This is a genomic window from Paenibacillus sp. NPDC057967, assembly GCF_042887015.1.
Lineage (GTDB): Bacteria > Bacillota > Bacilli > Paenibacillales > Paenibacillaceae > Pristimantibacillus.
Genome location: NZ_JBHVQB010000009.1, coordinates 284,686 through 342,356 on the forward strand (window position 1 = coordinate 284,686; position 57,671 = coordinate 342,356).

Annotated in this window: 45 protein-coding genes and 1 tRNA gene (1 of these 46 running past the window's edge); 30 read left to right on the plus strand and 16 right to left on the minus strand. The window is 52.1% G+C overall.

The window, feature by feature from the left end:
- Positions 1–233 precede the first annotated feature (233 nt).
- The 4 genes from ACFVSO_RS23405 to ACFVSO_RS23420 form a co-directional block, all read right to left on the minus strand.
- Positions 234–704, minus strand: a complete 471-nt coding sequence (locus ACFVSO_RS23405; RefSeq protein WP_387478227.1) for a MarR family winged helix-turn-helix transcriptional regulator — start codon at positions 702–704, stop codon at positions 234–236.
- A 267-nt stretch (positions 705–971) separates the two neighbouring features.
- Entirely contained in the window at positions 972–1,967 is a 996-nt protein-coding gene (locus ACFVSO_RS23410; RefSeq protein WP_387478230.1) for a 2,3-diaminopropionate biosynthesis protein SbnB, read from the minus strand.
- Positions 1,968–1,969: 2 nt separating this feature from the next.
- Positions 1,970–2,944 (minus strand): 2,3-diaminopropionate biosynthesis protein SbnA, encoded by a 975-nt coding sequence (gene sbnA, locus ACFVSO_RS23415; RefSeq protein WP_387478233.1) that lies wholly within the window; start codon positions 2,942–2,944, stop codon positions 1,970–1,972.
- 15 nt (positions 2,945–2,959) lie between these two features.
- Positions 2,960–4,183, minus strand: a complete 1,224-nt coding sequence (locus ACFVSO_RS23420) for a phenylacetate--CoA ligase family protein (RefSeq protein WP_387478236.1) — start codon at positions 4,181–4,183, stop codon at positions 2,960–2,962.
- 240 nt (positions 4,184–4,423) lie between these two features.
- Between ACFVSO_RS23420 and ACFVSO_RS23425 the strand changes: the two genes are divergently transcribed.
- A complete protein-coding gene (locus ACFVSO_RS23425) occupies positions 4,424–5,233 on the plus strand; it encodes a YheC/YheD family protein (protein WP_387478239.1) in 810 nt (269 codons plus the stop codon).
- Positions 5,234–5,321: 88 nt separating this feature from the next.
- On the opposite strand, the gene ACFVSO_RS23430 is transcribed toward ACFVSO_RS23425, so the two are convergent.
- Both ACFVSO_RS23430 and ytxJ read right to left on the minus strand, forming a co-directional pair.
- Positions 5,322–6,569, minus strand: a complete 1,248-nt coding sequence (locus ACFVSO_RS23430) for an S-layer homology domain-containing protein (RefSeq protein WP_387478425.1) — start codon at positions 6,567–6,569, stop codon at positions 5,322–5,324.
- A gap of 319 nt (positions 6,570–6,888) precedes the next feature.
- Positions 6,889–7,227 (minus strand): bacillithiol system redox-active protein YtxJ, encoded by a 339-nt coding sequence (gene ytxJ, locus ACFVSO_RS23435; RefSeq protein ID WP_387478242.1) that lies wholly within the window; start codon positions 7,225–7,227, stop codon positions 6,889–6,891.
- Positions 7,228–7,347: 120 nt separating this feature from the next.
- On the opposite strand from ytxJ, the gene ACFVSO_RS23440 reads away from it, so the two are divergent.
- The 17 genes from ACFVSO_RS23440 to ACFVSO_RS23520 all read left to right on the plus strand — a co-directional run bounded on the left by ACFVSO_RS23440 (position 7,348) and on the right by ACFVSO_RS23520 (position 27,360).
- Positions 7,348–7,503, plus strand: coding sequence for a GNAT family N-acetyltransferase (locus ACFVSO_RS23440; protein WP_387478427.1), 156 nt, complete (start codon positions 7,348–7,350; stop codon positions 7,501–7,503).
- 139 nt (positions 7,504–7,642) lie between these two features.
- Positions 7,643–8,218 carry a TetR/AcrR family transcriptional regulator gene (locus tag ACFVSO_RS23445; RefSeq protein ID WP_387478245.1) on the plus strand — a complete coding sequence of 192 codons (576 nt, stop codon included), beginning with the start codon at positions 7,643–7,645 and terminating at the stop codon, positions 8,216–8,218.
- A gap of 104 nt (positions 8,219–8,322) precedes the next feature.
- A complete protein-coding gene (locus ACFVSO_RS23450; protein ID WP_387478247.1) occupies positions 8,323–10,347 on the plus strand; it encodes a YhgE/Pip family protein in 2,025 nt (674 codons plus the stop codon).
- A gap of 338 nt (positions 10,348–10,685) precedes the next feature.
- Positions 10,686–12,503, plus strand: coding sequence for a putative bifunctional diguanylate cyclase/phosphodiesterase (locus tag ACFVSO_RS23455; protein ID WP_387478250.1), 1,818 nt, complete (start codon positions 10,686–10,688; stop codon positions 12,501–12,503).
- 94 nt (positions 12,504–12,597) lie between these two features.
- Positions 12,598–13,716 carry an ABC transporter ATP-binding protein gene (locus ACFVSO_RS23460; RefSeq protein WP_387478253.1) on the plus strand — a complete coding sequence of 373 codons (1,119 nt, stop codon included), beginning with the start codon at positions 12,598–12,600 and terminating at the stop codon, positions 13,714–13,716.
- Positions 13,706–14,524 carry an ABC transporter permease gene (locus ACFVSO_RS23465; protein WP_387478255.1) on the plus strand — a complete coding sequence of 273 codons (819 nt, stop codon included), beginning with the start codon at positions 13,706–13,708 and terminating at the stop codon, positions 14,522–14,524. The genes ACFVSO_RS23460 and ACFVSO_RS23465 overlap by 11 nt, the downstream gene beginning before the upstream one ends.
- On the plus strand, positions 14,511–15,317 hold the full coding sequence (locus ACFVSO_RS23470) for an ABC transporter permease (protein ID WP_387478258.1): 807 nt from the start codon (positions 14,511–14,513) through the stop codon (positions 15,315–15,317). Before ACFVSO_RS23465 ends, ACFVSO_RS23470 begins: the two co-directional genes overlap by 14 nt.
- Positions 15,314–16,387 (plus strand): ABC transporter substrate-binding protein, encoded by a 1,074-nt coding sequence (locus tag ACFVSO_RS23475; protein WP_387478261.1) that lies wholly within the window; start codon positions 15,314–15,316, stop codon positions 16,385–16,387. The genes ACFVSO_RS23470 and ACFVSO_RS23475 overlap by 4 nt, the downstream gene beginning before the upstream one ends.
- 227 nt (positions 16,388–16,614) lie before the next feature.
- Positions 16,615–17,238, plus strand: coding sequence for a YhbD family protein (locus tag ACFVSO_RS23480; RefSeq protein ID WP_387478264.1), 624 nt, complete (start codon positions 16,615–16,617; stop codon positions 17,236–17,238).
- Positions 17,239–17,252: 14 nt separating this feature from the next.
- A complete protein-coding gene (locus ACFVSO_RS23485; protein WP_387478267.1) occupies positions 17,253–17,969 on the plus strand; it encodes a hypothetical protein in 717 nt (238 codons plus the stop codon).
- Entirely contained in the window at positions 17,962–18,627 is a 666-nt protein-coding gene (locus tag ACFVSO_RS23490; protein WP_387478270.1) for a hypothetical protein, read from the plus strand. The genes ACFVSO_RS23485 and ACFVSO_RS23490 overlap by 8 nt, the downstream gene beginning before the upstream one ends.
- A 54-nt stretch (positions 18,628–18,681) precedes the next feature.
- Positions 18,682–20,226, plus strand: a complete 1,545-nt coding sequence (locus tag ACFVSO_RS23495) for an MDR family MFS transporter (protein WP_387478272.1) — start codon at positions 18,682–18,684, stop codon at positions 20,224–20,226.
- 499 nt (positions 20,227–20,725) lie between these two features.
- On the plus strand, positions 20,726–21,391 hold the full coding sequence (locus ACFVSO_RS23500) for an HAD family hydrolase (RefSeq protein WP_387478275.1): 666 nt from the start codon (positions 20,726–20,728) through the stop codon (positions 21,389–21,391).
- A gap of 143 nt (positions 21,392–21,534) precedes the next feature.
- Complete coding sequence (infC, locus tag ACFVSO_RS23505; RefSeq protein WP_387478278.1) at positions 21,535–22,032, plus strand: translation initiation factor IF-3; 498 nt, start codon at positions 21,535–21,537, stop codon at positions 22,030–22,032.
- 332 nt (positions 22,033–22,364) lie between these two features.
- Positions 22,365–24,722 carry an FdhF/YdeP family oxidoreductase gene (locus ACFVSO_RS23510; protein WP_387478281.1) on the plus strand — a complete coding sequence of 786 codons (2,358 nt, stop codon included), beginning with the start codon at positions 22,365–22,367 and terminating at the stop codon, positions 24,720–24,722.
- A gap of 19 nt (positions 24,723–24,741) precedes the next feature.
- Entirely contained in the window at positions 24,742–25,551 is an 810-nt protein-coding gene (fdhD, locus tag ACFVSO_RS23515) for a formate dehydrogenase accessory sulfurtransferase FdhD (protein ID WP_387478284.1), read from the plus strand.
- Between the two features lie 90 nt (positions 25,552–25,641).
- Positions 25,642–27,360, plus strand: a complete 1,719-nt coding sequence (locus ACFVSO_RS23520; RefSeq protein WP_387478287.1) for an ABC transporter ATP-binding protein — start codon at positions 25,642–25,644, stop codon at positions 27,358–27,360.
- 153 nt (positions 27,361–27,513) lie between these two features.
- Here the strand turns inward: ACFVSO_RS23520 and ACFVSO_RS23525 are convergent, their stop codons facing one another.
- Both ACFVSO_RS23525 and ACFVSO_RS23530 read right to left on the minus strand, forming a co-directional pair.
- The gene (locus ACFVSO_RS23525; protein ID WP_387478290.1) at positions 27,514–29,283 is read right to left on the minus strand and encodes a 5'-nucleotidase C-terminal domain-containing protein; all 1,770 of its coding nucleotides are present in this window, start codon (positions 29,281–29,283) and stop codon (positions 27,514–27,516) included.
- Positions 29,284–29,609: 326 nt separating this feature from the next.
- Complete coding sequence (locus tag ACFVSO_RS23530; protein ID WP_387478292.1) at positions 29,610–30,437, minus strand: purine-nucleoside phosphorylase; 828 nt, start codon at positions 30,435–30,437, stop codon at positions 29,610–29,612.
- 279 nt (positions 30,438–30,716) lie between these two features.
- On the opposite strand from ACFVSO_RS23530, the gene deoC reads away from it, so the two are divergent.
- The gene (gene deoC, locus ACFVSO_RS23535) at positions 30,717–31,364 is read left to right on the plus strand and encodes a deoxyribose-phosphate aldolase (protein WP_387478429.1); all 648 of its coding nucleotides are present in this window, start codon (positions 30,717–30,719) and stop codon (positions 31,362–31,364) included.
- A 437-nt stretch (positions 31,365–31,801) separates the two neighbouring features.
- On the opposite strand, the gene ACFVSO_RS23540 is transcribed toward deoC, so the two are convergent.
- Positions 31,802–32,677: an aldose epimerase family protein gene (locus tag ACFVSO_RS23540; RefSeq protein WP_387478294.1), complete on the minus strand. Its 876-nt coding sequence runs from the start codon at positions 32,675–32,677 to the stop codon at positions 31,802–31,804.
- Between the two features lie 198 nt (positions 32,678–32,875).
- A complete protein-coding gene (locus ACFVSO_RS23545; RefSeq protein ID WP_387478296.1) occupies positions 32,876–34,063 on the minus strand; it encodes a foldase protein PrsA in 1,188 nt (395 codons plus the stop codon).
- A 165-nt stretch (positions 34,064–34,228) separates the two neighbouring features.
- On the opposite strand from ACFVSO_RS23545, the gene ACFVSO_RS23550 reads away from it, so the two are divergent.
- From ACFVSO_RS23550 to ACFVSO_RS23575, 6 genes are all read left to right on the plus strand, one after another.
- Positions 34,229–36,244, plus strand: a complete 2,016-nt coding sequence (locus tag ACFVSO_RS23550) for a putative bifunctional diguanylate cyclase/phosphodiesterase (RefSeq protein WP_387478298.1) — start codon at positions 34,229–34,231, stop codon at positions 36,242–36,244.
- A 31-nt stretch (positions 36,245–36,275) separates the two neighbouring features.
- Positions 36,276–37,721, plus strand: coding sequence for an HD-GYP domain-containing protein (locus ACFVSO_RS23555; RefSeq protein ID WP_387478300.1), 1,446 nt, complete (start codon positions 36,276–36,278; stop codon positions 37,719–37,721).
- A 66-nt stretch (positions 37,722–37,787) separates the two neighbouring features.
- Positions 37,788–38,786 carry an L-glyceraldehyde 3-phosphate reductase gene (gene mgrA, locus ACFVSO_RS23560; RefSeq protein WP_387478302.1) on the plus strand — a complete coding sequence of 333 codons (999 nt, stop codon included), beginning with the start codon at positions 37,788–37,790 and terminating at the stop codon, positions 38,784–38,786.
- Positions 38,787–38,833: 47 nt separating this feature from the next.
- A complete protein-coding gene (locus tag ACFVSO_RS23565; RefSeq protein WP_387478304.1) occupies positions 38,834–42,697 on the plus strand; it encodes a response regulator in 3,864 nt (1,287 codons plus the stop codon).
- Between the two features lie 109 nt (positions 42,698–42,806).
- Positions 42,807–43,523, plus strand: a complete 717-nt coding sequence (locus ACFVSO_RS23570) for a response regulator transcription factor (protein ID WP_387478307.1) — start codon at positions 42,807–42,809, stop codon at positions 43,521–43,523.
- A gap of 204 nt (positions 43,524–43,727) precedes the next feature.
- A complete protein-coding gene (locus ACFVSO_RS23575) occupies positions 43,728–45,095 on the plus strand; it encodes a putative bifunctional diguanylate cyclase/phosphodiesterase (protein ID WP_387478310.1) in 1,368 nt (455 codons plus the stop codon).
- 80 nt (positions 45,096–45,175) lie between these two features.
- On the opposite strand, the gene ACFVSO_RS23580 is transcribed toward ACFVSO_RS23575, so the two are convergent.
- Both ACFVSO_RS23580 and ACFVSO_RS23585 read right to left on the minus strand, forming a co-directional pair.
- Positions 45,176–45,394, minus strand: coding sequence for a hypothetical protein (locus ACFVSO_RS23580; protein WP_119802805.1), 219 nt, complete (start codon positions 45,392–45,394; stop codon positions 45,176–45,178).
- A gap of 111 nt (positions 45,395–45,505) precedes the next feature.
- Positions 45,506–45,928: a hypothetical protein gene (locus tag ACFVSO_RS23585; protein WP_387478313.1), complete on the minus strand. Its 423-nt coding sequence runs from the start codon at positions 45,926–45,928 to the stop codon at positions 45,506–45,508.
- Positions 45,929–46,081: 153 nt separating this feature from the next.
- Between ACFVSO_RS23585 and ACFVSO_RS23590 the strand changes: the two genes are divergently transcribed.
- The gene (locus tag ACFVSO_RS23590; RefSeq protein ID WP_387478316.1) at positions 46,082–46,960 is read left to right on the plus strand and encodes a serine/threonine protein kinase; all 879 of its coding nucleotides are present in this window, start codon (positions 46,082–46,084) and stop codon (positions 46,958–46,960) included.
- A 12-nt stretch (positions 46,961–46,972) separates the two neighbouring features.
- Here the strand turns inward: ACFVSO_RS23590 and ACFVSO_RS23595 are convergent, their stop codons facing one another.
- Positions 46,973–47,620 (minus strand): TraX family protein, encoded by a 648-nt coding sequence (locus ACFVSO_RS23595; RefSeq protein ID WP_387478319.1) that lies wholly within the window; start codon positions 47,618–47,620, stop codon positions 46,973–46,975.
- 528 nt (positions 47,621–48,148) lie between these two features.
- Here ACFVSO_RS23595 and ACFVSO_RS23600 point away from each other — a divergent pair.
- Positions 48,149–48,222 (plus strand) — tRNA-OTHER (locus tag ACFVSO_RS23600).
- A gap of 445 nt (positions 48,223–48,667) precedes the next feature.
- On the opposite strand, the gene ACFVSO_RS23605 is transcribed toward ACFVSO_RS23600, so the two are convergent.
- Entirely contained in the window at positions 48,668–50,032 is a 1,365-nt protein-coding gene (locus ACFVSO_RS23605; protein ID WP_387478322.1) for a collagen-like protein, read from the minus strand.
- A gap of 334 nt (positions 50,033–50,366) precedes the next feature.
- On the opposite strand from ACFVSO_RS23605, the gene ACFVSO_RS23610 reads away from it, so the two are divergent.
- Positions 50,367–51,461, plus strand: coding sequence for a CotH kinase family protein (locus tag ACFVSO_RS23610; RefSeq protein WP_387478325.1), 1,095 nt, complete (start codon positions 50,367–50,369; stop codon positions 51,459–51,461).
- A gap of 160 nt (positions 51,462–51,621) precedes the next feature.
- Entirely contained in the window at positions 51,622–55,989 is a 4,368-nt protein-coding gene (locus ACFVSO_RS23615) for an AAA family ATPase (RefSeq protein WP_387478328.1), read from the plus strand.
- A 124-nt stretch (positions 55,990–56,113) separates the two neighbouring features.
- Here ACFVSO_RS23615 and ACFVSO_RS23620 read toward each other — a convergent pair whose 3' ends face one another.
- On the minus strand, positions 56,114–56,488 hold the full coding sequence (locus tag ACFVSO_RS23620; protein ID WP_387478331.1) for a hypothetical protein: 375 nt from the start codon (positions 56,486–56,488) through the stop codon (positions 56,114–56,116).
- A gap of 297 nt (positions 56,489–56,785) precedes the next feature.
- Here ACFVSO_RS23620 and ACFVSO_RS23625 point away from each other — a divergent pair, with 297 nt between their 5' ends.
- A complete protein-coding gene (locus tag ACFVSO_RS23625; protein WP_387478334.1) occupies positions 56,786–57,133 on the plus strand; it encodes a hypothetical protein in 348 nt (115 codons plus the stop codon).
- Between the two features lie 133 nt (positions 57,134–57,266).
- On the opposite strand, the gene ACFVSO_RS23630 is transcribed toward ACFVSO_RS23625, so the two are convergent.
- A protein-coding gene (locus tag ACFVSO_RS23630) for an FAD-dependent oxidoreductase (protein WP_387478432.1) crosses the window boundary here: on the minus strand, positions 57,267–57,671 show its 3' end. 1,143 nt of this gene lie beyond the right edge of the window; 405 of the gene's 1,548 nt are visible here — the last part of the coding sequence; the start codon falls outside the window, past its right edge; its stop codon occupies positions 57,267–57,269.

A 57,671-nucleotide genomic window follows, 5' to 3' on the forward strand; every position in this document is an offset into this window, starting at 1 on the left:
CGGCGGTCGAGTGGGTAGCAAGTCGGTAGAATCGACTTAAATGTGTCTGAGCGGCGGTCGAGTGGGTAGCAAGTCGGTAGAATCGACTTAAATGTGCCAGAGTGGCGGTTGAGTGGGTAGCAAGTCGGTAGAATCGACTTAAATGTGCCAGAGTGACCATCGAGTGGGGAGTAAGTCGGTAGTTGAGCGGGGAATTGGTCGGTAAATCAGCGCAAATGTCAAAGGAGACGAGCTTACTCGTCTCCTTTGACATTTGCTGTGTTGTTTGCGCGCTGTTGCACGCGAGCCATAAGCTCTTGCATCTGCGAAAGCAGGAGGGTACCTTCCTCTGGTGAGGCGTCCAACTGGCACAGCAGCTTCTCCGGGATGTCGACGGCCTTCTCGCGAAGCAGTTTTCCATGCTCCGTGAGAGCGATGACGACGTTGCGTTCGTCGTTTTTGTCACGGGTGCGGGTGATTAGGCCTGCGGCCTCCAATTTTTTCAGCAAAGGAGTCAGCGTGCCCGAATCTAGATATAGTCTGGCTCCCAGCGCGCTGACCGTGACCTGATCTTGCTCCCACAGCGCAAGCATGGTGACGTATTGAGTATACGTCAGTCCGAGTTCTTGCAAGAGCGGGCGGTAGAGCTTTGTTAATTCTCGCGAGCAAGCGTAAATCGCAAAGCATATTTGATTATCCAGCTTCAACGTTTGGTCCGATTGCATAAGAGTGCCTCCAACATGGGCTCAGCGAAAAGAGCAGCCAATATCCTCTATTTTAATGGATTCAATTAAATTGTATTAAATTAAATAGTAGCGAACGGCCCTCCATTTGTCAACGAATAATCAGCCCGTTGGACGAGGAGGTAGAGTCCAAGTATAATTCAGTCCCGTTGGAACGAGGAGGTGAGTCCAAGTATAAATCAGTCCCGTAAAAAAAGAGGGAGGTGGAGTCCAAGTATAGTGACGACGAGAACGTCTCGTATCCGAACCTTAATCCAGCCAAGTCCCGATGCCAAACTTCTCCCCTTGTTTAAAGAACCAATGCGCAATAGCAACGTCGAAGGCGGCCATCCCCATGGGGCAAAAGAGTACCGTTTCCTCATCGGTCAGCCCGGCCAGCGCGTCCCGGCAACTGACATCGCCGAGCGTCATAACGTCCTCCGCTTGCAAGCCCGCTTCCCGGTGAAGCAGCTCGATATCAGTATTCTCTCTGCACACCTCCGTCCAATCATCTACAACAATGGAACGGATCGCTCGGATTGCCTCCAGCTGGTAGTCGCGAAGGGAGACGTCCAGAAGCAATGTACCGGGAGCAGGAGGTGTGTCAATATAGCGGGCGGAGCCTGCTGTACAAGTGATGACAACATTGCAATGCGGGTACCAGGATTGCCAGTGCTCCGTCACGGTTACGCGGTCATAATCCTCTTTTCGTCTTTCCTGACCGAGTCCATCCTCAATATTCACACCTCGAATATCGGTCAGATAAATATGATCGATTTGCTTTCCGAACAGCGATCGGCACATCTCGAAGTGAATGCGTCCGATCGGCCCCCATCCGATAATACCAATTCGCAAATTTCGTTGATCCGGCTGTTCCGGCGAACGGCTGGCCAGCCATCGATCCAGCATTAGACTGCTCACAGCCGCTGTACGTATGGCGCTGGCCATCGCCGTGTTCAGAATGGCGGAAGGCTTGCCGGTGTTGGCGTCGTTCAGTACGGTGACGCTATGTGCGCGGGGGAGGCCGGCGGTGAGGTTGCCGGGAAAGCTGGCGATCCACTTAATGCCGGCGGCATGGATTCCGCCGCCAATATATGCGGGCATCGCGATGATGCGATTGTCGGGATTGCCGTAGCGCAGATAGGGTTTAAGCGGCTGGGCATACTCGCCCTGATCGATCATCCCGGCGGCTTCTCCAATAACGCCGAGCAGCTCGCGCCAGTGGAAGCCGATCGCCCGCAGTTCCTTTTCGCCTAAGTAGAGCAAGCTTAGTCGCCTCCCTCCGAAAGTATCGACGAGCCGAATTGCTCGCGCATCCATTCATCGTTAAAGACGGTATCCATATAGCGTTCTCCGCGGTCGTGCAGGATCACGACGCAGGTCGAGCCATCTGGAATATCGTCAAGCATCCCTGTGAGCGCAGCGATAACGGCTCCGGAGGACGGTCCTGCCAGAATGGCCTCCGTCTCCGCCAGCCTTCGGCAGCCCGCTGCCATCTCCCGGTCCGTGACATTCACCGCGTAATCCATGAAGCGAGTCTCGCCGAATGGAGGAACAATGCCCGCTCCAAGTCCGGGGAAGCGGCGCGGCCCTTTCTCCCCGCCGAAGATGACGCTGCCCGCCGCATCCACGGCAATTACTTTGGTCGTCAAGCCGTGGTCGGTGATGTACCTGGCGCAGCCCAGCATGGTGCCGCAAGTACTGACTCCTCCAGCGACATAATCGATCTTGCCAAGCGAAGCTGTGATCTCGGGCATAGTGCCGTCGTAATGTGCCAGATAATTGTTCGGATTGGCGTATTGGTTTGGCCAGAAGCTGCCGGGCAACGCCTCACGCAGCTGCCGGACGCGCTCCAGCCGCGCGGGCAGGAATTCGCCGGTCTCCGGATCAGGTGTATCCACGTAGGAAACCTCGGCGCCGTATGCTCTCATGATGGCAATATTGGCGGAGGCGGTACGCGGGTCAATGACACTTATGAACCGGATGCTCAGCATGGAGCAGATAGCGGCAAGGCTGATCGCCATATTGCCGGAGCTTGATTCGATTATGACGGAGCCGGGACCGATCCGCCCCTCATTCCATGCGCTGCGCACGATGCGCAGCGCCGGACGGTCCTTGGCGCTGCCGCTTGGATTCATCAGCTCCAGCTTGCCGAAGACATGTATGCCGCGCGTATTGGCGAACAATCTGCTCAGCGGAACGAGCGGCGTATTCCCGATTTTATCCAACCAGCTATTCCTCATGGTCAGCAGCACCTTTCATTGATATAGCTTCTTGGCTTTCACTGCTCCGGCGGGAAGCTGATCCCGCTCGCTTACGTGTATGACTTCAATGCCCTGCAGCAGCCGGTTGCGGATCATCATGCCGATATCTCCGATCCTATGCTCGATATCATGCTGGATGGCGCTCGCGACAGACTCGTCTAATCGGTTGCTTTTGATATACAGCTTCAGCTTGTTGGATTCCACCTGTACTCTTAACGTGGCATCCTCCAAATGCCTGTTCACGACCTCCTCAATGTCGTACAGGCTGATTTTCTCTCCATGCTTCAACTCCGGCCCGATGCGCTTCGTGATGCAAGCGAAGGTATGAATCATGCGACCCTGATGGACTTCCGCGCGGAAACCCCGCACCACATCGTATGTGATGTAGCGCACGGCGGGGAAGAGGGAGCGGGAGAAGGAGGTCAGCACCAGGACGCCTTCGCCAGGTCCTAGGGGCTCATAACCCAGCGCTTCTGCGGACAAAGTCTCTCCGTACACATCATCCGATAAGACATAGCGTCCAAGTTCATGGGAATAGGCTGCTATGGCACCAATCTCAATCGAGCCGTACGTATCCAGTACATCGCCAGCGTCCAATCCGAAGCGCCCAGCCATATTCGTTTGCCATTCCGCGGAGGCCAGCTCGCCGACCAGAATGATTTTGCGCAAGCCAAGGGAGCGGGGAAAAGGAAGCGCATCTGCAATGGCCTCCAGAATCGATGGCATCGTGTAAAGCAATTGAGGACGATACAGTGTAAGCCTGGCGACATGCTCCTCCACAGGGGCAGTGAAAGGTATAGCCTCCGCCGCTATGCCCAGTTCGTGAAAGATCGCAATAGCGGTGCTGGCGGCATGGCCCGTGCCCAAATCGGCCATCGCTCTCGCAATGCCGTGGCGAGTCCCTAGCCAATTCAGATAGGAAGCTTTCTTGGCCTTAATATATTGAAGATCATCTTCGCGGGAATAGTAGATGGACTTGCGAATGCCGGTCGAGGTGCCGGAAGTCCGATAGGCGGACAAGCCGGATTCTGTGCGTTCAGCCTGCGCATAGTAATGGCGGTCTAGCACTTCTGCGGTTATGAGAGGCAGCTCTGGCAGAGCGGGAGGGCTGCTATCTATTTTTGAAAGAGAGATGCCAGACTGGCGCAATAGCGGCTCATACCAAGGATGCAGCCGCGCGATAAGGCGCAGCTGATCGGTTAGCTTCCGTTCCATCATGGTATAGTCATCCTCCTAGCAAATTGATGCGTTCGTCTATGATGCCGTTACTAAAGCATATGTGCGACCGTACCGATGGTTCGGCTATGACGACAGAGGCCTAAAGCGATTTTTATATATTTTCGTATGATAGTAATAGAACGAGATTGGGAGAGATACAAGTCTATAGGCAGGAGACGGAGACGACAAAATAATATCGCCGTTCACGCGGGCGGCGTGAAGGGAGCAAGGCTGAGGACAATGGCTAAGCTTAAAGTGAAAGCCAGCGGAAAGCCGTACCGGGTATCCGACAAATGGGCCAAAACGAATATCATGTTGCGGGATGAAGGACTGCGCGGGTATATACCATCAACCAGAAAGTTCAGCCGGCTGACGCTGCATAATCTACTTCAAGCACACCAGATGGTCTATGTGAAGCCGACATATGGATCGCTGGGCAAGGGAGTCATGCGGGTCGAAAGGCTTGGCTCGGGAGAGTATTGGTATCAGCTCGGAGGCAGTCACAAGACGTTCCATAGCTTCGACGGGCTCTACCATTCTCTGAAAAGGGACACGCTGGGCAAAAGCTATCTTGTGCAAAGAGGCGTTCATCTGTTGAAATACGAGGGAAGACGGTTTGACCTGCGCGTCGTCGTACAGCGCGCTCCGCAAGGCGGGTGGGAGATGACAGGGATTGTTGCGAGAATTGCCCATCCGGAGAAAATCGTCACCAACGGCAGCCAAGGAGGCTCTATCCTGACCGCGGAGCAGGTGCTGAGCGCCCATATGAGCCCGTCGCAATTAGACAGCTTGAAGAAGAGGCTGGAGGACATCGGCATCAGCACGGTCAAGCGGCTGCATCGCCGCTATCCCCGCCTGAACGAAATCGGCCTGGATATCGCCATCGACAATGGGTTCAGGCCATGGATTCTGGAAGTGAATACAACGCCGGATCATTGCCCGTTCGCCATCTTGCCGGACCAGTCGATGATTCGCCGGATTATCCATTATGGAAGCCAATATGGCAGACACTACAGATTGAATTGCTTCAAGGCGAAAAACACACTGTAACCACGAAATAAAAACAGGGCAGCATGCGTATTGGCATGCTGCCCTGTTATGGTCCGTATGAAGCGGAGATATGCGTAAGCTTCGAACGCTACTTTTTAGCTGCAATCGAGAAGATGACCTGCTTCTGCTTGCTATCGACCAGAATATTGATCGTATCGTTGCCGATGGACGCGTGAGTCTGCGTAACGGCTTCGCCTTTCTCCACCTTCTCGCAAACTTCACTGAACAATTGCTTGAAGGCAATGGCGTTGTAGCCGAATAGGCCGTTGGCGAACATCTCGACGGCTTCTTTGTTGCGTGCCAGCGATCCGTCGCGCAGTCTCATTGTGATGCCGTACGTATTGTATTGCGGGTCCAGCCAGATCGCTGCTTCTTCATTAATGGCCGTGGTGCCTGCCGGTCGGTTCAGGACGTTCTCCTTCTCCGTCTGGTCCTTGAATAGGCGCAGCGTCGTATCATACAGGTCATGATTGGCGCCTCTGAGCTGTCCTACGAGCAGCAGAGATTCGTAAGCGTCCCACATCCGTTTGTCCGGGAAGACGATAACCTTGCTGCCGCCGCCGAACGTAGGCACGATCCGCTCCAGCTTGTCAGGCGATACGTTGATCTTGAGTCGCTTCGACTTAACGGTCAGACGCTCCAGAATGACAAGCGCCTGGGCGCGCGTCACCTTCTGACCGACACCGAAGAAGCCGTTCGGGTAGCCTTCCATGATGCCCTTCACAAGCGTCTCCGCGATGAAGCGCTGCTCCCGCTCCGTGGCTCCTTTAATATCGCCGAAGGCTTGCGCCATTTTTTGCCCATAGATGCTGTCTTCCAGAAATTCCGTTTCTTGCAGCGTATAATAGACGACCTCCGCCACGTTCTCGCGCGTCATGTCCATCTGAAAATCAGAATAGCGGCTTTTGTTCAGGAAATGGAGGTCGCTTGCAATATCGATAAAATCCTTGGCCCAGTAGCCGACCGTGTTCGGCGCGAAGGTGAAGTAGCGGTAATCCTGCTTCAGAATGGCCTGGTTCTCTAGACTCAGAGAGTTCATGAAACCGGTGTTCCAGCTGCGCGAGCCGTTCTGGTGCAGATCGGCGTATGAAAGAATGAGCATTTTGACGAATTGATCAACTTTCACGGTCTCTTCTGGTCGAAAAGTCCCGTCCGGGTAGCCTTCCAGAATGCCGCGATTGACCATGTCGATGATGGTTTTCTCCGCCCAATGGCCTTGCGTGTCTTTAAATGGAGAGCCCTGAGTTGCCGCAACCGCTTTCTCGTATGCTGAAGTGGGCATAATGGCCGCCCAAACCATCGTGATGCTTATCATGAGTAGTGCCAACCGTTTCATCAATCCATGTCCTCCCAAATCGATTTATTCCGACATCCTCTAGATAACCATATCCGGGCGTTATTGAGAATGGGCAGAATGATGCAACCTTGGCAACCGGGAAGGCCCTACTGGCGCTAGCGCTTTGTGCATAGGGAGAAGTGATAGCTATAGTCTCATTTACATATATTTAGCAAAATGGTTCAGGGGACATTGGACGCAATAACGAACAGCGCGCATAGGTACTAAGGGATAACGTCCAGGCAGGCGCATGAACAACAAAAACGGCTCCAAGAGCCGAACGAGCTCTCGAAGCCGTTTTAATAGTAGGTAATCGTGATTAGTCCAATACTGCGCCAATGTGGGCTTTGGTAACGGACCAGTGGGACGCCGTCCATACTTTCTTCTTCTTATCGATATAGATGATTTGCGGAGATTCATGCTTCACGCCTGTGTCTTCTGCAATCTTATTGGAGACAGGGCGGGACTCGATCACCTTCACGAGCACATAGTCGATATTATCCTTCGGGCTGCCGCCGAGATAGTTGCTGAACTCTTCATGCGCATTGGCGCTGACCGGGCAAGTGGTGCTGTGCTTGAACACAACGAGGGGCTTGGCGTCGGATGCTTGGAGGACGTTATCCCATTCTTCAATGGTTGTAATTTCTCTGTATGTCATATGCGTGACACTCCTTCATCTATAGGTGGATTGAATCGGCTCATACCGTATCCTGTCGTTATTATATCTCTAGTGAGCGATTAAAGTCATCTCTTGACCAATCTTCTCATGATAATGAGTATGCTATATTGTGGCGTTCATCCGGATTATCGAAATAAGGGGATTGCGAAGCAACTATATGAAACGTTTTTTGGCAAAGTGCATGAGCTTGGGTGCTCCACGGTTCGCGATTATGAGGGAGAAGACAGCATTATATCGGCTTCTCGAAAAGGATAACCACCAAAGTGTTAAAAAAATCACACTTGGGGTTGATTTTTGAAAATGAATCGTGATAATATGTGTACAGCAACGAAATGACCGTTTTAGTATTTTGGTCATTCGGTCACGAAGTCAGAGGAAAAAGGAGGCGTTGCGAGTGGCCATTGATCGACGACAGCTCATTGTAGATGCGGCAGCGAAGTCATTCTCGTTATTCGGATACAAAGCGACGACCATGGACGGGGTAGCCAAGATCGCCAATGTCGGCAAGGGCACCATTTATACGTTCTTTACGAACAAGGAAGAGCTGTTCCAGGAGATCATGAACCGGATGATCGGGGATATGAAGCGGCTCGCCGAGCAGGCGATCAATCCCGGAAGAAAGTTCTTCGACAATCTGAATGCGGCGCTGGAGCTGCTGCTCGACTTCCGCGAGGAACATGAGCTGGCGCTGAAGCTGTCGCAGGAGATGCGGGAGATCGGCACGCCGATGGCGCTGGAGGGCTTGCAGCAATTGGAGCGAGCGGTAGTCGGCTACATTGCGAGCCAAGTGAAGTCTGCGGTGGAGAAAGGCGAGATCAAGCCTTGCGAGCCGGAGATGACGGCATTCGTCATGCTGAAGCTGTACATGGCGCTGACGGTGGATTGGAAGAAGACGCATGAGCCGCTGAAGAAAGAAGAAGTGGCGGAGCGGTTACGATTTTATCTGGAGCAAGGCCTGGCGCCGGCGTAAGCGGGATGCCTTTTTTTACCCCATAAAATGACCGATTGTCCGAATTAGTCAATTCGTACTGGCAATACCGGCCAACATACACAGACAAACAGGGAGTGGGAAATATGAAGTTGAAAGGATTGCGGCAATTCGGCAAAGAGCTGGCGGCGATCGCACGCAACAAGAAGGTGCTGATTCCGGTCATTGCAGTTCTGACGGTTCCCGTCATGTATACAGCCATGTTTCTAGGCGCGTTCTGGGACCCATACGCGAAGATGGAGGAGCTGCCGGTGGCAGTGGTCAATTCTGACCAAGGCACGGAGTTTCAAGGCAAGCAAATGCATATTGGTGATGACTTTGAGGAAAAGTTAAGAGAAAATCCGAAGTTCGATTGGGCCTTTGTGACGAAGGAAGAAGCCGTCCAAGGTATGAAGGACAACAAATATTATATGGCGATTGAGATTCCGGCCAACTTCTCGGAGAAAACAACATCGCTGACTTCAGATAAGCCGGAACCGGCGAAGCTGGTATTCTTGCCGAATGAAAGCTACAACTTCCTCGCCGCGCAAATCGGCAATACGGCGGTTGAGCAAATGAAAGGCTTGCTGAATAAAGAAGTAACGGAAGTATACACCAGAACGGTGTTCGAAAAGCTGGAAACGGCTGCTGACGGTATTGTGAAAGCAAGCGACGGCGCAGGCAAGATAGCCGATGGCACGACCAAAGCAAAGGACGGCGCGCAACTGCTGGAGCAGAATTTGAGCAAGCTGACTAGCGGTACAGTTACGCTGCAGGATGGCGTATCCAAGCTGAACACGGCAGGCAAGCAATTGCAAAGCGGCGCTGCGGAGCTGAGGGGCGGCGCAGCATCGCTGGAGAATGGCGTGGGATTGCTTGCTGATGCGAGCGGACAATTGGCAAGCGGCGCGGCAGGCGCTCAAGACGGTGCATCGAAGCTCGCGGGAGGCCTGACAGCATCCGCTGCGGGTACAGCAGAGTTGGAGCAAGGTGCTGCCAAGCTGACTGCCGGATTGGAAGGACTTGCTGCGCAGAACGAGGCGCTTGCCGCCGACCCTAACTTCCAAGCATTGATTGCGGCAAGTAAAGGTCTTGCCGGCGGACTTGAGAAGTCATCTGCAGGCCAACAGGAATTGCTTGCTGGTGCGAACGGTTTGGAGGCTGGATTGAAGCAGCTGAATTCCGGCGCAGATACGTTGCAAACCAAATTGGGTGAAGCAAAGACGGGAGCAAGCACGCTTGCTGGCGGCCTTACTAAGCTGTCGGGCGGTACGGTAGAGCTGTCCCAAGGACTTGGCAAGCTGAATGATTCGGTAGGCTCTATGACTTCCGGTGCGAAGCAGCTGGAAGAGGGCGCGACCAAGATGACATCTGGTCTAGTGGAGCTGGAAGACGGTACTCACGAGTTGTCCACGAAGCTGAGCGATGCATCGTCGCAGACTTCGGAGCTGTCCATGACCGATGAGATGGTCGGCATGTTCGCCGAGCCGATCCAGCTTGATGTGGACCGGGTAACGGAAGTGCCGAATTACGGTACAGGCTTTGCCCCTTACTTCTTGTCGCTGGGCTTGTATGTAGGCGCGCTGTTGATTACGATTGTTTACTCCGTTAAGGAACCTGCGATCCGCCCGGCGAATGGCTGGAGCTGGTTCTGGAGCAAGGCGCTAACACTGATGCTGGTCGGTACGATCCAGGCTTTGATCGCGGACGCGGCGCTCATCTTCTTATTGAAGCTTGAAGTACAGAATATGGGCTTGTTCATTCTGTTCTCAATCATTACAAGCATCACGTTTATGATGCTGATTCAATTCTTTGTAGCATCGATGGGCAACCCTGGACGATTCGTAGCGATCGTGCTGCTCATCCTGCAACTGACCAGCTCCGCGGGCACATTCCCGCTGGAATTGATTCCGGGCTGGCTGCAGCATGTAACGCCTTGGCTGCCAATGACGTATTCGGTCGCAGGCCTGAAGGACGTCATCTCCAGCGGCGAAACGACCCGCATGTGGGGAGACGCCGGCTTGCTTGGCATCTATGCAGTCGTCTTCGCAGGCTTGACGCTGGCTTACTTCATCGCAAGCCATCGCAAGGAAGGCGGCGATACAAGAGAAGCATCCACTTCTATTGCATAAATAGAAGATCAACCGTTGCTTCGGTTTATACAAACGCTACATCATCTTCACGCAAACGGCACCTTTATCAGGTGCCGTTTTATTATGGTCTGTCGGCATTCTTTTGAAAGGAAAAACGGTGTCAAGCATCCAGTCTCATCCGCCGTGGGCTGCTTTACATAGGGTGGTCGCCCGTTTTGGTCAGGCTCGCATGGCTATTCAAAAAGCTATTTATACAAAAATGATCGTGCATGCAAAAAAACAGAAGGAATCCCTCATACGATATGGAAATTTTTAAGTGAAAGATTCTCACTAGGAGAAAGCCGCTTATAATTGCCGATTAGGGGGCATCGCGATCGATGAAATGGATGCAAGACTGGACAAATCGCCTTATGAAGATAACACCCCATATCGTCATCTTTCTTACGGCGATATCCCTCAGCCTCAATATGATAAGCTCCGTCAGCAGCTCGCAAGGTCGTATGTTCGCTCTCCTATTTGCCGTATTCATCTTTGCCTCCATTCTGGTCAAACCGCTGTGGTTCAAATATTGCCTTTCCGTAGTTGCGTTTGTCTCCTTTTTCTGCGCGCTGCCGGAGCTGACGTTCGACAAGCTGATTAGCGTCATGTATTTAACGCTTGTCATTCTGGCGTTCCTGCTGCCGTCGCCGATCCCTGTGTTTGCAGCAGGGGGCTACTACCTTTATATTACGCCGATTAGCTGGCCCGAGGAGTCTCCGGAAATGCTGCAGGCGATCTTGGGCGGCGTTGTCATCAATATGATTCTTTATTCGCTGCTGGCCTTTTACTTCCGGAACTTGAAGAAAGAGAATGAGGCTAATGCAAGGCTGAATGCCAAGCTTAATGAAGCTTTCCGGCAGCTTGAGCATATGGCCTACTACGATATGCTTACCGGTCTGCCGAACCGCCAATCGCTTATGAAGCATTTAGATATGGACATCGTTCAACAAAAGCAGCTTGCTGTCCTGTTTCTGGACCTTGATGAGTTCAAGCATGTGAACGATATGATGGGCCATAGTGCGGGAGATCAACTGCTGCGGGACATTGCCGACCATCTTCGCCATTTCGCGGATTCGTCCTGCTTCGTTGCCCGCTATGCCGGGGACGAGTTCGTGCTGCTATGCTCCTATCGGCGGAAGGAGGAAATTGCGGATCTGGCGGAACGGCTTGTCCGCTCCTTTCAGAACCCGTTCCACATCGGTCACAAGCACATTTATACGACGATTAGCATAGGAATCAGCTTGTTTCCTGAAGATGCGGGGGAAGGGGAGACGCTTATCCAATATGCGGACAAAACGATGTATAGCATAAAGCGCGGCGATAAAAACGGTTACCGCTTCTTCACTGATATCAAAAACGAGGAGCTGCTGCGTCAAGTCAGGCTGGCGAATGACATCCGCAGCGCCATAGCCAAACACGAAATGTCGATACACTACCAGCCGCTAGTAGATCTTAAAACGCGAGAAATTCGCGGAGTGGAGGCACTGCTGCGCTGGACGCATAGCGATATGGGGCCGATTGCGCCCTCACTCTTTATTCCGCTTGCCGAACAGAACGGCGTAATTGTGGAGTTGGGGGAATGGGTTCTGGAGGAGGCGTGCAGTCAGGTTAAGAGCTGGCATGAAGCAGGAAATTCAAGACTGACGTTAGCCGTCAACCTTTCCATTCGTCAGTTCAAGTCGCTGAACTTCCCTTCCAAGGTGCTCAGCATATTGGAAAAGACGGATTTTGATCCTGCGCTGCTGGAGCTAGAGGTTACGGAAAGCATGATGCAGAGTGTAGAGGAGTCGGTTCCGATCTTGAACGAGCTTAAGCGCCATGGTATTAAAATCGCTATAGACGACTTTGGAACAGGCTATTCTTCTCTGAGCGTCCTGGGACAGCTGCCGCTGGATTACCTGAAAATTGATCGTTCCTTTACGAAAGAATTATCGAGCGCAGCATCCTCAGCATCCATTGTGAAGCTTATTATCGACATTGGACACAGCATGAATTTGCAAGTTATTTGCGAAGGAATTGAGACCGGGCAGGAAATTGAAGCGCTTCTGCAGTTCGGCTGCGAGTTCGGGCAAGGGTATTATTTCCACCGCCCCTCTCCGCCAAAAGAGATCGAACGGCTGTTGGACTTAAAACATCTGCAGGAGTCAAAGGTTTGAATTGGCCGATTATTTTGTTTCCACTTGCCCTTTTGCGGAGATGCTGTATAATCACTATGGATTTCTTTTATATAGGACGAAGGGGCTGGTGGGATTGGAAGAGACGATCATTCGTTTCGAACATGTGACTAAACAATATGACCATAACGACCCTGCGGTACTCAAGGATGTAAGCTTTGAGATTCAGCGGGGCAAATTTTATACGCTGCTAGGGCCGTCAGGCTGCGGCAAGACAACGATTTTGCGTCTGATTGCCGGATTTACGGAGCCGTCAAAGGGCAACATTTATTTTAACGGCAAAGTGATTAACCGGGTGCCGGCGAACGAGCGGCAAGTGAATACGGTATTCCAGGATTACGCGCTATTCCCGCATCTCAATGTATTCGAGAACGTCGCATTCGGCCTGCGCATCAAAGGGCTTAAGAATGACGCGATCAAAGTCAAGGTGCTTGAAGCACTGCGTTTCGTCAACCTGAGCGGCTACGAGAATCGCGAAATTACGGAGATGTCCGGCGGCCAGCGCCAGCGCGTCGCCATCGCTCGCGCGATCGTGAATGAGCCGGAAATCCTGCTGCTCGACGAGCCGCTGTCGGCGCTTGACTTGAAGCTGAGAACGGAGATGCAATACGAGCTGCGCGAGCTGCAGCGCCGCCTTGGCATTACGTTTATCTTCGTTACGCATGATCAGGAAGAAGCGCTTGCGATGTCGGACGAAATTTTCGTATTGAACGAAGGCACGATCCAGCAGTCCGGCACGCCGACCGATATCTATGACGAGCCAATCAACCGCTTCGTAGCGGACTTCATCGGCGAATCGAACATCGTGAAGGGCCGCATGCTGCGCGACTTCGAGGTCGAGATCGCAGGCAAGACGTTCGAATGCGTCGACCAAGGATTGAACGAAGGGGAGACGATTGATATCGTCATCCGTCCGGAGGACCTGGAGATTACGTCGCATGAGAGCGGCAAGCTTCAGGTGCGCGTAGATACCCAATTGTTCCGCGGCGTGCATTACGAGATCAGCTGCTATGACGACACCGGCAATGAATGGCTTGTCCATTCGACGCGCAAGGCGACGGTCGGGGAGCGAATCGGCTTGACGTTCGAGCCGGAAGCGATCCATGTTATGCGTCTGGGCGAGACGGAAGAAGAGTTCGACAAACGTCTGGAGTCGTACGAGGAAAGCGGCGGTGGGGACAGCCATGGAAGCTAGAGCCCGCAATCTGTACCTCGTTCCTTATGTACTATGGATTGTCCTGTTCGTCATCGCGCCGATTCTGCTGATCGCGTATTATTCCTTCTTCAATGTGGAAGGGCAGTTCACGTTCGAGAACTACCAGAAGTTTTTTACGCCGGTCTATCTGCGCATGACGCTCAGCTCGTTCTGGTATGCTTTTCTGATTACCTTATTCTCACTGCTGGTGGCTTATCCGACGGCCTACTTGCTTACGAAGACGAAGCATAAGGCACTATGGCTGCTGCTCATTATCTTGCCAAGCTGGATCAACCTGCTGCTGAAGGCTTACGCGTTCATCGGCTTGTTCGGTACATACGGCTTCGTGAATTCGGTGCTGGAAGTAACGGGCATCGGCACCAAACAAATCTTGTTCACCGACTTCAGCTTCGTGTTCGTGTCGGTCTATATCTTCATTCCGTTTATGATTCTGCCGGTCTACAACGCACTGGAGAAAATGAATCCGACACTGATCGACGCAGCGCGCGACCTGGGCGCCTCGCCTTGGATGACGTTCCGCCGTGTCGTATTCCCGCTGACGATTGACGGAGTGAAGGCAGGGTGCATGGCGGTATTCATACCGGCGCTGTCGCTCTTCATGATTACAAGATTGATTGCGGGCAACCGCGTCATTACGCTCGGCACAGCAATCGAGCAGCATTTCCTTGTGACGCAGGACTGGGGCATGGGGGCGACGATCGCCGTGTTCCTCATTATCGCGATGGCGATTCTGATGCTGCTAACCGGGAATCGAAAGCGAGGGCTGATCGACATTGTCAAAAAGTAAATGGCGTTTGTCCAACCTGTACCTGATCGCCGTATTCGTCATCCTGTACGCGCCGATCTTCTATCTGATGTTCTACTCCTTCAACAGCGGCGGAGCCATGAGAAACTTCGAAGGCTTCACGCTGGACTATTACGGCGAAGTGTTCCAGGATACACGGCTGCTTATTATTGTATTGAATACCTTTGTGATTGCGTTGCTGTCCGCTGCGATCTCGACGATTATCGGGGTCATGGGCGCCATCGCGATCCACTATATCCGCAGCAACCGGCCGAAGGGCACGCTGCTCACGCTGAATAACGTGTTGATTGTCAGCCCTGACGTCATTATCGGGGCGTCATTCCTGATTCTGTTCACAATCGCGGGCATTCAGCTAGGCTTTGTGTCCGTGCTGCTGTCCCATATCGCGTTCAGCATTCCGATTGTCGTTATTATGGTGCTGCCGAAGCTGCAGGAGATGGGCGGCTCGCTGATCGATGCGGCGCGCGACCTCGGCGCAAGCTCCTGGCAAGTCCTGACGAAGGTTATTCTGCCGTATATCAAACCCGGCATTTTCGCGGGATTCTTTATGGCGTTAACGTATTCGCTGGATGACTTCGCGGTGACGTTCTTCGTCACGGGCAACGGCTTCTCAACGCTGTCGGTGGAGATCTACTCGCGGGCGCGGCAAGGCGTATCGCTGTCGATTAACGCCCTGTCTACGCTGATCTTCCTGTTCACGGTGCTGCTGGTGATTGGCTACTACTTTATTAACCGCCGCAATAACCGTCCGGCAGGCAAGGGGGTGCGCGTATGAGCCAGCTGGTCCGCATGTTTCTGCTCGTCTTTCTTGTCGCATTCGGCTTAATGTACGTGACATCGCAGATGAACTCCAGCGCCGGCTACTCCGGAGGCAATACGCTGACGGTCTACAACTGGGGCGACTATATTGATCCTGAGCTGATCGCGCAGTTCGAGGAAGAGACCGGCATTAAGGTGATCTATCAAACCTTCGACTCCAACGAGGCGATGATGACGAAAATCAAGCAGGGCGGTACGACCTTCGACGTGGCAATTCCGTCCGAATATGCCATCAGCAAGATGAAGGAAGACAATCTGCTGCTGGAGCTTGATCATTCGCAGCTCCCGAATCTGGAGCATATCGACTCCCGCTTCATGCACCTGTCCTTTGATCCGGAGAACGCCTATTCCGTGCCTTACTTCTGGGGAACGGTCGGCATCGTCTTCAACCCCAATCTGGTCGGTGATCTGGACTTCGACAGCTGGGACGATCTGTGGGACGAGAGCTTGCGCAACAATGTCTTCTTGCTCGACGGCGCGCGCGAGGTCATCGGCATGGGACTGAACAGCCTTGGCTACTCGCTGAACGATACGAACGAGGAGCATCTGCAAGAAGCGCTTGCGAAGCTGTCGAAGCTGACGCCAAATGTGAAGGCGATCGTCGGCGACGAGATCAAGATGCTGATGGCGAACGAAGAAGCGGCAGCCGGACTCGTATGGTCCGGGGATGCGTCGGAAATTATGGACGAGAACGAAGAGCTCGATTATATCGTGCCGGAAGAGGGCTCTAATCTGTGGTTTGACAATATGGTCATTCCGAAGACGGCCCGCAATCTGGAGGGCGCTCATCAGTTCATCAACTTTATGCTGGATCCCGAGGTTGCCGCGCAGAACACCGAATACGTCGGCTACTCCACGCCGAACAAGGACGCGCTGGCTATACTGCCTGAAGATATATCCGGCGACGAGCGGTTCTATCCGGATGAGGAGCTGACGGAGCGTCTGGAGGTCTATGATAATCTGGGACCACGCATGCTGTCTCATTATAACGAGCTGTTCCTGGAATTTAAGATGCATCGGAAATAATTAGCCTGACCCCTACTTGGAAAAGGTGAAAGCTTCGTTCATCCCCCTTGATTACCCATTAATCCCGACGTTCGTTAGCAGAACGTCGGTTTTTTGCTTCTCTTTCATGCGGGATTGCAGAATGCTTGCCATGGACTGACCTCTGGTTGCAGATGCGCTCAGTCTGGAGACCGATTTGTAGCGTAACAATGTTATGTTACACTCTACTTGTGACAGGGGGTGCGTGAATGGATATGGAGCTTATATCCAAGAAGGAGCTGCTGGAGGCGACGGGCATATCCTATGGACAGCTCTACCGCTGGAAAAGGAAGCAGCTGATCCCGGAGGAGTGGTTCATTCGGAAGTCTGCATTTACGGGACAGGAGACGTTTTTTCCAAGGGAGCTAATTCTGGCGAGAATCGATAAGATCGTGAATCTGAAGGATGATTTATCCCTGGATGAATTGGCGGATAAGCTGACAGGCAAGCAAGCGGGCATTGAGATGCGAAAAAGTGAGTTCGCCGAGCGGAACATTGTGTCGGATATGGTGTTGCAGCGCTGGACCGGACCGGAGAGCGGGAATGAGATTTATGCCTTTCAAGACATGCTTTATCTATATACAGTGGATGCCTTGCTTAAGCCAGGCGAGATGAGTGTGGAGGAAGGGGACGCGCTGATCCATATGCTTCGCGAACATTACCCGGCCTTTAATGGAAAGCCTTGCGAGCTAGTGTTCATCAGGCGAATGGGGATTGCTTCATTTGCTCTCATATCCGCTTCTGCGGAATTGTATTTCGACAGTGGTGTGAAGATAGTGGTGCGAGCGCCTCTTGCAGACTGGTCGGAGAAGCTGATTGAGCGGTTGGTATAAAGAAAGGAGGACAAATGATGTATCGAGAAATGAAGCATGCTTGGCCGGGCGGCCTGCCGAATTTGAGAATGAACGGCGTTATTCGAGCGGCTGGAGGAACGTATGACCATGTCTACGTTGATGGCGTCGGCCGTATCGCCGGAGATGTGAGAGCGGCATCTGCGGCCAGAGTGAATGGAGTGTTGACGGTCGAAGGAAGTATGGATACGCCTGAACTCAGGGCTGACGGAAAGCTTAACATTGAAGGAGCCCTCAAGGGGCGTATGATAAACATCAATGGAATCGTGAAGACGGAAAGCCACGTCTTGGCGGAATCCATTAGGATTAGCGGTATTCTAAAGTCCGACGGCAATGTGGAAGCAGAGAAGGTTCAATTGCACGGCGCGATAAAAGTGGAGGGACTGCTGAACGCGGGCGAGATGGAGCTGGGTCTCTCTCATATGGAGAGCAGAGCTTCTGAGATTGGCGGAGAGTCGATTCGGGTTCGCCGTCTTAGCGGCAGCAGTTGGAAGTGGCTCCTGAAGTGGATCATACCGGGCAATGAGACAAGACTGGTAGCGAATGTCATTGAAGGCGACGACATCCAGCTGGAATATACGCATGCGGATATTGTAAGAGGACAACGGGTGATGATTGGTAAGGGCTGCCGAATCGGACGCGTGGAGTATCGTGATCAATTGACCAGGCATCCAGACGCCGAGATTGGAAGGGAGGAGAGAACGTATGGATGATAAGCGGAATGATATCAGACTAGTCGGCGATACGGAATCGCTTGGCGGCCAGTTCGGGCGCGTACGGATAACCGGCGATGCGATCCTGGCGGGAGATGTGGCCTGCGAAGGGTTTTATTTGACAGGGACATCACATATTAAAGGAAGTCTGGATTCCGAGTACTTGAAGTTTACCGGTGAAGTGCTGGTAGACGGCCCGATGAGCTGCGGAAGCTTGCGGGGCACGGGAGAGCTGCGGCTTGGAAGGAATATCCGCGGGAATCAGATGCGCTTGTCCGGTCATCTGTCCTCCCAAGGGGCCATTGAGGCTGAGAAGCTGGAGCTGCGCGGAGCCCTATCGGGCGGCAGCGTGAATGCCGGCCAGGCGCTGATCAAGCTCTATGGCCCGTCTACCGTTAGCGAAATCGTGGGCGGAGTCGTTACGGTTCGCAGAAGCAGAGGGGTGCTGCTCAAGGAGCTGTTCCAGCAGGATTCCATCGCGGAGCTGCGGGCCGGGCTGATCGAAGGCGACCGGCTTGATCTGGAGCATACGATTGCGGATGTCGTTCGCGGTAATGCGGTGCGGATCGGACAAGGCTGTGTCATTGGCAGAGTCGAATATCGCGATTCATATGAGAAGAGCGGCAATGCCAAGGCGCAGTCAGAATATCACGTTTAAAAGAATCGGCTCGCAAGAGTCTGATTGTAGATGAAGAAGAGAGGTCGCGAATTTATGTCTGCAACACAACAAAAAAATCGTCTCGGCATCGTCATTGCCGGACTATTGCTCGCCATTCTGATGGCATCGATGGACAATACGATCGTCGCCACGGCAATGGGCAATATTGTAGGAGAGCTGGGCGGGCTCGACAAGTTCGTATGGGTTACCTCCGCCTACATGGTAGCGGAGATGGCCGGTATGCCTATCTTCGGCAAGCTGTCGGATATGTACGGCAGGAAGCGGTTTTTCGTATTTGGGTTAATTATTTTTATGATCGGTTCGGCGCTATGCGGTACAGCGTCTACGATTACAGAACTGGCTCTCTTCCGGGCTATTCAAGGCATCGGCGCCGGTGCGCTGATCCCGACGTCGTTCACGATCATGTTCGATGCGGTGCCGCTAGAGTCACGCGGCAAGCTGGGCGGCTTGTTCGGCGCAGTATTCGGCATGTCCAGCATATTCGGGCCGCTGCTCGGCGCCTACATCACCGACCACATTGCGTGGCAATGGGTGTTCTATATTAACTTGCCGCTCGGTGTGATTGCTTTCTGCATGATCGCATTCTTTTACAAGGAGTCGCATGACCGGTCCAAGCAGCCGATTGACTGGCTGGGCGCTGCTACGTTGATTGGAGCGGTTATCGGTCTCATGCTGGGTCTAGAGCTCGGCGGCAAGACTTTCCCTTGGAGCTCATGGGAGATTATCAGCATGTTCGCAGCGAGCGCCGTGCTGCTTGCGATCTTCCTGTACGTGGAGACCAAGGCGAAGGAACCGATTATTACGTATGGGCTTTTCAAAAACCGCGTGTATGCGACCAGCATCCTGACCTCGTTCTTCAGCGGGGCGGCGTTTATCGTCGCATCGGTCTATATCCCGATTTTTGTTCAAGGTGTGCTTGGCGGGACCGCAACGAACTCCGGCTTGGTGCTGCTGCCTATGATGTTGGGCTCTGTGGTCACCGCCTCGCTTGGCGGTTTTCTGATGACCAAGATTCCTTACCGGAACATTATGGTGTCCACGCTGATCCTCCTGGTCGTCGGTACGCTGCTCGTCACGACCTTGTCGCCGGAGTCCAGCCGTCTTCAAGTGACCTTGTATATGATCCTGATTGGCCTTGGCATTGGTGCATCGTTCTCGGTACTCAGCAATGCAGCTATTCATGGCATCTCGACACGGCAGCGCGGTACGGCGAGCTCGACGCTTACGTTTATCCGCTCGCTCGGCATGACGGTCGGCATTACAGTGTTCGGCATCATCCAGAGCAATGCGTTTACGAATAAGCTGGCGGATGCGTTCGCTGCAGGCGGGGCGCAGGGCGGAGGCGACATGGCCTTCGGCGATCCACGGGAGCTCCTGAAGCCGGAGACGCGCGCAACCTTCCCGTCGGAGGTGCTGGATACGATCACGACCGCATTGTCGTCGTCGATTACCTTGACGTTCGGCCTGGCGGCGATTCCCGCGGTGCTTGCGCTCCTTGTAGCTTTCTTTATGGGCAGGAGCAAGCTGGACATATCCGCCGTTGCAAAAGGGGAAGAAGGACAGCACGCATCCCATTAGCATGGTTAACAATGTATGGAGTGAATGAACGAAAGGATATAGAAGGATGAATTAGAGTGAGGAACTGTCTCAGAAGAAGGTTTACTTTAAGAGACATCCACTTGATGAATGTGAACCGGCGCTAATGAAGAAATGGCGGTGCCAAGGGTGTTATCCCTGCACCGCCATCTTTGGCTTTTGGTTGTCTTTCAATTTAGTGAGGGGCGTCCCTTAGTTATCTGCCATTAATTCTGGTCAATCCCGTACTTTCGGCGCAATTAGCGGTGTGTGGCACAACTATTTCGTCTTATGGGACAGTCCCTTTTCTTTTTTTAAAAAATATGGACCTATGTCATCGCTCTTAGAATCCGTTTCCATCCCAGGTTTGTCAACGGATATCGCTGATTGCCGCGTTTTGTGTTTGGCGGCTGTGCCGGACGGCTTGTCTTGACGTACCTATTTTGTCATGCTACCGTCTTGATAACATAATGATTGCAAGATGCTGGAGAGGAGCACATCTATGATTAAGGCTATGATTTTTGACTTTGACGGAACAATTCTTGATACGGAGACACCTTGGTTCTATGCTTTTCGCGATGCTTACAAGGAGCATGGCGTTGAACTGACGATCGATCAATATTCGGAGTGCGTAGGCACGAATAACCATACCTTTAATCCTTACGAGTATCTGATGACCGAGCTGGGCCTGCAGATCGACAAGGAGCAATTCCGCTTGAAGATCCATGATGATCACACCACTTTGTTGGCGAAAGAAGTCGTTCGCGAAGGTATTCTGGATTACTTGGAGCTGGCTAAGGATGCGGGCCTTCGAATCGGTCTTGCCTCCAGCTCCGGGCGGGAATGGATTGACCGGCATCTGGACGCGCTAGGTATTAGCCATTATTTCGAGGTCATCTGCACAGCGGATGATGTGAGTCAGGTGAAGCCTGATCCGGAGCTGTATGTGAAGGCAATGGAGAAGCTTGGCGTGGCGCCGGAAGAAGCGATTGCCATCGAGGATTCGCCTAATGGCGCCAGAGCAGCGGTGGCGGCAGGTATGTCTTGTGTCATCGTGCCCAATCCTCTGACGCAGATGCTTACCTTTGACCAAGAAGCGCGTTACATCTATGCGGAATCGCTAGCTAAGCTTGATTTCCGATCGCTTGTAGGCGTGAATGCCGGATAACTAATTTTATGGATAGGCCGAGGAGACGGGAGCGCGTCGCTTCGGCCTTGCGATTGCTGTCTGAGTTGCCCATAATAAGGGCAAGGCATCGTCCGGCGAAGCCGCGACGGTCATAGATGGATAGAGGATGAGGAGAAAGAGCAATGGCATCGAAATTAGTGATGAATGAAGCGATCAAGGCTGTCGAGGTATTGCTGACAGGTCTGGATGGCGAGCGTCTTGGCGTCGTATCCCGCGAGGAAGCGCTCGATCTGGCGAAGCAGCTGAAGGCGGATCTGGTATGCGATTCGCTGATGAGCAGCCCGCCGCCTTGTCGGCTGGTCAGCCGGGGAACGGCGAAGCGGGAGAAGGATCAAGCCGGGAAGGAAGCCCGCCAGAAGGATGGGCAGGTCAAGGTGAAAGAAATTCGCTTGACAGCAAGCATTGAAGACCATGATTACGAGACGAAGCGCAGGCAAGCGGAGAAGCTGCTGGAATCGGGCCATGGCGTTCTGCTGGTAGTTCGTATTCAGGGCAAGGAAGGACCAGCCGCCAAGACGCTGCTGGAGGGGCTTGCCACCGATCTGTTGGCGAGCGGAACCCGCAAGACTGGCGTTCAACTAAGCGGCAAGCAAGCGGCTCTGGAGCTGATCCCGAAGTAACCGGCCGGGGGCCTGTACGAAGCCATGATTATGAACGGCCAAGCATAGATGCTATCCGGGTTGCATGTGATTGCAAAGTTCAAGCGGAGGTTCTGGTGATCTAGACGGTTAACTCTAATATGCGTCATGCAGGCAGCCTGATGATCCAGGCTGTCTTTGTTTGCATTGTCATGTAACCGTTTTCTTGATACACTGGGCTGAATCGAACCGTTCAATGAATTAACAATAAGACTGCCGGAAATGAGCTTTGGAGTGGGAACACTTGGGATCATTGCGAAAGCGGTCTTTTTTCGATCGCTGCTTGATAGATTGGGATTGGGAGGGGAATGAGCATGGGCAACACAAAGCATACCGGGCGGATCAAGCTGCCGAAGAGCTGGGACTCCCGGTTGTGGGTGAGCAAGCGGCCCTTCGGGCTTGGCCTTGTAAAGCCGCATCATATTCGCGATACGTTCAAGACGGTATGGGATAACCGCAATAATCTGCCTTACGCTTATCGAATCTTGACGCAAGGAGTATGCGATGGTTGTGCGCTTGGTGTATCCGGGTTGTATGATCAGACGCTGGAAGGGCCGCATGTCTGCACGACGCGCCTCAATGTGCTTCGCCTCAATACGATGCCGGCCATGAAGGAGCGCTGGCTGCATGCCGATATTGGAGAGCTGCGGCAGCTGAGCAGCGCGGAGCTCCGGCAGCTCGGCAGGCTGCCTTATCCGTTGATCCGGCGCAGAGGCGAAACCCGCTTCAGCCGATTGAGCTGGGATGAGGCGCTGTCGCGAATTGCGGACAAGGCACAGGCGATTGATCCGAAGGGAATCGCGTTTTATTTGACCGGAAGAGGCATTACGAATGAGACCTATTATGCGGCGGCTAAGGCTGCCAGGGCGATCGGCACGAATCATATCGACAATGCATCGCGCATCTGCCACTCACCGTCCAAGACTGCCATGAAGCGTTCGATTGGCGTCGGCGCATCCACTTGCAGCTACAAGGACTGGATCGGGACTGACGTACTGCTGTTCTGGGGCAGCGTAGCGGCGAACAACCAGCCGGTGTCGACAAAATATATGTACGCCGCCAAACGCAAGGGTACGAAGATCATCGTCATTAACCCTTATCGCGAGCCGGCAATGGACGGATATTGGATTCCATCTATTGCAGAGTCGGCTTTGTTCGGGACCAAGCTTGCGGATGACTTCTATCAGGTGAGTATCGGCGGTGATATTGCATTCATGCACGGCATCATGAAATGCTGGTTCGAGATGGAGGCGTCGGCGAGCGGTTCCGCGATTGACCATGAGTTCGTTGGTCGCCATACGAACGGTTATGAGGCACTGCGCACGCATGTGGAAGCTTTGGCATGGGCGGATATCGAGCGTTCATCCGGGCTTGCGCGCTCCCGCATGGAGGAGCTGGCCCGTCTGCTTGCCGGCGCGCGCTCGGGCGTCTTCGTATGGAGCATGGGGCTGACGCAGCATCGCTTCGGGACGGACAACATCTCTCAGGTTGCCAATCTGGCTTTGCTTCGCGGGTTCCTGGGCAGGGAGCATTGCGGGCTGATGCCCATCCGGGGACATAGCGGCGTCCAAGGCTCTGGCGAGATGGGGGCGGACCCGTTCAGCTTGCCGGGAGGAGAGATGAGCGCGGCTGAGGATCGCGCCAGAATCGAAGCGGTATGGAAGTTTCCCCTGCCGGAGTGGCAAGGGGATATCGTCGGCGTGTCGCTGGAGAACGCATTGCTGCCGGAGGGCCATGAGAGCAAGCTGCGGCTGTTCTACACATCGGGCGGGAACTTCCTGGAGACGATGCCGGACCCGCAGCATGTCCAGGCCTGCCTGGAATCGGTCGAGCTGCGTGTGCATCAGGACATTGTGCTGAACAGCTCGGCGCTTGCCGACGCCGCAGAAGAAGTTATCGTGCTGCCGGCGATGACTCGCTACGAACAGCCCGGCGGAGGGACGTCGACTTCGACGGAACGAATGGTCTACTTTTCGCCGGAGATCGAGGGTCCGCGCATTGGCGAGGCACGCGCGGAGTGGGACATATTCGGCGAGCTGGCCGAACGCATCAACGGAGACAGAGGAGCGCTGGCCCGCTTCCGCAGCGCAGAGGACATCCGCAGGGAGATCGCGGTTGCCGCGCCTAACTATGACGGCATCCAGAGGCTTCATAATCGCGGCGACGTCTTCCAGTGGGGCAATGCCTGGCTATGCGAAGGGGGCCATTGTCCGACTCTGGACGGCAAGGGGCAGCTGCTGCCAATTCCGATTCCAGACTTGCAGCGCTCGGAGGGGCGGATGTATGCGACCACCAGAAGGGGGAAGCAGTTCAACTCCATGATCTACGGGGAACACGACAGCTTTAATGCAGCGGCACGGCATGATGTGCTAATCAGCAGTGAGGATGCAGACAGGCTGGATCTGCAGAACGGCGATGACATCGTCGTGCATAACCGCCACGGCCTCTTCCACGGGCGTGCGAAGCTGGCTCCCGTAGCAAGCGGCAATATCGAGCTATATTGGCCGGAGAGCAACATGCTGTTCAAGCGGGGTGTCTACGAGCCTCACGCTGGCATCCCGGAATATAATGCGTCTGTTCAAGTAGAGCGGGCGGACCGGTACCATGCGCACAAGGATACGCGATACGCAGAGAAGACGGTTGCCGAGCTGGATATGGAGCCGCCGGCTTGACTGAGGGGAGGTGCGACAGATGGAGAGAGGCAATCTATCGGTATGGGGAGCGATGCAATACCGCAGCGATACGGGGCAGTTCGAAGCGCTGGACGATCAGATCGCAACCGAATATGCGCTTACGGTCAAGCTGGATGGGGAGGAATTTGCGACGATCGTCTGTTCACCGACCCATCTTCGTGAGCTTGTCTATGGATTTCTCGCTTCTGAGGGAATGATTCGGGAAGCTGCTCAGGTGAAGCGTCTGCATATCGACGAAGATAGCGGATACGTATACGCGGAGCTGACAGGCCAGCCGTCCGTAGCGCGGGAGAAGGTGTCGAAGCGATTCATCGGAAGCTGCTGCGGGAAGAGCCGCCAGTTTTATTTTCACAACGACATGATGACTGCGCGCACGATTATGACCAGGAGGACGTTAACCCCGGAGCAATGCATCTCATTCATGGAACAGCTGCAGAAAAGCTCTAGCGACTTTCATAACTCAGGGGGCGTTCATAACGCCGCGCTCGCTGAAGGAGATGGACTGCTTGCCGTCATGACGGATGTCGGCCGCCATAATGCGCTGGATAAGTTGTATGGGCATTGTCTGCTGCATCAGATCGGAACGGCGAATAAGGCAATTGTGTTCAGCGGCAGGATGTCGTCGGAGGTCGTATTGAAGGCGGCTAAAATGGGCTGCGGAATTGTGCTTAGCAAGTCCGCGCCGACCGACCTGGCGCTTCGGCTGGCTCATGATCTGGGCATAACATGCGTTGGCTTTATCCGCGGCCGTCAATTTACGGTCTATACGCATGCAGAACGAATCGTTATAAACCATTCATTACCTTGACACTCTAAAAGGGATTGGGTATGATCTTCCTGGTGAAAATCATTATCATTTAGTCCCGCTGACAGAAGAAGGACAGAATTGGAGTTCATAATGTTAAGACGTTTTTTCTCGTATTATAAGCCGTACAAACGGCTGTTTTTCCTCGATTTTACCTGTGCGGTTATACTCGCTGTGCTGGAGCTGGTGTTCCCGCTTGCGGTTGGGTATGTCGTGAACTCGTTGCTTCCTGACGAGAACTGGGGGCTTATTGTTTCCGGTTGCGCCGTGCTGCTCGTTATTTATATCATCAATACGCTCTTAAGCTACGTAGTCACCTACTGGGGGCATATGCTGGGCATTAACATTGAGACGGATATGCGGCGCAAGCTGTTCGATCATGTGCAGAAGCTGTCCTTCCGTTACTTCGACAATACGAAGACGGGGCATTTGCTCTCCCGGCTGACGAACGACTTGTTCGAGATCGGCGAGGTTGCCCATCATGGACCGGAGGATATGTTCATCGCAGCGATGACGCTGATCGGCGCATTCGGCATTATGCTGTTCATTCAGCCGGAGCTGGCGATCATGACGTTCATTATCGTACCGGTTATTATTTGGCTGGTTCTGTACTTCAACAAGCGGATGACCAAGGCGTCCAACCGCCTGTTCACAGACATGGCCGACTTCAATGCGCGCGTCGAAGATACGGTAGGCGGCATCCGCGTCGTGCAGGCGTTCGCGAATGAGAAGCATGAAGGCAAGCTGTTCAAGGGCAACAACATGCGCTTCCGCGAGGCGAAGCTGATTGCGTACAAGATTATCGGCTTGAACGCCTCGGTCTCCTACATGTTAATGAGATTGGTACAGCTGTTCGTACTGATTGCAGGCGCGTATTACGTTTTGAAAAAAGGAATGCCATACGGTGACTTTATGACGTTCGTCTTGCTGACGAATATTTTCTTCAAGCCAATTGAAAAGATTAATGCCGTTATTGAAAGCTATCCGAAAGGCATTGCAGGCTTCAAACGTTACGTGGAGCTGATGGATACTGCACCGGATGTTGCAGATTCACCGAACGCGATCGCGGTTGATCGTTTGCATGGCAATATTCGCTACAAGGACGTTACGTTCGGCTACGAGGGCGAAGCCAAAGTGCTGCAGGGCATTGACCTGTCCATTCGGGCAGGGGAGACCGTCGCCTTCGTCGGTCCGTCTGGAGCGGGCAAGACGACACTTTGCAGCTTGCTGCCAAGATTCTATGAGGTTGAAAACGGCAGCATATCCATCGACGGACTTGATATTCGCGATATGAAGCTGGAATCGCTGCGCAAAGGAATTGGCATCGTGCAGCAGGATGTATTCCTGTTCTCGGGTACGATTCGGGAGAATATCGCCTATGGCAAGCTGGGCGCTGATGATTGGGACATTCTGGAGGCGGCAAGACGGGCAAGGCTGGAGGAGTTCATCACGTCGCTGCCTAATGGACTCGATACGGTCATTGGCGAGCGCGGCGTGAAGCTGTCCGGCGGCCAGAAGCAGCGTCTTGCGATCGCAAGGATGTTCCTGAAAAACCCGCCGATTCTGATCCTGGACGAAGCGACTTCAGCGCTGGATACAGAGACGGAAGCGGCGATCCAGCAATCGCTTGCGGAATTGTCGGAAGGACGTACGACGCTTGTGATTGCGCATCGTCTGGCTACGATTAAGAATGCGGATCGGATTGTCGTAGTGACAGAGAAGGGCATTACCGAGCAAGGCCGCCATGATGAGCTTGTTGCCGCAGGAGGCATCTACAGCCGCTTGCATACGGCGCAGTTCGGCAGGGGATAGTGGAGCAGCTGTTGTAACCACTGTCGCTTAAATTATCTTTTCCGAGCAGAATGACGACCCTGTAAGGGGCAGATTGGCGTATGTGAAAAAAGAGAACCAGTCGCATGAGCCTGGCTAGCGACTGGTTCTCTTTATGCCGTGTATGGCCTCGCTTTATGCTTTGGCAGGCAAGATGATTTGTTGACCCGGGAAGATCAGGTTCGGATTTTTCAAATGGTTAAGGTCACGAAGCACTTGCCATGTGGTTCCGTGCTTGCGCGCAATGCTCCATAACGTGTCGCCTTTCTTCACGATATAGACAGGTTGTACTTCCGGTTTCGGTTCAGGTTTAGGCTCTGGCTTCGGCTCTGGGTGTGGCTTTGGTTCTGGTTGTGGTGTTGCAGTGCCGGGAGCGGCATATTCCTTAATGCGGCCTTCAACCTTCGGGTTTGCGGAGCCCAACTCTTGAATATAGGCGATAAGCGCCTCATCCAGCGAGCCGTACATGCCGGCCTGCGGGTATTGACCGAACATGGTGTATTCATCTCCGCCTGCCGCAAGAAAGTCATTCGTAGCGATCGTGTATTCCGCTTTGAGGTCAATTGCTTTGCTGCCGACCTTCAGATCATGTACGCGTGAGCCTGGAGCGGCAGCGGGATCAATCTTGAAGCTCATCCCGCCGACCTGAGGGAAGGCTCCCTTGGCGTTCGGATAATCGGAGACGCCATTTTCTAGCGCTGCTTTAAGATCAGCGCCTTTTACCTTGAGCGTGACGATCTGGTTGCCGAACGGAAGTACCGTAATGACTTCTCCCTTTGTAATGACGCCTTGATCGATGGAAGCGCGAATGCCGCCGCCATTGGTCAGAGCAACGTCTGCCTTCGTGACGAACAGCAGGGCATCCGCAATCAGATTGCCAAGGTTTGTCTCGCTTGCGCGTACTTTCTCGCGGGAACCTTCGAGAGCTACGGAGGTGTTGCCGACTTTCTCGGCCAATATAACTTCCTGCGTTTTAATAATATCTGCTACTTTGGCTGTAACAGCTTCATTCGGCGTGATATTGGCGGCGGCTTCTTGATGGATCAGCTTCGCTTCACGTTTTGATATTTTTCCATCCTGCATCCAAATATCGACGACACCGACATGCTGCGAATATTCGCCTGTGCTGACGATAAGCGTATCGTTGTCGGATAGAAGTCCTTTCTCCAGCACAGTATGGCTGTGGCCATCGACGAAGAGGTCGATCCCTTTTACAGCCTTGACGACCTTGAAGCTTGTATCTTCGCTGGATTTGTCCATGCCCAGATGCCCCAGCGCAATGATAAGATCCGTTTGATCCTTTAGCTCGTCGACGATAGCCTGCGCTTCTTTGACCGGATCTGTGAACATGATGTTTGCGACGTTTTTCGGATGCGTCTTGTAGGCCGTCTCTGGCGTGGAGAGACCGAAGATGCCCACCTTGATGCCGTCAATCTCCTTAATGATATATGGCTTGAAGATTTGAGCATTCTGCTTGTCTCTGACGTTGCCGCTAATAACGGGGAACTTTAAGCCTTTTGCCAGTTCCAGCAGTCTGTCGGTTCCGTAGTTGAACTCGTGGTTGCCCGGTGCCATGGCATCGTAGCCCATCAGGTTCATCACATCTGCGACGCTTTGCCCGCCTACGAGAGTAGCGAACGTTGTACCGTGAATCGCATCGCCTGCATCAAGGACAAGCGTATTCGGATTGGCTTTGCGGTAGCTGTCGAAGATACCGGCTACTTTGGCAAAACCCATCTCGGCTCCGTTTTCAATTGACCGTGCGTGCATGTCGTTCGTGTGTAAAATGGTCAGATGCTTGACGCCTTGCTCCGTATTGCCCTCTGCCGCCACTCCGCTTGCAAGCCCCAGCACCAAAGCCAGGCTCAACACAGTGGAAAGCAGCCAATTCCATGATTTCCTCATGAGCAGATCATCCCTCCATCGCCTATTTGTATAGTGTGAATATTGGAACAGGGAGTTATTCGGCGGCGAAGTTTGGATATCCTGTATCGACAAATCAAAGGTTTTGTAAAACGATGAGGTTCTTATTCAAAGGACTCAAGCGGAGGGGGAAGAATACTTTCGGATTATGCTAAATGTAAAAGCGCCGCAATGTGTTTGCGGCGCATTCATTCTGTTGGTATGGAATTGAAAAAATAAATCGCGGGCCTGTAGGTACTCATTTGATGAGTATACTTGCCTGATAGAAATCGTCTATAGCAACCTTTTAAACGCCCAATTCAACAGAATTAAATCTGAAAAGTGCGCACAGATGCTTTGACAAGCGAGATAAACTTCGGACGCGTCTCATTGGCTACTTTGACCACTTGTTCATGCGTCAGCGGCTCCAGCTCGTCTCCGATCGCCATGTCGGTAATACAAGTGATACCCGCTACGCGAATGCCGCAATAATTCGCCGCAATGACTTCAGGCGCTGTGGACATGCCGACTGCATCAGCACCCCAACGGGCCATCATCGTTAGCTCTGCAGGCGTGCAATAAGTTGGGCCGGTAATGCTTACATATACGCCTTGCTGAAGCTTGACGCCAAGCGACTCGGCTTGCTCCGCGACTACGGCACGAAGCTCTTTGTTATAGGCGCTCGACATATCCGGGAAGCGAGGGCCAAGCTCGGGAATGTTGGCTCCAATAAGCGGATTGTCACCGGTATTATTGATATGATCGGTAATCAGCATCAGATCGCCTGCCGAGAATGCGCGGTTCATGCCGCCTGCTGCATTCGTTACCAGCAGCGTACCGATGCCTAGCTGCTTCATCACATACACAGGGAAGACAACTTCTTTCATGCTGTAGCCTTCGTAGTAATGGAAGCGGCCTTTCATCACCAGCACGGTTTTTCCTTCCAGCTCACCAATAACCAGCTCTCCTGAGTGTCCTTCTACGGTTGAGACCGGGAAGTGAGGAATCTCGCCGTAAGGAATGACGGTGGCATTCTCTACTTCGTCAGCCATAACGCCAAGGCCGGAGCCGAGAATCATGCCGAGCTGCGGTGTGGATGGCAGCTTGCTCTCGATATAGGCTGCCGCTTCTTTTATTTTGACGAGCATATTGTCCATATGTAAAATCTCCTTTGTATATTGCCGATTACCGGAGACCGGTTGCGGCAAATCTGGGAATGTGAGGCACCCTCATAATAGCCTAGAGAAGGGGCAAAGTAAACCTCAGCTTCCTGCAGCAGTTTTCCGATTGCGATTGCCGGGGAGGGACGAGGTGCCTCTGTTGTTGTTTGCGGAAAAGCTTCGTATAATAGTACGAGACAGACACCCTGGAATCAAAGGAATGGAGGAAGAACAGTGGAACAAAAGACAAGCTGGTCATCGGCGGAAGTAGCAGCGATGATTGATCATACCATATTAAAGGCGGATGCGACGAAGTCAGATATTATCGCGATCTGCAAGGAAGCAAGGGAGCAACATTTTGCGACGGTCTGCGTGAATGCGGGCTGGGTCCCGCTTGTGGCGGAAGAGCTGAAGGGTTCGGGCGTCGGCATTACGACAGTTGTCGGATTCCCCCTTGGTGCGACTACTACGGCGTCCAAAGCATTCGAGGCCACGCAGGCCATTAACGACGGCGCGACGGAGATCGATATGGTGCTGAACATCGGCCTGTTGAAATCCAGAGATTACGAAAGCGTTCAGCGTGATGTCGAAGGCGTCGTAGCTGCCTGCAAAGGGAGGGCTGCGCTTAAGGTGATTTTGGAGACGGGACTGCTTACGGATGAGGAAAAAGTGAAGGCATGCGAGCTGTGTGTTGCGGCAGGCGCCGACTTCGTCAAAACGTCCACAGGCTTCGGCAAAGGTGGAGCTACTGCGGAAGATATCGCGCTCATGCGCCGCACAGTAGGACCGAATATTGGCGTCAAAGCATCCGGCGGCGTTCGCGATCTGGAGACTGCTCTGCTGATGTTTAACTCCGGCGCAACTCGCATCGGCGCAAGCTCCAGCGTCGCAATCGTAACCGGCGGCCAAGGCGAAGGCTACTAAATAGCATCGCGGTTGGAGCGCCTTGCCGCGCGCTAAGCCGAGAAACTCGGCTTGCAGGCGCCGCCCGTGCGCAAACTTGTGCTCTAAGCCGAGAAACTCGGCTTGCAGGCGCCGCCCGTGCGAAATTCCGCGCTCTAAGCCGAGAAACTAGGCTTGCAAGCGTCGCCCGCGCGAAATTCCGCGCTCTAAGCCGAGAAACTAGGCTTGCAAGCGTCGCCCGCGCGTAAACCCGTGCTCTAAGCCGAGAAACTCGGCTTACAGGCGCCGCCCGCGCGTAAATCGCGCTCTAAGCCGAGAAACTCGGCTTAGAGGTGCTGCGCCCGCACGCAAGCCCGTGAGCAATCGACTTAGTGCGTCGCATATCCGGCTGCTTAGAGCGGCAACAGAAGAGGCCTCCCGAGCCGTTGGCAGGGGAGGCCTCTTCATCTTATACAGGCTTACTTCGTCTCGCAGCCGATGACGAGGTCGGCGCGCAGCTCGTCGCCTGGCTTCACATAGAGCAGCTCCTTGCGGTTGTTCATTTCGTTCGGCAGTCCCATCCAAGGCTCGACGCACACGAATGGGCGCTCCTTCACCGACCAGATGACCACATACTTGAACAGGTCGTCATATCGCAGGTTGACGGTTACGCCTTCGCGAATAGGGAAGGAGATGCTGGGTTCTTTTGCGCCGAACAGGCAGATGGAGTCGATGAAGTCATCCATGTTGGCGCGTCCGGTATAATCAGCCTCTTCGCTGGTCGTCAGATCGACATAGCGCGGAGCGTCCGTTTTGTACGGAATGTCTTTGCTGCCTTCGATCGCAAAGTATGGGTGGAAGCCGGGGTACAAAGGCATGGCTTCGCCTTCGCCAATGTTGCGGTATTGCTGTCGGGTATGGAGCTCGCCGTTGACCAGCGCATAGGTGAAGATCAGCTCAAATTGGAATGGGTAAGCGGCAAGAGTAGCCTCGCTCGCGCGAAGACGCAGCGTAATGGAAGCTTCGCCTTCCGTCGAGGTACCGACAACTTCCCAAGGATAGATGCGAGCAACGCCGTGCTGACCCATCTTGTAGGTCACGCCGTTCCACTCATAAGCAGAATCCTGAAGAGATCCGGAGATCGGGAACAGAATCGGATTGCCGCCGCGGATGTTGGAGGCAGGATTCTCAAATGTTGCTTTATCCAAAAAGAAGAGCTCTTCGCCGTTCAATTGGCAGCCGATCACGATGCCGCCGCGTTCCGGGCATACGAGCACGCGCGATGACGTGGAATTTTCCTTCAACTCATAGATCGTATACGTATCTTGATAGTGGCTTACTTCAAATGTACTCACGCTGCTACCTCCAAAAGTGAAATCATGATGTCTACTATTGTGCCTTAATTCGGCGCATGAGTAAAGGGCCCGGCACGAGGCAGCTTGTACAGCTGCCCGGTGCCAGGCCCTGGAATAACATGATGTGCGATGCCGCAGCCTCAGTTTGAGATTACGCTGCAAAGCATTGTTCGAAATTTCCCTTCACCAGGTGACGGACTATTCCTTAGCCGCGCCGCCTTCAGCTCCAGCATTAGCAGCTCCGCCCGCAGGCGTGGTCGCTTCCGGCTTCAGGTTGTTCGTAATTTTCGCTTTCGCGCGGATTTCAGTAATCCAAGCGCTGGACAGCGTACGAACCTCATCAATAACCAGTTTCGTGCGAATCAGATCTTTTTTCTCATCAAAGTTTGCTTTCGCAGCTTCTCTGTAGTCGGTTTTCTTAATGATGTGGTAGCCAAATTCACTTTGCACAACATCGCTGATTGCTCCCGCTTCGAGGGCGAAGGCAGCCTTCGAGAATGGCTCAACCATGTCTTCTTTGGTGAAGAAGCCCAGATCGCCGCCATTTGCCGCCGAGCCGTCGCCGGACTTGGCTTTGGCTGTCTCAGCAAAGTCAGCGCCGCCTTTGAGCTCGGCCAGAATCGCGTCAGCCTCTTCCTTGGTTTCTACAAGGATATGGGAAGCGCGAACCTGCTCGCCATGCTCGCCGAACTTGGCCAGATTGGCGTCAAAGTAAGCTTTCACATCTTCGTCAGTTACCGTTGTTTTAGGCTCCAGCACTTTGCGGATCATGGCGCTCAGGCGCATATCCTCGCGCAGATCATCCAGAGTCAGATTGTTTTGCAGCAATACATTATTGAAGTCGTCTTCCGAAGGGAAGTCGATCTTGATTACATTAATTTCGTCTGTAATGTCCTGTTCTGTAAATTTCACGCTGGCCGCATCAGCCTCTTGCTTCACCAGCTTCTCCAGAATCAGGTTGTCGAGCGCAGGCTCGCCGTTTACTTTCACGAGCAGGTCATACAGTTCCTGCTGCGTAATGTTAGCGCCGTTAACGGTAGCAACAGTCTCATTGCCTCCGCCGCCAAAGGGAGGTTTAATCAAAACGACGATTAAGGCGATTGCAAGCACAGCGGACAATACGATCCAGCCCGTTGCGCCTTTCTTCGCAGGAGCAGCTGCTTCCAGGCGAGGCGATGCGCCTGCTGCAGCGGAATAAGGAGCCGCCGCCGCAACCGCTGTCTCGGCTGCTGCGCGGTCGGAGTCGCTTGTCTCTTCAGGCTTGTCCGCTTCGACAACGTTCTCCTGTGACTCGCCGTTCGTTTCGTTCTCTTGAGCCTTGTTTTCTTCCTTCGCAGTTTCGTTGTCTATAGGTGTATCGTTCGACTGCGATTCCTTGTTATTCATTCCATAAACTCCCTTCAAATTGCAATTCTTCACCTACTATATCAAATCATGAACAAAAAAACCTTAATCTAAAATAAAAAAGCTTGCATTGCATGTCGAATCGTATTAATTGTATAGGTAGACGAAAAAAAGAACGTGTAACAAGCGTTGACACGGAGGGATATATTGATCAGATTACTGGGGAGCTACGACAGCTGGATCGTGTTGCTGTCGCTTGTTATCGCGTTGTTCACTTCTTATTCCGCACTTAATCTTTCCTATAAAATATCGCATTCGAACGGCAAGTCCAAACTTGGGTGGTTAATCATCTCCGGATTTGTAATGGGCTGCGGCATATGGACGATGCATTTTGTCGGAATGATGGCCTTTCACTTGGGGGTTGAAGTGAATTATAACGGGCTAACAACCGTGATATCTATATTAGCAAGTATATTGGCCTCTCTGCTGGCTTTTTACGTAACTATGGCTAAGCAGGTAACACGGGTGAAGCTTGTCGTCGGAAGCCTGTTAATGGGATCGGGCATCGTCACGATGCATTATACAGGCATGGCATCGATGGAGTCCTCGATTCTGAGGATTACCTATAATGAAACGTTGTGGATCATCTCCGCCGTAATTGCGGTCATCGCCTCATACGCTGCGCTTTACCTGCTGACCCGCTTCCGCAACGAAAGCAAGGCTCGCTGGTTTAAGCTTGGGGCGGCGCTGCTGATGGGTTTGGCCGTCACAGGCATGCATTACACCGGCATGGAAGCGGCCATGTTCTGGTGCTCCACACCCGAAGCGCTTGATCAGCTAAGAGGAGCAGGCATTGATATGTCGCTGCTGATTGCTGTATCGAGCGTGATGATTCTTGTTGTGCTTGTGACTTGGACGGCCCTCTATTGGGAGAGGCTTGTCTTGAAACGCATGGCCTACAGCGACCCGTTGACGGGACTGCCGAATCGCCATGCGATGAATCATGAATTTGATGAGACGCTGCGCGGCAATCAGGAGTATGCTGTTCTTTTTATCGATTTGGATCAATTCAAGCTTGTTAATGATACGTTAGGCCACGATGTAGGCGACCTTCTTGTCAAGGAGGTCGGAAACCGGATTAACCAGTTCGTCAACAAGCAGCGGCGAATCTTCAGGCTGGGCGGGGATGAGTTTTTGCTCGTAACCACGGATTTGAAGCAGCTGTCTGCAGAGTCGCTGGCCGAGCTGATTCTGGAGGAGCTAAGACGTCCATTCTGGCTGGAGGGCAACGAGCTCTATGTGACCAGCAGCATCGGCATCAGCTTTGCGCCGCAGCACGGGCAGAGCCGGACGGAGCTGCTTAAGGCGGCGGATACAGCTATGTATTATGCCAAGAGCCAAGGGAAGAACCAGTACTGTGCATATAATGAAGAATTGGACCGCAAGCTGGCCAGACGGATGGAGATCGAGAAGGGGCTTCGAACAGCGCTTATGCTTGGCGAGCTGTCGACTTTCTATCAGCCGAAGTGGAATGCCGCAATGAATAAGCCGATTGGATTTGAAGCGCTGCTTAGATGGAAGCATCCTCAGCTTGGCGCGATTGCGCCGGATGAATTTATTCCGATTGCCGAGGAGACCGGATTGATTATTCCGATCACGAGATGGGTGCTGGATCAGGCGTGTAAGGACTGTCAGGCTTGGAATGGCAAGGGCAGCAGCACGTTAGGCGTATCTGTCAACTTGTCGGCGAATGTATTCGAAACTCGCAGTCTTCAGGAAATGGTCAATGAAGCGCTGATCCATTCCGGCTTAAACCCGGAGCTGCTAGAGCTGGAGATTACGGAGTCGACCGTTATGTATCATGCCACCGAAGCGACGGAGCAGCTCGTACCGCTTCAAGAGGCCGGCGTGCGCGTATCCATGGACAACTTCGGTTCGGGCTATTCTTTTTTAGGTTCTATTGACCGAATCCCGTTCCAGACACTGAAAATCGATAAGCTGTATATGCAAGATTTTGAATCACCTTCCAAGAGAGCAATTGTCAATACGATCATAACGCTGGCCCAGCAGCTTAATATCGAGCTTGTGGCCGAGGGCGTAGAGACCGAGCGCCAGCTCCAGTTCCTGCGCCAGGCCGGATGTTCCATCATGCAAGGCTACTATTTCAAGAAGCCAATGCCCCGTGAGGAAGTGGACGCTTGGCTGGATGGATTGAGCGCTTAAGTTATTGACAATGGTTGGAGGAGGATAGCCTTTGAGAAGAGACACTCGCGTATTAGCCAGGCTTGCGGTATTCATACTGCTGCCGCTCGCCGGTTATTTTCTGTATCAGTTGTCGCCTTACGATATGAATATTCATACGCCGCACGGCCACTTCTATATTGTCAGTCTGGTCTCCGTTCTGGCGCTGGCCGTCGCGAGCGCAATTGGTATCGTAGCGATCCGTATCCGGAATATAAAGGTTAGCTTCCTGTCCTTATCCTATGTATCCTTGGCGGCTATGTTCATTCTTCACGGACTGTCGACGCCGGGATTTCTAATCCATCATTCCTCTATCTCGGGCAATGTTGCCCAGCTCAGTGTGTTGTTATCTGCGTTCTGGCTATGGATGTGCTCCGTATCGGCCGATCACAAGCTCGTTCGCTGGCTCTCCATGCGTCAGAAGTGGCTGCTTCCGGTGTGGTCCTCCATCTTGCTGCTGTCCAGCTTATATTTATGGTTCAACCCCGATATTGTCCATTTTCTTCATTTGAAGGGGGATGTCAGCAAGTGGGTGACAACCGCTTTGATCTTGCTCATGAACACATGGACCATCTATCGGAATCTGCAAACCTATCTGGCGTCCCGATTCCCGCTACAGCTTGCGATCGTCTATAGTACGGGCTGGATGTTCAGCGCGCAAATCATTATGGTGACCGGGGAAGCGTGGATGGCGAGCTGGTGGCTGTATCACTTCCTGTTGCTAGCTTCGGTCATTGTTATGGTCGTCGGCATCGTCAGAGAGCATTTGAATACCGGCTCCATTACGGCCGCGATCAAAATGCTGTTTCGCGCCAATCCCCAAGACTGGATTCATACATATATTTCTCCAAGCGTCAGAGAGCTGGTCATGGCGACAGAATCTAAGGATTCGTATACAGCGGGGCATAATTATCGTGTTGCTTTGTATGCGCTGAAGCTGGGAGAGGAGATGGGGCTGTCCTCCTCGCAGCTTCGCGCGATTGCGCAGGGCGGCATCGTCCATGATATCGGCAAGCTATACATACCCGACGGCATCTTGAACAAACCAGGCAAGCTGTCCGAAGAAGAACGATCCATTATTGAATCCCACCCGCTCTCTGGCTACAATGTCTGCAAGCGTCTTGGCTTTATGGTGGAAGAGTTGGCGGTCATCCGCTCCCACCACGAGAAGTGGAACGGCAGCGGCTATCCGGACCGTCTGTCGGGCGAGGAGATTCCGCTTGTCGCCCGAATAACGGCGGTAGCGGACGTCTACGATGCTCTGACGTCATCCCGTTCCTATCGTCAGGCGATGACGCATGAAGAAGCCATGGAGATTCTGCTGCAGGAGAGCGGAAGACACTTTGACCCTCGCTGTATCTATGCCTGGCAACGGCTAACGACGGAGCAGGAGACCTTTTTCCGGGAGACGCTGCTGAATAGTCCGAACTTTAAGCTGGAACAAAGACTGGCCAGGTAGTGTGTATTTACCGATAAATAATTTAGAATGAAAGAGTATGCACCTAAAAATGGGAGGTATTTGGGTATGAGCTATACAGCAGACCATGCACGTTATAATTCCATGACATACAATCGGGCAGGCAGAAGCGGATTGAAGCTGCCCGCTATCTCGCTCGGACTTTGGCATAACTTCGGCGGCAACGACCGCTACGAGAACAGCAGGGCGATGGCGCGCCGAGCGTTCGACCTCGGCATTACCCATTTCGATCTGGCTAATAACTACGGACCTCCGCCGGGCTCGGCGGAAGAAGCGTTCGGCGCTATCCTTCAGCATGACCTCGCGCCATACCGTGATGAGCTGATTATTTCCACAAAAGCGGGTTATGGGATGTGGCCCGGACCTTACGGAGAGTGGGGCTCCCGCAAATATATGCTGTCCAGTCTGGATCAAAGCCTGAAGCGGATGAAGCTGGATTATGTCGATATCTTCTATTCCCACCGTCCGGACCCGGACACACCGCTTGAGGAGACGATGGGGGCGCTTGATCATGCGGTGCGCCAAGGTAAGGCCTTGTATGTCGGCATCTCTAATTACAGCGCAGAGCAAACTGCCGAGGCTTCACGCATTCTGAAGGAGCTGGGCACGCCATGTCTGATTCACCAGCCTTCCTACTCCATGTTCAACCGCTGGATCGAGGGCGGCTTACAGGATGTGCTGGATGAGCAAGGCATCGGCTCCATCGTATTCTCGCCGCTAGCCGGCGGACTGCTGACGAACCGGTACTTGAACGGCATCCCTGCCGACTCCCGCGCAGGCGGACCAAGCATCTTCTTGAAGTCGGAGCAAATAACGGAAGGCAAGCTGAATAAAGTGAAAGCGCTGAATGAGCTGGCGCAAGAGAGAGGGCAGACGCTGGCTGGCTTGTCTCTGGCATGGGTGCTTCGAGGCGGCAGAGTGACGTCCGCTTTGATCGGCGCAAGCCGCGTGGAGCAGATCGATGACAATGTGGCGGCCCTTGGCAATCTAGCGTTTAGCGAAGAAGAATTAAGCCGGATCGAAAGCATTCTCTCCAAGGAGGAATAGAATACGCTCCGTTATTAGACAGGTCAGGCCGTAAGGGGGGATAAGCGATGTCGAATATGTCGCTTAGAACAAAGGGATTAATTCTAATCGTACTCATATCGTTTATCCCGCTCCTGCTTGCCGGATGGGGCAATTATTCCACAGCCAAGGACGCGATGATGCGTTCGGAGATGGAGAAGATCAGCAGCAAGCTATCCAGCCAAGCCAGCAATATTGCTGCCTGGATGGATATTCGCCGGGCCGAGGTGCTTGTCATGAGCCGCACTTCCGCTGTACGTTACGGTACGAACGAAGAGCGGCTGAATTATTTTCAACGGGAACTGGTTCGCAGCGGATTTACCTACCATGCGATCGGATTCATTGGTCAAGACGGGATCGCCTATCGCAGTGACGGAGCGTCTCGCGATTTAAAGGGAGAGCCGTTCTTCGAGCCGGCCATCAATGGCGCGATTACGATTACCGATCCTTACAAGCCGGGCTTCTCCGTCGTGGAGCAAACCTTTATTGCTGTGCCCGTTTACGGAGTGGGAACCCAGATTGAAGGCATTATTTATGCGTCGATTCCGTTTACGGCATTTAACCGTTTTTTTGATTTTGCGGATGAAAATGCTCCCGTACGCTTCTACAATGACGAAGGAGAAATTATCTACGGCTCTGCGCCAGGCGTTGCACGCATGTCGTCGCTGCGTTCGGATTCTACCTTAAGCGAAGTTGCCCATGAGATTCTGAGCCACAATGATGGCAGGGTCAATATTCATGTAGATGGAGAGGCTTATGTCGTGTTCTATGCCAAGGTGACGGGTACGCCTTGGCGGATTGCCCTGCAAGAGCCGTACTTTCATATGAAGGAGATGCTGACGCCGATCTTCTGGCGTATCGTCTCGACGATAGCGGTCGCGGAGGTTTTTATCGCGCTGTCCTTCTATCTCTATTTCAATCAGATTATTAAGCGCCTGGAGCGGATATTGTCTGTCACGAAGCAAGCGGCAGCGGGGGAATTCCAGGCCGAGCATTTGGATACATCGCAGTATGATGAGATTGGCAAGCTTGCCCATTCCGTGAATGGCATGATGGAGCATCTGCAAGATATGTTCGACCGTTTGAATGCGATCATTAATCAGAATCAATATGGATTCATCGTCATGGATAATGAGTACAAGATTGCTTACTTGAACAAGACTGCTGAAGAGATGCTGGGATATACCACTCAGGAGCTGGCGGGTCATGCGACACCGCTGCTATTTATGGACAATGAGGAGATTACAGCGGAGGCCGAACGCCTGACGGAGAAGCTGGGCAGATATGTGCAGCCCGGCCTGGAAGTGTTCCGGGAGCTGCGCGACGACAGGTTCTCGTATGAGCGAGAGTGGACGTTTATCCATAAGGATGGGCACCGGATCCCGATCCTGCACAGCTCGAACGGCCTTCGGGACCGGAACGGCAAGTTCTCTGGCGTGGTCGGCATGGTGCGCGATATCTCGGACCGGAAGCAAGTGGAGAAAGCGCGTAACCGGTTATTGGATATTGTGGAGTCTGCCAAGGACTTGATTGCTTCCGTCGATATGAAGGGGGAGCTCATCTACATGAACCGGGCAGGCAAGGAGATGCTTGGACTGCCAGGAGAGGAGAGGGAGGCCTCCACGGTCAAGGACCATGTCGATCCTCGCATGTACGAGCAGATTCTTCAAGGTGCGGAGCTTGCAAGAGAATACGGCTACTGGGAAAGCAACACACAATTGCGGAAGAGCAACGGCGATCCGCTGTTCGTCTCTATGGTCGTCGTGACCCATGTGGATGCGTCTACGGGTGAGCTCTTCTTCTCCTGTATTGCCCGCGACATATCCGAGCAGAAGCTTGTTCAGGAAGAGCTTGTACGCGCTACGCTTGAGGCAGAAGAAGCCAATCAAGCCAAGAGCCGCTTCCTTGCTTTGATGAGCCATGAGATTCGGACGCCTCTGAACGGCATTATTGGGTTGACACAGCTACTGCGGAAGACGGAATTGTCGATCGTGCAGAAGGATTATTTGGACAAGATGAGCATGTCTTCGGAGACGCTGCATCGCATGATTAGCGATGTTCTCGACTTCTCCAAAATCGAAGCGGACAAGATCGAGATGGAGCGGCTTCCATTTCAGCCGGAAGAGCTGCTTCACCGACTGGCGAACGGGCTCAGCGTATTTCTTGGCGGCAAAGAGCAGTTCGAATTCATGATTAAGACGCCGGACGAGCTGCCGCAGACCTTAATCGGTGATTCGCTCCGTCTGGAGCAGGTGCTGCTTAATCTATGCGTCAATGCGATCAAATTCACAGAGAAGGGCCTTGTGAAGCTGGAGCTGGATATTGTGGAGCAGCACGCGGAGATGGTCAAGCTTCGGTTCCTCATTGCGGACACTGGAATTGGGATGAGCAAAAGCGTCATGGACAAGCTGTTCAAGCCATTCACGCAGGCGGATAGCTCAACGACTCGGAAGTATGGAGGCACGGGACTTGGTCTTGTCATATCCAAAAGCCTCGTAGAGATGATGGGCGGCGAGCTTCATGTCAGCAGCAAGGAAGGCGTGGGCAGCCGGTTCGCCTTCGCGTTGTCGTTCCAGGTCAAGCCTTATCGCCTTGAATTGGAGGAGATAGCGGCCGCGCCTGTGCCGGAAGGGACGGTATGGATTGTCGAGGACGATTCCAAAATGCGCGATCATTGGACCTATCTGTTTGAGTCGCTTGGGTGGTCGGCAATCCCTTACAACAGCTGGCAGAATGCCCGTGAACGGCTTCGCCGTGTCGGGGAGGGCGTGCTGCCTGATCTGCTGCTGATGGATATGGAGATGCCGGATATGTATGGAATCGAGACATGGCGCTCATTCTGCAGTGAAGCGGAGGAGGCAGGCGTGCCGATTATCGCGCTGACGACAACGTATGGCCGGGACGAGCTGCAGCAATTGAAGGAAGAGGAGCGCCCCGTTGCTATTCTGACCAAGCCGGTCACAAGAGAGGCGATTGTCAGATCGTTGAATGAAGCACTCAGAAACAGACTGGCCATTCGCCACTATACGATGCGAGAAGAGCATGTCCATCAGCCCCGTGTTCATAGTAAGTCGAACGCGCAGCGGGTATTGCTGGCGGAGGATAACAAAATAAATCAATTGGTGGCGATTGAGCTGATCAAGGAGAACGGCTACGAGGTCGGTCTTGCTGAGACGGGAGAGGAAGTGCTGCGCCTTCTGGAAGCTGGCTCATGGGACATCATTATGATGGATATTCATATGCCGGTCATGGACGGCACGGAAGCTGTCCGCATTATTCGAAGCCAGGAGCGGTACAAGCATATTCCGATTATTGCGGTAACGGCTAATGCAGTGAAGAAGGATCATGACCGTTATATTCGCCTGGGAATGAATGAAGTGATGACCAAGCCGCTATCCGGTGATCGTCTGCGAGAGATAATGAAATATTGGCTGGAGCAGGCGGCTTCGCTGCCCAAGGCCCCTGATGTGTCAAGAGATGGGGGCAGCAACTATGCGGGAATAAGCCGGGGCAGCACGCCAGGGAACAACATGCTTGCCCCGATTGCCGGCATGGATGTGGATAGCGCTCTTGAGCGTGTGAACGGGAAGCAGCAAATTCTATTCCATATGATCGAGCAGTTCCGCCTTGACTATGATTCATTCATGGATCAGCTGCGCATGATGCTCAAGCAGTCCGAGAGGCAGACGGCCCTTCGCATGCTTCACACGCTGAAGGGGGCGGCCGGCTATTTGTCCGCTCCCGAGCTTGGAGACGCTGCGCATGAGACCAGCGAAGCGATCAAGCGGGGGGATCAGCCGAAGGAGCTGGCACTTGTGCTAGCTCATCTGGAGAAGGAATTGGTTCAGCTGCTGGCGGGTTTACATGAAGCGGTTAACCGTTTCGACAATTAAATCTAACAATTTTCTAACAATCTGTTGTTCCTGATCTTTCCGTATTGTATAGTAGAGTTACGATACGACTACTCGACAGATATCTTCAATTTATTAAAGGGTGACGCCAATGTATAAAGTTTTGGTTATTGAAGATGACGTCATGATGAGCAATATGCTGTCCATGTATCTGCAGGAAGAGGGGTACAGTGTGAAGCAGGCTTATCGCGGGAATGATGGGCTACAGCTTGCGGATTCATTCGTTCCGCACCTGGTTCTGCTTGATCTTATGCTGCCTGATATGGATGGTATTGAGGTATGTGCGCAGATACGGAGCGTCTCTCAAGTACCGATTATGATACTGTCCATGAAGAGTGAAGTGTCCGAGCGCGTGCAAGCGCTGAAGACCGGAGCGGATGATTACTTGTGCAAGCCATTCAGCATGCATGAGCTAACGGCGAGAGTCGAGGCATTAATTCGAAGATCGCATACCGTATTTGGAGAGTCAGCCGCACAGGTCGCCGCAGCTTCTATGACGGTGGAGGAAGAAGAGCCGATACAGCTAGACGTAGAGAGACGTCTGCTTCTCGTTCGCGGACAATTGGTCGAGACTACCTTCTCGGAGTATGAACTGATGAAGCTGTTCCTTGCACACCCGGGCAAGGTATTCAGCCGGGAAGAGCTGATTAATGCCATTAGAGGCTTTGATTCGTTTGTCACAGACCGTGCGATTGACGTACATATTGTGAATCTTCGCAAGAAGATCGAACAGAATCCGAAGGAACCCAAGCTGATTCGAACGGTGTGGGGATTTGGTTACAAGTATACGGCACAGGCTGCTACTTAAAGTCATCGGGAGAGTTTTCGCATCACCCGGGCGAGTCTGTTCATAAGAAAAGAAAGATCGTACTCCGCTCATGGCGGGGTACTTTTTTTTGTCTATATCCCCTGTACAAGCATTATTTAGGTAATCCGTTAAAATTTCTAACATTCTTCTAAAAGTCTGTTCTGCACATTCCTAATATTTCTATGCGACTATAGAAGTACGACAATGGAACGAAAAAAGGACGGAGGGATCCAGATGGAGGGGCCAATCGAATTATCTGGACGCGGCAAGGCATTCATGCAGCTAGAGCTAGCGATACAGGGCGCGCGCGTATCAGGTAAGCGATTGCTGGTTGCATTGGTGGATTTGGACAAATTTTATCGTGTCAATGAGACAAGAGGCACAACCTTCGGCAATGACGTATTAACGATCATTGCAGCTCGCCTGGAGCAAACGGAAGCGGCGTATTCAGAAGCGGCAAAACCGGGCGTGTACAAGATCGATAGCAATACGTTTCTTGTAATGATGGAGGTTGGGAAAGAAGCGAAGCAATGCTGGAAAGCGGTAGATGGGATCAAGCATGAGGTGGAGAAGCCTGTCTCTGATTCGGGAAAGGAGCTCTATATGACTTGCAGTATTGGTGCCAGCCTGTTTCCCCAAGACGGGCTCACGAGCGAGAGGTTGCTTTGCCGTACGGAATCTGCGTTGTATCAAGCGAAGGAACAGGGCGGCAACCGGACGGTATTCTACAATGCAGAGGATACGAATCGCATGAACAGGCGTATCGCTATTGAGATGGGGCTCCGGCCGGCCTTGTTCTTGAGACAGTTCCATCTCAGCTATCAGCCGATTTATCGGCTGTCGGACGGACGGCTGAGAGGGTTCGAGGCGCTTATTCGCTGGCAGCATCCCGAGCTTGGCCTCATTTCACCGCATGAATTTATCCCTATCGCCGAATACAACGGATTGATCATTCCCATTGGCGAGTGGGTGCTTCGTGAAGCCTGCAAGATGCTGGCTGATATGACGAAATACGGGCTGAGCAAGCTGACGATGTCTGTAAATATTTCACCTGTCCAGCTCCAAGATCCCTCTTTTGTCCAGACGGTATGGAATGTCATTCAGGAATTCAGTTTGTCGCGCCAATCGGTGGAACTGGACATTACCGAGCATATTATGATGCATTCATCCGAACAGTCGATTATGGCTATTACGCAATTGCGGGCAGGAGGAATTCGGATAGCGTTGGACGGATTCGGGGCCGGATTTTCCTCCCTTCATCATCTTATGGAATTGCCCGTTCATAGCCTCAAACTCGATAAAAGCTTTATCCGCAGAATCGATCTGCAAAGCGCGGAGCGGCATGTCGTCGAGGCGATCATCGGGCTGATGCGGAAGCTCGGTCTGGAAGTGGTCGCAGAAGGCGTAGAATACAAGGAGCAATATGAGCTGCTTAAGGAGTGGGGCTGTCATTATGTGCAGGGCTATCTGCTTGGCATGCCGATGGATCCGACCGTTATCGATACGTCGATGCTGGCGAGTTTCGTAGATGCGGCAGGACCGCAAAAACAGAAGGCCGCAAGCCGCATATAGAGACGCCGTATGCAATTATACAAAAACCAGCCGGGCCCTAAGGGCCCGGCTGGTTTTTGTAATAGGAATGAGGAGTAGTTCTAGCTGACTTCCAGATATAACTTAGTGCCGTCGCTGTATTGGAATATCGCAACGTCTCGCACCATCTCGACCGATCTGATCCGTTTCCATCTTTTTCTGAAATCAAAGTCCAGTTCCATCTCGTACAATTTATGATGAAGCATATCTACAGATGCCGATTGTTCGTTAGGGTAATAGACAGGGACCGAACGATTTTTGAAGGTAATAACTCGCATCATTGTACTATGCACCTCCGATTGCGTTTTTCCCATTTTACCTTGAACGTTTTAGCCTCTTATGAATCTATAGTCAGGAGAATGTTTATTTTGCTCACACTTTCCTAACAAATGCTAGGAGCTGCTGTATTTCCATTTTTTCTTGTAATAGCCGTGCCCATAATGATGATTATAGCGATGCGGCTGGTGCGGCGGATAATATGGCTGTCCTTGCGGATATGGCGGTTGACCCGGCGCATATTGGTTCGGGTAAGGCGTCTGTCCTTGCGGATACGGTGGTTGACCCGGCGCATATTGGTTCGGGTAAGGCGGCTGTCCTTGCGGATATGGCGGCTGACCCGGCGCATGTTGATTCGGGTAAGGCGGATGTCCGTTCGGATATGGCGGATGTCCAGCGTGCTGATTCGGATACGGCGGCTGGTGAGGATGCGGATAATGCGGCGGCGGATAATAACCTTTCTTGAAGTCGCTGCTGCTGTAGTGGTGGTAGCCGTACCGCTGGCGACCGGATAAGGAATATAAGATGCGCTTGAGCATGCGATAACCTCCTTTATTGAATGGGGTAAATCATTAATGGCGTTGTTAGATTATACGCGCTTGCTATCAAGTGGTTTCTAAGCAGAATGCCTTTTCTCGCACTCGACAGGAAAGGTGCGCGTCTGTAAGCTATAGTCAGGAGCTGATGAGTAAATGTTGGGCAAAATGGCCGAAAAACTCAAGGAGATTATCGATGCTTGGCGCGACTATCCGCTGCAGCCGGGGGAGATCTGGGAAGACAGATACCGGATTGATCGCCTGCTCGGTATGGGCAGCTACGGCCAGGCTTATGCTTGTACGGATCTGTCAACAAGCAGCGTGGTGCTGCTCAAGCGCAATAAACCGAGCAAAGGCAGCACAGGAATCGAGCTGCTCAGAAGAGAAAGCGACTTGATGCGATCACTAGAGCATCCGCAAATTCCGGGATGGCTGAATTACGGCGTCAGGCGGCGGGATGAAGCGCTTATCATGCAATATATTGAGGGTCACAACTTGGAGTTTGGGATATACGAGCATGGGATGACGTACAAGGCTACTGAAGGGCTTGCCGTCTTAAAGGCGCTTATGGGTCCGCTGTCTTACCTCCATGCACAGGGTTACGTCCACCGGGATGTGCGCATTCCCAATGTCATGCAGCAGGACGGAAAGCTGTTCCTGATTGACCTTGGGCTTGCTTGCCGGATCGGCGAACGGCTTCCATCCAAGCTGCAGAAGGCATTGGGAGAAGCGGATGGTTCCGACGCATCCGGCAGCGCTTCTGCGATCAAGAGGCGTATGCGAAACCCGCTTCCGTCCAGCGACTGGTTCGGCCTCGGACATTTGTTCCTGTTCCTGATGTATGCCGGATATGAGCATCCGGAAGGACAACCGGAGCGGAGCTGGGAAGAGGAGCTGAGCCTTCAGTCTGACGTGCAATTGTTCATCTCGAAGCTGCTTCATGACGAATCTGCTTGGGAGACGACCGAACAATGCCAGCAAGAGCTGAATGAACTGCTGACCAGGCTGGAGCTCGCAGAGGAGCCCGGGATGTAGACTTTTGATTAATTAAGGATTCATTACATAATAGACTATCGCAATGATAAGCAGGTGAAGCGGATAGAAGCTTCGCCATAGGAAACGCGGCATGCGTATGCGATCCATGCTCCCCATAAGGGCAGGCATATAAACGATCCATAACGTCGACAACAAGCTGAACAACTGAAGTGTCCAGCTTTTATAAAATATACTAAACACATTAAGCGCCAAATGAAGCAGAACCATCATGTGAGGTGTGGCATATCGGTAAATGAGCATTAATAACAGCGCATATCCGCCATAATCGAACGGAAGGGCTTCCAATAGCACCATGACTGCGGCTATGACCAAGAAGGAAGCTATCGCTTTTCCTTTTAGCCAATCCAGCAAAAGCAAGGTCAGCAGGCAGAAAAACAGTGTGGCTATGACATTGATTGCCAGCCCATATGTTGGAAAGGCAAACTGGTAAGGAAGCTGGGAAATGACGGCTAATAGGCCGACTCTGGTCAAATAGCGGGTAACGTCCCGGGTACGGGAGTAGCCGATGACCATGGCGTAGATGTAGAACGGCAGCGCCAATCTTCCTATAATGCGCCAGGCTGTATCATTCGGATGCCAGACCACGCCGATATGGTCGATTAACATCGTTAACATGGCCAGAAATTGAATGGGGATCACCTTCGTCCGTTACGAGTAATTAGCCTTATTCAGTATATCATAAGGCAATTGCATCGCTAAGGAGAAGGATAAGATATCATGACCTGATCGGGTACATAACATGGCCGCTGTAGGCGTCGCCGGTAAGCACCATGTTAATGGTGGCGGAAACCAGCTCAATCTGCAGTCTGTTCTGACGTTGGAGCACGGGAGGCATCACCACTTTCCTTAAGAGTTTCTTCTAGAAGCTGGACTGGCCGGGAGAAGCTTAGGGTTATGTGTGCAACAGATAATAACGAGCAATTCGTAGAGCACGAGCGGCAAAATAGCTTTTATTCATGCGATGAAGGCCCGCGGGTCATGCAAAGTAACCTGAAGGCACATAATGCTGCGGTTTATGTTCATAATTTCTGTTGCAGAGTATTATTACATAGGTATGCGGAAGGAAGCGGCGGCATACGTGGGAAGGAAGGGCATTACAAAACCCCTTGACATCGTTTTGTTATCTGTCGATTTTACATTGGAACATCGTCGTTTGCGATGAATAGTCTGGTGTAGTTCAGGGGTAGAGCAACGTACTATTCGAAATGCGTAAGTCGGGGTTCCAATTCCCCTCATCAGCATACTAAGAATACAGTAACAGCGCGTTTTCCGAAGATTTCGGGAGTCGGGCTGTTTTTGTTTTTCTACCATGTATTATCTACTTTGTTTAACTATGTAATAGTGATGTTTGGTGCCAGACCCTGCAGGTCATTGAAAAAAGGATTGCCAGCTAAAGTTCACCAAGTGAATGCCATCCAATGTTCGGTTCGTTATGTATTCAGACAGGTGATTGCTATTGGATGCTTACACTAATATTATGTAAAAATGTGCTTTTATTCATTTTATAGTTAGAGTGAGCTAGCATTAAAAATAAAAATGGCGGAAAAAAGTACCCGCCATTGAGTCAATAATAAGACAAGAGATGCCTCTTTATCATTTTATGCGTGCGCCTACCAATGGTTATATGTCCTATCAGATTGGAGTAGTTGGGCTTTTACCTAACAAGTCATCACTGTTCATTAGAAATTACACAGCAGTCGAAATATAGACTGAGTAAACGGCATTTTGGGTCACGTTCATGTCGAGGAAGACAGAGATTGCATCATTTCTTGTGACAGGATCCCCAGCGATATTACTCGTCCATGTTACAGTAGCATTAGGTGTAACTACATATGCAGCACCATTGGAAACACGTACAGGTTGTGGTCCTACATCTGTGGGTCTGACAGAGAAAATGATTGTTCCAGACAATACAGCTGTGGTTGTTAACGTAATTGTGGATATGATATTAGCTGCTAACGGTACTACTGAAGTATTAACCACATCAAAACATACCTGGAAGAGATAAACTCCTATCGGCAAGTTATTGACGGAAATCGCCCCGGAAAAGGCAACCACACTTCCGTCAGCAGCATCAACATAAGGAATAGCATTTGAAAGTGCTCCTGGCGATCCTGCAATACGCTGGAATCCTGCGTTATTACCGCCAAAGTTAATAACTTTAGTAAAAAAGGTCGGTTCAGGTCCTGTTGCGCCCGTAGCACCAGTCGCGCCGTCAGCCCCTGTAGGCCCCGTCGGTCCGGTTGCACCATCAGCGCCAGTGGCTCCGTCCGCTCCCGTCGCTCCGTCCGCGCCAGTGGCGCCCGTAGCGCCATCGGCCCCTGTAGGCCCCGTTGGTCCAGTCGCGCCGTTAGCCCCCGTAGCGCCATCGGCCCCTGAAGGTCCGGTTGGTCCAGTCGCGCCGTCGGCCCCCGTAGCACCAGTGGCTCCGTCAGCTCCCGTCGTTCCGTCCGCGCCAGTGGCTCCCGTAGCGCCATCGGCCCCTGTAGGTCCCGTTGGTCCTGTAGCGCCATCGGCCCCTGTAGGTCCCGTTGGTCCTGTAGCGCCGTCAGCCCCCGTAGCACCAGTGGCTCCGTCCACGCCAGTGGCACCAGTCGCACCACCGGCCCCTGTAGGTCCGGTTGGTCCAGTCGCGCCGTCGGCCCCCGTAGCACCAGTGGCTCCGTCAGCTCCCGTCGCTCCGTCCACGCCAGTGGCCCCCGTAGCGCCATCGGCCCCTGTAGGTCCCGTCGCTCCGTCCGCGCCAGTGGCCCCCGTAGCGCCAGTGGCACCATCGGCTCCTGTCACACCCGTCGTCCCCGTCGGTCCAGAAGGGCCTGTCGGTCCAGAAGGTCCAGCCGGCCCGGAAGTTCCGGTCGCTCCAGTAGAGCCCGTAGAGCCAGTAGCGCCAGTAGCGCCAGTAGAGCCAGTAGCGCCAGTAGAGCCAGTAGAGCCAGTAGTGCCAGTAGAGCCAGTAGAGCCAGTAGAGCCAGTAGCGCCGGTAGAGCCTGTAGAGCCCGTAGAGCCAGTAGCACCAGTAGCGCCCGTCGCTCCTTTTGGTCCACGCTTCACTTTTTTACAATGCTTGGCTTTTTTACAACGCTTAGATTTTTTGTGATGTTGTGAAGTGGAAGTCGTGGACGTTGTTGTGCAATCATGGGATTTTGATTTTTTAGGACTTTTGTGCAAATAAACTTGAAGATCAGGTTCGATGGAATCAACAATTCGTTTAAGTGCTTTTTTATCTAATTTCTTCATTTGCTTCCCTCCTTAATTTGTTTCTTCATCATACGAATGTGGACATGACTTGCTCCCGGCTGAAAAGGTAAATCAACGTAAATCTAGTAACATTTTGGTAAAAACGTAAATAAGTTAAGATAAAATGAACTTGCAAGCAGGTGACAAAGTGTACAGAAGCAACGACCTCCAGCTTAAGTGCCTACATCTATCTGTTACTCCTAGACAACTCGCTAAATTAGATCACAATGTACGCGCAACGATATGGATTTCAGCAATCTTAAGACTTGATCAAGAAGAATGTGAAGTAAAGCTGGCCTATCGCGGTTCACATACTAGGGGTTTCCCGAAAAAGTCATTCCAAATCAAATTTGTTTCACCGGAAATATACAGAGGAGAACGGGAAATTCATCTCAATGCGGAGTACGCAGATCCGTCGCTTATACGAAATAAACTATCTTTTGATTTTTTTTCACGCATTGGCGCTCTGTCACCACAAGCAAATCATATTTTGTTGTATATTAATGGGGATTTGGCAGGTATTTATTTGATGATCGAATCTGTAGATAGGAACTTTTTGCAAAAGAGAAATCTATCAGAAGGACCGATCTATTACGCTATTAATTCGAATGCAAATTTTTCACTTGTTCATCCTAAAACATCTACTGTTAAGGATTCTCTTGAATCCGGTTACCAGCGAAAGCACGGTACTGCCGATGATGACGCATATTTGCGTACACTTATTTTCAAAATCAATACGACTCCGATAGCGCAGTTTGAAGCTGAAATCGAAAAACATCTGGACGTCAATCAGTACCTTCGATGGTTGGCAGGAGCAGTCTGTACACAAAATTTCGATGGATTTATTCATAATTATGCTTTATATAGAGACTCTATAAAGGGGCGATTTTTTATTATTCCATGGGATTATGATGCAACCTGGGGAAGAAATGTGAACGGAAATGAGTTAAATCATACGGCCCTTCCGCTGGAAGGATACAATACGCTGTCTGCACGTTTATTGGATACACCATCATTTCGATTGTCCTATCGTACTCTTTTACAAAGTATATTTCGTGATCATTATACGGTTATGGAGATAGAGCCTGAAATTAACAAACTGCAGCAATTGATAGCAGCCTTTGTTCATCTTGATCCGCATAGAAGGCATAGCATTGATGTGTTTGAGGCAGAGCGAGCGTTTATTCTTTCATTTATTGAGAAGAGGCGTACATTTTTGATGGAGGGACTGGCGTTGTTTTAAGTCTAAGAACCTTGGGGTAGGCAGGGTATGGGGTAAGACTGGGAACAGTAATTAAATAGATCGTATGTCTTATTAACCGACAAAGCTAGACTCTGGTCCCACCACGTATTAAAATCTATGTAACTAACGATTAATATCACAATGATAGACAGGTGAGTTCATGAGCAGCAACGACAACATGCTTAAGGAATATTGGCCGGGTGCGTCTATCGACTTGCTAGACTTTTTACAGCTTGCCGTTATATTGACGGAGATGGTCTGCCGCGAGCATCAACAGACGGCTGTAATAGGGAATTTGAATCCGTATAATATAAAAATATTAAATGACGGCAAGGAAGCGCGACTGACCGGAAGTGAAGATGCGCTAGTCGCCTACCGATCACCGGAGCAATCGGGACGGCTTAATCGGATACCGGACGGACGCTCTGATTTGTACACATTGGGCGTTATATTCTATGAACTGGTGTCGGGGCAATTGCCGCTGCAGCCTGACAACGACCGGGATTGGGAGACTGCACATATCTTTAAGACGGTGCTTCCGCTATCAGTGATTCGGCCGGAATGGGATAGCCCGATATCGACGATTATAATGAAGCTGCTGGCCAAATCCCCGGATCAGCGTTACCAGAGCGCATACGGCTTGCTGGATGATCTGAACCAATGCCGGGTTATGCTGGAGGGTAATGGAGAGCCGATTCCTTTTGAGTTAGGACGGTTGGATCGGGTTCGTACGTTTCGGTGGCCGAGCATATTGTATGGGCGAGACACTGAAAGGGCCATTTTGGAGTCTGGGCTTAAGCAGGCCTCGCAAGGCAGACAAGCCATTCGGTGGGTGACAGGTCCGGAAGGGAGCGGAAAGACGGCACTCGCTCACAGCATTCGAGAGAATACCGTGCGGCAGGGTGGACGGTTTGTAGAAGGCAGAAGCGCTCGAGGGCAAAAAGCCACACCCTATGAGCAGCTTATTCAAGCATTGCAGCAATGGCTTCAGCAGCTTTGGAGCGAGCCTGCTGATGTAATGGAACGGCTGAAAGACAAGCTCCGGTCTGATTACGGGCGAGAAGCCGAGATCTTAACAAATATGTTGCCTGACATGCGAATGATATTCGGAGCAGATCGGGTAGAAAAGAGAAGCATCTCCAATGAGGACGACCGGAGCCGATTCGGGGAGCTGTTGCCAGGTCTGATCAGTTGTATGGCTGCAAGCCTTCCTCCGCTTGTTTTATTTATGGATCATTTGGAGGGTGCCGACCCCAACACGCTTGAAGTGATAAAAGCGCTTGCAGAGCGGAATGGGGCTCCCGGGCTGCTCTTGGTTGGAGCTTTTCGTACAGAGGGTTGGAGTGGGACTACTGTTGGGAGCTCGGATAAGATGACGGTTATCCCAGGGATGTCCGTTAATGAACTTGGCATTTCCGTTGAGCAGTCGGACTTGCAGCCCTTGCGATATGAAGAAATACGATGTTATCTGTCTGATGCTTTGCATGAGGAGTCGCTCCGCCTTCGCTTGCTGGCCAGTACTCTCTTCTATCAGACAGGCGGAAATCCAGGTATGATTGAAGTTTTGCTTAGAAGCTGGCTGCGGGAGCAGAAGCTGAGCTTTGATGAAAGCCGCCGCCGATGGATATGGGACCCGGAATTGATACAGCAAAGCAGCCGCTCGGAGCCGAATCGCGGACTGATGGAAGCGGACTTTGCCGGATTAGCGAATGAAGTGAAGTCAATGCTGGCGATGGCGGCTGCGATAGGACAGTCCTTTCGTCTGTCCATATTGTCTGAAGCCTGTGCATGCACATCAGATACTGTTGCCGATATGCTTCATGCTGCCGAAGTCGGAGGCATGATTGGATGCGAGGATGATACGGCAGCAGATGGAGTACAGGAGAAAACGTATCTGTTCCTGCATGACTATATACGCGAAGTTGCTTATGCCTTCGATCCGGAAGGGAATATGCAGCGTCATCTGACGATTGGAAGACTGCTGCAGCGCAGCCAGTCGGAGGACGGCGTCCATACGTTTCTGGCGGCAGTGGATCAATTGAATTTGGGTTCGGGAGCCATGATGCTCCAAGAAAGAAGACAACTGTCCGAGCTTAACCTTGAAGCCGGGCAGAACGCGCTTGCTGAAGGGCAGTACGCGAGAGGAAAGCGTTATGCGCAAGCAGGACTCATGATAGTAGATGAAGAGCAGGAGCCGCAGACAGGCTCAGCATATGTTCAACTGCAATTGGTTGCCGCCTGGTCGGATTATATGTTTGGCAATCCCCGGCAGGGACGTCAGTTATTGCTTGATTTGAAAAGCCGTGACCGTAGGTTGAGCAGAGCGGAGCGTTCTCAGATATGGGCACCCTTGATACAATTTCATACATTTGTGGAAAATGATATTGCTGTGGAGTATGCAAAAGAAGCGTTGGCCGCATACGGCTGGGAGTATCGGGAGGGCATTTCGAAGCTGGTTGTTATGAAGGAAGTGATGCAAACTCAATCCGTATTGTATCGAAAGCGCCATAGCTTGCCATTGCTGCCCTTCCATGATGATGAAGAATACTTAAACCAGTGCAAGCATATGGAAATGTGCTTCCTCCCGCTGCTTATGCATAATGCGGAAGCGCTTATTGATCTCTGTGCCCGATTTATCCGTTACGGAATTGGGAGGGGGATGAACGAGCCGCTAGCTATGCTGATTTGCAGTTACAATCTTTTGATGCAGAGGGTGCTTCCGGGTTATGCCCAGGTTGTTCCGGCTTTGGATCTGGAATCAGTGACAGCGGCAGATGTTTCCCGGGTTCACCGGATTCTTTTTGTTAGCGGAATGGCCAAGCAGTTGGAGAAACCGCTTGAGGCGTCTAATTTGCTCCATAAAGCTTTGCGCCGCTGCGTAGAGCACGGGGACAAAGAGTTTGCCAATATCGCGATGATCACTTGCTTGATTACGCATAACGGCAGCTTGTATGATTTAGCGGAATTACTGAGATTTTTCACGGAGCATATTGGTCAAAGCGCCAATGATAAAACTCTCGAAATGGTGCAGATCGCAAAAGATTATTTGGCTGCGTTGCAAGATGAGTCGCTTATGACGGGATTCGCAGCGATTCCGCAACAGGCTGAAGGGAATGCTGATCAGAGCGAGGAGGATAATTACAGCTGCGTATGCAAGCTTGAGGTTGCTTACTTGTCAGGCAGATACCCAGAGGCACTATATTGGTCGAAGCGCAGCAGGGAGAGTGAATTTGCTGAAGATTGGGCGCGTATTCGGAAGCAGCGTCTATTCGAGGCGTTAACATTAGCTTCTCTTTATCCCGAAGCGAACTCAGTGGAAAAAAGACGAATTCGCAAGGCGCTGAATGCGCAATTACGCAGCATGAGAAAGTGGAAGGGCTTCCTCGGTTCAGGCTCTTCGGCCCATCTGCTCGTGAAAGCGGAATGCGAGCGATTAGCCGGGAATGAGCAAAAGGCTCTTAGTCATTATCTCAATGCGGTTAAGCAGGCTAGAACTGAGAAGTACGGCCTTATGGAGGGAATTGTCTGTGAGCGTCTTGCGATATGTTATAAACAGGACCTGATCAGCAGCGGAGGAGCAATGATCGCGATGCTGGACGCAGGTACGGCGTATTCGAATTGGGGTGTGACTTCGAAAGTAATACAAATCAGAAGCGAACATGCGAATCTGTTAGGTGTTGCGCCTAAGTTATATGAAGTCGAAGGGAAGCGGGTGCAGAAGGGCGAAGCAGATCCCATTCGTCTGTACATGCCGCAGCATGAGAACATGAAGATGCAGGAAGCTTCCACAGGGGAGGACAAGCTGCTGCAGCAGCTTCTTAACGGATTCGAGCAACTGGGCCATGGACAATGGGCAGATCGTCTCTTGTATGCTGCCCTCCGTCATTCAGGTGCTGACCGCGGATTGGTGTTGCGCGGCGAGCATGCGCGCTACATGGTTGAAGCTGAGCTGGAGATGTCGCCAGACAGGGAAGAGGGGTTATATGCGGATAGTGTCCTACGGCATACCGTGGCAGCGAACGAACCAATCGTCATTCATGACACGATACAAAGCTATTGGATAAGAGATGATTATATCGCCTCCTGGAAGCCCCGCTCCATTCTGTGCATGCCATTTTCAGTACCGGGTGAGTCTTCTAACTTCTACCTCTATATGGAAAACAGGCATGTGCCAGGCGTATTTACTGAGCGAGATTTGAAAGTGCTTGAGCTGATCACAACACGCATGATTTATATCCATTTGCTTGAAGGAGACTCGCAAGGGGGGTTAGCTGCGGCAAAAGAAAGTCTCTCGCGAGCTGCTTCGGATGAAGTTCAAGCGGACCTGTTGGAGCCGCTCACCAAGCGAGAGTTGGAAATTCTAGAAGCTATCTCTGAGGGGATGTCCAATAGAGATATTGCGGAGCAGCTCGGCATTACGGAGACGACGGTGAAGACGCATGTATCCAGAGTTTTTGGCAAACTTGGCGTCAAGCGACGCGGGCAGGCTGTTGTGCGGGCTAATGAGCTGCAATTGCTCCGAAAATAACGGAAATTCTATCACCTCATGCTTCACCCACCAACGAGAAATGAATATGCTAATAACGCCAACCGCCCCATTCCGTGACAGTCAACGCTGTTGTCGAGGAATAGGGCGGTGTTTGTCTTTATCGCTATACGAGTGCGCCTTCCTCTTGCACAATGGCCATTGCTTTATCGAAGTCGTCAGCTTCGATGACAATGGTAAGCAGAATATTACGGCCCGATGTCTCGTTGTCTTCTCCGCCAGAGCTCATACCGCTGGCACTGACACTCGCAGATGCTAAAATTCCAGCGTCGGGGTCTGGGAAATCCCCACCTAATGTGAGACTGGCCAAGCTGTCAAAGTAGCTGGTTATTGGATTCATGATGCGGTCAACACCGTCGCCTGAATGCCCGTCGAACCGGTCTATCGAGCTATCCACGAGCCTCAAGCCCTGTATTCGCTGAAGCGCTTTTTCGGCTTGTTCGGGACTATAGAAGTAAGCCAATATATTTTTCTCTGCCATCAGTTGGACTCCTTAAATAGTAAATGGTTTAGTTTTCCGAATCAAAAAATCCGGCAATAGTCTTTATCATGTTCGGCTCCATGAGGAAGTATGCGCAGATCGAGTATAAGGTCTGTATCATCTTCATTGGCATAAACACTTGTTAAGCTGGATGTATAACTGCTCGTATTTACAGGGAGCATCCATGAAGTGAGTTTTACCAGTTTACATGTTTTGAAATTTCTGTATGATTTCATTCCCCTTGAAAGATAATAAGTTGGGCTACACCCACAAACTTTCGAGGAGGCAACATTACACATGAATAACTTTCAATCCGGCAATGCATCCAGCCAGGTGAATCAAATTGAAGGCATTGTGCAGCAATTGATTCAACAAACGCAGCAAGCATCCGCTCAATATCAACAATTGTTGAAGCAAGAGCAGGAGAACGCGCAGCTTCTTCAACAACTTGCTCAACGCGAGCAGCAAGCAGCGCAAACGATTCAAACAGCTCTTCAAGGACACCAGACTGCAGTTCAACAAATGCAGCATATCACAAACCTGTGCAACCAAATTTCCCATTCGACTGTATCAACAGGCAGCTATGCAGCAAACACTCAACAGCCATACTCGAATTACGGCAGCTCCAGCTACTATCGTCAATAAGACAACGGTGACTGGCGTCATAATGGGATAACTCCCAGTTCGTCTAAGTAAAACGGCAAGTTCCACTTTACATAGGGAACTCCAAAGAAGAACCCCTAGGATCGTAATTCGTCCAAGGGGTTCTTTGCTTGCGTTAATGCTGCTCGGAGAGAAGAGGGAGAGGGCGTTCTGCCGGTCCTTCCAGCACCTCGCCTGTAATGGAGAATCTTGATCCATGACATGGACAGTCCCATGTGCGTTCCCCGTCATTCCATTCTACTTCGCAGCCCATATGGGTGCATGTCGTGTCCACGATGTACAGCTTGTCTTCTTTATCCCGGTAGGCGCCAGCTCTGCGACCGTGCAAGGTGACAGCGGCTCCCTCGTCCCGTTCCAAGTCATCTGGCGTACGGCGAACCATCTCCAGCTTGCCGCCGATCAAATGCTTGGCAACGTCGAAGTTGTCGACGACCAGGTTTTTGAGCGTCTTCACCGAAAGTGATCTGGAAGGAGAGAACAGCTCCGTATAGCGACTTTCCTTCTCCTGAATGAGATCGCT

What these genes read in the sequence shown, in the direction of transcription:
- ACFVSO_RS23510 (WP_387478281.1), top strand. Translation starts at nt 22,365, where the DNA reads ATGGGCAACACAAAGCATACCGGGCGGATCAAGCTGCCGAAGAGCTGG.
- ACFVSO_RS23430 (WP_387478425.1), bottom strand. Translation starts at nt 6,569, where the DNA reads ATGAAACGGTTGGCACTACTCATGATAAGCATCACGATGGTTTGGGCG.
- ACFVSO_RS23450 (WP_387478247.1), top strand. Translation starts at nt 8,323, where the DNA reads ATGAAGTTGAAAGGATTGCGGCAATTCGGCAAAGAGCTGGCGGCGATC.
- ACFVSO_RS23500 (WP_387478275.1), top strand. Translation starts at nt 20,726, where the DNA reads ATGATTAAGGCTATGATTTTTGACTTTGACGGAACAATTCTTGATACG.
- deoC (WP_387478429.1), top strand. Translation starts at nt 30,717, where the DNA reads ATGATTGATCATACCATATTAAAGGCGGATGCGACGAAGTCAGATATT.
- ACFVSO_RS23475 (WP_387478261.1), top strand. Translation starts at nt 15,314, where the DNA reads ATGAGCCAGCTGGTCCGCATGTTTCTGCTCGTCTTTCTTGTCGCATTC.
- ACFVSO_RS23440 (WP_387478427.1), top strand. Translation starts at nt 7,348, where the DNA reads ATGCTATATTGTGGCGTTCATCCGGATTATCGAAATAAGGGGATTGCG.
- ACFVSO_RS23455 (WP_387478250.1), top strand. Translation starts at nt 10,686, where the DNA reads ATGAAATGGATGCAAGACTGGACAAATCGCCTTATGAAGATAACACCC.
- ACFVSO_RS23615 (WP_387478328.1), top strand. Translation starts at nt 51,622, where the DNA reads ATGAGCAGCAACGACAACATGCTTAAGGAATATTGGCCGGGTGCGTCT.
- ACFVSO_RS23625 (WP_387478334.1), top strand. Translation starts at nt 56,786, where the DNA reads ATGAATAACTTTCAATCCGGCAATGCATCCAGCCAGGTGAATCAAATT.
- ACFVSO_RS23590 (WP_387478316.1), top strand. Translation starts at nt 46,082, where the DNA reads ATGTTGGGCAAAATGGCCGAAAAACTCAAGGAGATTATCGATGCTTGG.
- ACFVSO_RS23480 (WP_387478264.1), top strand. Translation starts at nt 16,615, where the DNA reads ATGGATATGGAGCTTATATCCAAGAAGGAGCTGCTGGAGGCGACGGGC.
- ACFVSO_RS23580 (WP_119802805.1), bottom strand. Translation starts at nt 45,394, where the DNA reads ATGATGCGAGTTATTACCTTCAAAAATCGTTCGGTCCCTGTCTATTAC.
- ACFVSO_RS23525 (WP_387478290.1), bottom strand. Translation starts at nt 29,283, where the DNA reads ATGAGGAAATCATGGAATTGGCTGCTTTCCACTGTGTTGAGCCTGGCT.
- ACFVSO_RS23425 (WP_387478239.1), top strand. Translation starts at nt 4,424, where the DNA reads ATGGCTAAGCTTAAAGTGAAAGCCAGCGGAAAGCCGTACCGGGTATCC.
- ACFVSO_RS23565 (WP_387478304.1), top strand. Translation starts at nt 38,834, where the DNA reads ATGTCGAATATGTCGCTTAGAACAAAGGGATTAATTCTAATCGTACTC.
- ACFVSO_RS23495 (WP_387478272.1), top strand. Translation starts at nt 18,682, where the DNA reads ATGTCTGCAACACAACAAAAAAATCGTCTCGGCATCGTCATTGCCGGA.
- ACFVSO_RS23585 (WP_387478313.1), bottom strand. Translation starts at nt 45,928, where the DNA reads ATGCTCAAGCGCATCTTATATTCCTTATCCGGTCGCCAGCGGTACGGC.
- mgrA (WP_387478302.1), top strand. Translation starts at nt 37,788, where the DNA reads ATGAGCTATACAGCAGACCATGCACGTTATAATTCCATGACATACAAT.
- ACFVSO_RS23485 (WP_387478267.1), top strand. Translation starts at nt 17,253, where the DNA reads ATGATGTATCGAGAAATGAAGCATGCTTGGCCGGGCGGCCTGCCGAAT.
- ACFVSO_RS23520 (WP_387478287.1), top strand. Translation starts at nt 25,642, where the DNA reads ATGTTAAGACGTTTTTTCTCGTATTATAAGCCGTACAAACGGCTGTTT.
- ACFVSO_RS23465 (WP_387478255.1), top strand. Translation starts at nt 13,706, where the DNA reads ATGGAAGCTAGAGCCCGCAATCTGTACCTCGTTCCTTATGTACTATGG.
- sbnA (WP_387478233.1), bottom strand. Translation starts at nt 2,944, where the DNA reads ATGAGGAATAGCTGGTTGGATAAAATCGGGAATACGCCGCTCGTTCCG.
- ACFVSO_RS23490 (WP_387478270.1), top strand. Translation starts at nt 17,962, where the DNA reads ATGGATGATAAGCGGAATGATATCAGACTAGTCGGCGATACGGAATCG.
- ACFVSO_RS23530 (WP_387478292.1), bottom strand. Translation starts at nt 30,437, where the DNA reads ATGGACAATATGCTCGTCAAAATAAAAGAAGCGGCAGCCTATATCGAG.
- ACFVSO_RS23570 (WP_387478307.1), top strand. Translation starts at nt 42,807, where the DNA reads ATGTATAAAGTTTTGGTTATTGAAGATGACGTCATGATGAGCAATATG.
- ACFVSO_RS23620 (WP_387478331.1), bottom strand. Translation starts at nt 56,488, where the DNA reads ATGGCAGAGAAAAATATATTGGCTTACTTCTATAGTCCCGAACAAGCC.
- fdhD (WP_387478284.1), top strand. Translation starts at nt 24,742, where the DNA reads ATGGAGAGAGGCAATCTATCGGTATGGGGAGCGATGCAATACCGCAGC.
- ytxJ (WP_387478242.1), bottom strand. Translation starts at nt 7,227, where the DNA reads ATGACATACAGAGAAATTACAACCATTGAAGAATGGGATAACGTCCTC.
- ACFVSO_RS23545 (WP_387478296.1), bottom strand. Translation starts at nt 34,063, where the DNA reads ATGAATAACAAGGAATCGCAGTCGAACGATACACCTATAGACAACGAA.
- ACFVSO_RS23575 (WP_387478310.1), top strand. Translation starts at nt 43,728, where the DNA reads ATGGAACGAAAAAAGGACGGAGGGATCCAGATGGAGGGGCCAATCGAA.
- infC (WP_387478278.1), top strand. Translation starts at nt 21,535, where the DNA reads ATGGCATCGAAATTAGTGATGAATGAAGCGATCAAGGCTGTCGAGGTA.
- ACFVSO_RS23405 (WP_387478227.1), bottom strand. Translation starts at nt 704, where the DNA reads ATGCAATCGGACCAAACGTTGAAGCTGGATAATCAAATATGCTTTGCG.
- ACFVSO_RS23420 (WP_387478236.1), bottom strand. Translation starts at nt 4,183, where the DNA reads ATGATGGAACGGAAGCTAACCGATCAGCTGCGCCTTATCGCGCGGCTG.